This is a genomic window from Bradyrhizobium sp. AUGA SZCCT0431 (assembly GCF_018131065.1).
GTDB lineage: Bacteria > Pseudomonadota > Alphaproteobacteria > Rhizobiales > Xanthobacteraceae > Bradyrhizobium.
This window is the reverse complement of sequence record NZ_JAFCLR010000022.1, coordinates 57,672-114,868: the sequence shown is the minus strand read 5'-3', so window position 1 is coordinate 114,868 and position 57,197 is coordinate 57,672. Positions and strand designations below refer to the sequence as shown.

Annotated in this window: 52 protein-coding genes (1 of these 52 only partly in view); 15 read left to right on the top strand and 37 right to left on the bottom strand. The window is 63.4% G+C overall.

All coding sequences use genetic code 11. The features are described 5' to 3' along the window. Positions 1-66, bottom strand: the 5' portion of a protein-coding gene (locus JQ567_RS22135; protein ID WP_212440756.1) for a hypothetical protein. Its footprint begins 297 nt before the window's first position; only the first 66 of its 363 coding nucleotides appear in the window; the start codon lies at positions 64-66; its stop codon lies off the left edge, out of view. Between the two features lie 199 nt (positions 67-265). Here JQ567_RS22135 and JQ567_RS22130 point away from each other — a divergent pair, with 199 nt between their 5' ends. Further along, complete coding sequence (locus JQ567_RS22130; protein WP_212440755.1) at positions 266-1,417, top strand: aminotransferase class V-fold PLP-dependent enzyme; 1,152 nt, start codon at positions 266-268, stop codon at positions 1,415-1,417. Between the two features lie 224 nt (positions 1,418-1,641). Here JQ567_RS22130 and JQ567_RS22125 read toward each other — a convergent pair whose 3' ends face one another. Next, positions 1,642-3,300 carry an NAD(P)/FAD-dependent oxidoreductase gene (locus tag JQ567_RS22125; protein ID WP_212440754.1) on the bottom strand — a complete coding sequence of 553 codons (1,659 nt, stop codon included), beginning with the start codon at positions 3,298-3,300 and terminating at the stop codon, positions 1,642-1,644. 233 nt (positions 3,301-3,533) lie between these two features. Here JQ567_RS22125 and JQ567_RS22120 point away from each other — a divergent pair, with 233 nt between their 5' ends. Both JQ567_RS22120 and JQ567_RS22115 read left to right on the top strand, forming a co-directional pair. Continuing rightward, the gene (locus JQ567_RS22120) at positions 3,534-4,667 is read left to right on the top strand and encodes a nitronate monooxygenase (protein WP_212440753.1); all 1,134 of its coding nucleotides are present in this window, start codon (positions 3,534-3,536) and stop codon (positions 4,665-4,667) included. Positions 4,668-4,815: 148 nt separating this feature from the next. Then, positions 4,816-6,324, top strand: coding sequence for an acetyl-CoA acetyltransferase (locus JQ567_RS22115; protein ID WP_212440752.1), 1,509 nt, complete (start codon positions 4,816-4,818; stop codon positions 6,322-6,324). A gap of 255 nt (positions 6,325-6,579) precedes the next feature. Here the strand turns inward: JQ567_RS22115 and JQ567_RS22110 are convergent, their stop codons facing one another. From JQ567_RS22110 to ltnD, 5 genes are all read right to left on the bottom strand, one after another. Beyond that, positions 6,580-8,607 carry a methyl-accepting chemotaxis protein gene (locus JQ567_RS22110; RefSeq protein WP_212440769.1) on the bottom strand — a complete coding sequence of 676 codons (2,028 nt, stop codon included), beginning with the start codon at positions 8,605-8,607 and terminating at the stop codon, positions 6,580-6,582. 228 nt (positions 8,608-8,835) lie between these two features. Then, the gene (locus tag JQ567_RS22105) at positions 8,836-10,527 is read right to left on the bottom strand and encodes a methyl-accepting chemotaxis protein (RefSeq protein WP_212440751.1); all 1,692 of its coding nucleotides are present in this window, start codon (positions 10,525-10,527) and stop codon (positions 8,836-8,838) included. A 176-nt stretch (positions 10,528-10,703) separates the two neighbouring features. Continuing rightward, positions 10,704-11,981, bottom strand: a complete 1,278-nt coding sequence (gene otnK / locus JQ567_RS22100; protein WP_212440750.1) for a 3-oxo-tetronate kinase — start codon at positions 11,979-11,981, stop codon at positions 10,704-10,706. Beyond that, positions 11,978-12,760 carry a 2-oxo-tetronate isomerase gene (gene otnI, locus JQ567_RS22095; protein WP_212440749.1) on the bottom strand — a complete coding sequence of 261 codons (783 nt, stop codon included), beginning with the start codon at positions 12,758-12,760 and terminating at the stop codon, positions 11,978-11,980. The genes otnK and otnI overlap by 4 nt, the downstream gene beginning before the upstream one ends. Before the next feature lie 95 nt (positions 12,761-12,855). Further along, positions 12,856-13,848, bottom strand: coding sequence for an L-threonate dehydrogenase (gene ltnD / locus JQ567_RS22090; protein WP_249165606.1), 993 nt, complete (start codon positions 13,846-13,848; stop codon positions 12,856-12,858). Positions 13,849-13,884: 36 nt separating this feature from the next. Here ltnD and JQ567_RS22085 point away from each other — a divergent pair, with 36 nt between their 5' ends. Both JQ567_RS22085 and JQ567_RS22080 read left to right on the top strand, forming a co-directional pair. Continuing rightward, positions 13,885-14,541 carry an aldolase gene (locus JQ567_RS22085; RefSeq protein WP_212440748.1) on the top strand — a complete coding sequence of 219 codons (657 nt, stop codon included), beginning with the start codon at positions 13,885-13,887 and terminating at the stop codon, positions 14,539-14,541. 19 nt (positions 14,542-14,560) lie between these two features. After that, positions 14,561-14,827 carry a hypothetical protein gene (locus JQ567_RS22080; protein ID WP_212440747.1) on the top strand — a complete coding sequence of 89 codons (267 nt, stop codon included), beginning with the start codon at positions 14,561-14,563 and terminating at the stop codon, positions 14,825-14,827. A 93-nt stretch (positions 14,828-14,920) separates the two neighbouring features. Here JQ567_RS22080 and JQ567_RS22075 read toward each other — a convergent pair whose 3' ends face one another. The 6 genes from JQ567_RS22075 to JQ567_RS22050 form a co-directional block, all read right to left on the bottom strand. Next, positions 14,921-15,625, bottom strand: coding sequence for an ABC transporter ATP-binding protein (locus tag JQ567_RS22075; RefSeq protein WP_212440746.1), 705 nt, complete (start codon positions 15,623-15,625; stop codon positions 14,921-14,923). After that, positions 15,609-16,343: an ABC transporter ATP-binding protein gene (locus JQ567_RS22070; RefSeq protein WP_212440745.1), complete on the bottom strand. Its 735-nt coding sequence runs from the start codon at positions 16,341-16,343 to the stop codon at positions 15,609-15,611. The genes JQ567_RS22075 and JQ567_RS22070 overlap by 17 nt, the downstream gene beginning before the upstream one ends. Continuing rightward, positions 16,340-17,320 (bottom strand): branched-chain amino acid ABC transporter permease, encoded by a 981-nt coding sequence (locus tag JQ567_RS22065; protein ID WP_212440744.1) that lies wholly within the window; start codon positions 17,318-17,320, stop codon positions 16,340-16,342. The genes JQ567_RS22070 and JQ567_RS22065 overlap by 4 nt, the downstream gene beginning before the upstream one ends. Continuing rightward, entirely contained in the window at positions 17,320-18,198 is an 879-nt protein-coding gene (locus JQ567_RS22060) for a branched-chain amino acid ABC transporter permease (RefSeq protein WP_212440743.1), read from the bottom strand. The genes JQ567_RS22065 and JQ567_RS22060 overlap by 1 nt, the downstream gene beginning before the upstream one ends. Before the next feature lie 23 nt (positions 18,199-18,221). Next, positions 18,222-19,466, bottom strand: coding sequence for an ABC transporter substrate-binding protein (locus tag JQ567_RS22055; RefSeq protein ID WP_212440742.1), 1,245 nt, complete (start codon positions 19,464-19,466; stop codon positions 18,222-18,224). Positions 19,467-19,547: 81 nt separating this feature from the next. Continuing rightward, positions 19,548-20,369 (bottom strand): putative hydro-lyase, encoded by an 822-nt coding sequence (locus tag JQ567_RS22050; protein ID WP_212440741.1) that lies wholly within the window; start codon positions 20,367-20,369, stop codon positions 19,548-19,550. A 119-nt stretch (positions 20,370-20,488) separates the two neighbouring features. Here JQ567_RS22050 and JQ567_RS22045 point away from each other — a divergent pair, with 119 nt between their 5' ends. The 3 genes from JQ567_RS22045 to JQ567_RS22035 are packed head-to-tail and all read left to right on the top strand — an operon-like array spanning position 20,489 to position 23,637. Further along, entirely contained in the window at positions 20,489-21,406 is a 918-nt protein-coding gene (locus JQ567_RS22045; protein ID WP_212268383.1) for a LysR family transcriptional regulator, read from the top strand. Between the two features lie 40 nt (positions 21,407-21,446). Next, positions 21,447-22,697 carry a Zn-dependent hydrolase gene (locus JQ567_RS22040; RefSeq protein WP_212440740.1) on the top strand — a complete coding sequence of 417 codons (1,251 nt, stop codon included), beginning with the start codon at positions 21,447-21,449 and terminating at the stop codon, positions 22,695-22,697. A gap of 25 nt (positions 22,698-22,722) precedes the next feature. Further along, a complete protein-coding gene (locus JQ567_RS22035; protein WP_212440739.1) occupies positions 22,723-23,637 on the top strand; it encodes an NAD(P)-dependent oxidoreductase in 915 nt (304 codons plus the stop codon). Between the two features lie 152 nt (positions 23,638-23,789). Here the strand turns inward: JQ567_RS22035 and JQ567_RS22030 are convergent, their stop codons facing one another. Continuing rightward, positions 23,790-24,863 carry a tartrate dehydrogenase gene (locus JQ567_RS22030; RefSeq protein ID WP_212440738.1) on the bottom strand — a complete coding sequence of 358 codons (1,074 nt, stop codon included), beginning with the start codon at positions 24,861-24,863 and terminating at the stop codon, positions 23,790-23,792. A gap of 193 nt (positions 24,864-25,056) precedes the next feature. On the opposite strand from JQ567_RS22030, the gene JQ567_RS22025 reads away from it, so the two are divergent. The 5 genes from JQ567_RS22025 to JQ567_RS22005 all read left to right on the top strand — a co-directional run bounded on the left by JQ567_RS22025 (position 25,057) and on the right by JQ567_RS22005 (position 31,058). Further along, positions 25,057-25,833, top strand: coding sequence for an SDR family oxidoreductase (locus tag JQ567_RS22025; RefSeq protein ID WP_212440737.1), 777 nt, complete (start codon positions 25,057-25,059; stop codon positions 25,831-25,833). A 357-nt stretch (positions 25,834-26,190) separates the two neighbouring features. Further along, positions 26,191-27,657 (top strand): amidase, encoded by a 1,467-nt coding sequence (locus JQ567_RS22020; RefSeq protein WP_212440736.1) that lies wholly within the window; start codon positions 26,191-26,193, stop codon positions 27,655-27,657. A 149-nt stretch (positions 27,658-27,806) separates the two neighbouring features. After that, the gene (locus JQ567_RS22015; RefSeq protein WP_212440735.1) at positions 27,807-29,129 is read left to right on the top strand and encodes an MFS transporter; all 1,323 of its coding nucleotides are present in this window, start codon (positions 27,807-27,809) and stop codon (positions 29,127-29,129) included. 11 nt (positions 29,130-29,140) lie between these two features. Continuing rightward, positions 29,141-29,806, top strand: a complete 666-nt coding sequence (locus JQ567_RS22010) for a sulfite oxidase-like oxidoreductase (RefSeq protein ID WP_212440734.1) — start codon at positions 29,141-29,143, stop codon at positions 29,804-29,806. A 28-nt stretch (positions 29,807-29,834) separates the two neighbouring features. Further along, a complete protein-coding gene (locus JQ567_RS22005; RefSeq protein WP_212440733.1) occupies positions 29,835-31,058 on the top strand; it encodes a bifunctional alpha/beta hydrolase/OsmC family protein in 1,224 nt (407 codons plus the stop codon). A gap of 161 nt (positions 31,059-31,219) precedes the next feature. Here the strand turns inward: JQ567_RS22005 and JQ567_RS22000 are convergent, their stop codons facing one another. The 17 genes from JQ567_RS22000 to JQ567_RS21920 form a co-directional block, all read right to left on the bottom strand. Next, entirely contained in the window at positions 31,220-32,191 is a 972-nt protein-coding gene (locus JQ567_RS22000) for a YeeE/YedE family protein (RefSeq protein WP_409363627.1), read from the bottom strand. A 312-nt stretch (positions 32,192-32,503) separates the two neighbouring features. After that, positions 32,504-33,520 (bottom strand): zinc-binding alcohol dehydrogenase family protein, encoded by a 1,017-nt coding sequence (locus JQ567_RS21995; RefSeq protein ID WP_212440732.1) that lies wholly within the window; start codon positions 33,518-33,520, stop codon positions 32,504-32,506. A 127-nt stretch (positions 33,521-33,647) separates the two neighbouring features. After that, positions 33,648-35,081 carry an indoleacetamide hydrolase gene (gene iaaH / locus JQ567_RS21990; protein ID WP_212440731.1) on the bottom strand — a complete coding sequence of 478 codons (1,434 nt, stop codon included), beginning with the start codon at positions 35,079-35,081 and terminating at the stop codon, positions 33,648-33,650. Between the two features lie 111 nt (positions 35,082-35,192). Next, a complete protein-coding gene (gene paaK / locus JQ567_RS21985; RefSeq protein WP_212440730.1) occupies positions 35,193-36,524 on the bottom strand; it encodes a phenylacetate--CoA ligase PaaK in 1,332 nt (443 codons plus the stop codon). A 28-nt stretch (positions 36,525-36,552) separates the two neighbouring features. After that, entirely contained in the window at positions 36,553-37,005 is a 453-nt protein-coding gene (gene paaI / locus JQ567_RS21980; protein ID WP_212440729.1) for a hydroxyphenylacetyl-CoA thioesterase PaaI, read from the bottom strand. Between the two features lie 194 nt (positions 37,006-37,199). Continuing rightward, complete coding sequence (gene paaE, locus JQ567_RS21975) at positions 37,200-38,279, bottom strand: 1,2-phenylacetyl-CoA epoxidase subunit PaaE (RefSeq protein ID WP_212440728.1); 1,080 nt, start codon at positions 38,277-38,279, stop codon at positions 37,200-37,202. A 135-nt stretch (positions 38,280-38,414) separates the two neighbouring features. Further along, positions 38,415-38,918, bottom strand: a complete 504-nt coding sequence (gene paaD, locus JQ567_RS21970) for a 1,2-phenylacetyl-CoA epoxidase subunit PaaD (protein WP_212440727.1) — start codon at positions 38,916-38,918, stop codon at positions 38,415-38,417. Then, positions 38,912-39,688 (bottom strand): 1,2-phenylacetyl-CoA epoxidase subunit PaaC, encoded by a 777-nt coding sequence (paaC, locus tag JQ567_RS21965; RefSeq protein ID WP_212440726.1) that lies wholly within the window; start codon positions 39,686-39,688, stop codon positions 38,912-38,914. Before paaC ends, paaD begins: the two co-directional genes overlap by 7 nt. A 157-nt stretch (positions 39,689-39,845) precedes the next feature. Continuing rightward, entirely contained in the window at positions 39,846-40,133 is a 288-nt protein-coding gene (gene paaB / locus JQ567_RS21960; protein WP_192737264.1) for a 1,2-phenylacetyl-CoA epoxidase subunit PaaB, read from the bottom strand. A gap of 10 nt (positions 40,134-40,143) precedes the next feature. Then, entirely contained in the window at positions 40,144-41,136 is a 993-nt protein-coding gene (paaA, locus tag JQ567_RS21955) for a 1,2-phenylacetyl-CoA epoxidase subunit PaaA (RefSeq protein ID WP_212440725.1), read from the bottom strand. Positions 41,137-41,207: 71 nt separating this feature from the next. Continuing rightward, positions 41,208-42,077: a phenylacetic acid degradation operon negative regulatory protein PaaX gene (gene paaX / locus JQ567_RS21950; protein WP_212440724.1), complete on the bottom strand. Its 870-nt coding sequence runs from the start codon at positions 42,075-42,077 to the stop codon at positions 41,208-41,210. An 82-nt stretch (positions 42,078-42,159) separates the two neighbouring features. Continuing rightward, positions 42,160-42,930 (bottom strand): triacylglycerol lipase, encoded by a 771-nt coding sequence (locus JQ567_RS21945; RefSeq protein WP_212440723.1) that lies wholly within the window; start codon positions 42,928-42,930, stop codon positions 42,160-42,162. Positions 42,931-43,119: 189 nt separating this feature from the next. Then, a complete protein-coding gene (locus JQ567_RS21940) occupies positions 43,120-44,406 on the bottom strand; it encodes a DUF445 domain-containing protein (RefSeq protein WP_212440722.1) in 1,287 nt (428 codons plus the stop codon). Positions 44,407-44,621: 215 nt separating this feature from the next. After that, the gene (locus tag JQ567_RS21935; protein WP_212032347.1) at positions 44,622-45,098 is read right to left on the bottom strand and encodes a phasin; all 477 of its coding nucleotides are present in this window, start codon (positions 45,096-45,098) and stop codon (positions 44,622-44,624) included. 289 nt (positions 45,099-45,387) lie between these two features. Further along, complete coding sequence (locus tag JQ567_RS21930) at positions 45,388-45,981, bottom strand: GNAT family N-acetyltransferase (protein ID WP_212440721.1); 594 nt, start codon at positions 45,979-45,981, stop codon at positions 45,388-45,390. Beyond that, the gene (locus tag JQ567_RS21925; protein ID WP_212440720.1) at positions 45,978-47,063 is read right to left on the bottom strand and encodes an alpha/beta fold hydrolase; all 1,086 of its coding nucleotides are present in this window, start codon (positions 47,061-47,063) and stop codon (positions 45,978-45,980) included. Before JQ567_RS21925 ends, JQ567_RS21930 begins: the two co-directional genes overlap by 4 nt. Continuing rightward, positions 47,060-47,440 (bottom strand): poly(R)-hydroxyalkanoic acid synthase subunit PhaE, encoded by a 381-nt coding sequence (locus tag JQ567_RS21920; RefSeq protein WP_192737256.1) that lies wholly within the window; start codon positions 47,438-47,440, stop codon positions 47,060-47,062. The genes JQ567_RS21925 and JQ567_RS21920 overlap by 4 nt, the downstream gene beginning before the upstream one ends. A 250-nt stretch (positions 47,441-47,690) precedes the next feature. Here JQ567_RS21920 and JQ567_RS21915 point away from each other — a divergent pair, with 250 nt between their 5' ends. Both JQ567_RS21915 and JQ567_RS21910 read left to right on the top strand, forming a co-directional pair. Continuing rightward, positions 47,691-48,608, top strand: coding sequence for an alpha/beta fold hydrolase (locus JQ567_RS21915; protein ID WP_212440719.1), 918 nt, complete (start codon positions 47,691-47,693; stop codon positions 48,606-48,608). A 104-nt stretch (positions 48,609-48,712) separates the two neighbouring features. After that, complete coding sequence (locus tag JQ567_RS21910) at positions 48,713-49,177, top strand: nuclear transport factor 2 family protein (protein WP_212440718.1); 465 nt, start codon at positions 48,713-48,715, stop codon at positions 49,175-49,177. Between the two features lie 43 nt (positions 49,178-49,220). Here the strand turns inward: JQ567_RS21910 and JQ567_RS21905 are convergent, their stop codons facing one another. The 6 genes from JQ567_RS21905 to JQ567_RS21880 form a co-directional block, all read right to left on the bottom strand. Beyond that, positions 49,221-49,895, bottom strand: a complete 675-nt coding sequence (locus JQ567_RS21905) for a spermidine synthase (RefSeq protein ID WP_212440717.1) — start codon at positions 49,893-49,895, stop codon at positions 49,221-49,223. A gap of 158 nt (positions 49,896-50,053) precedes the next feature. Continuing rightward, entirely contained in the window at positions 50,054-53,290 is a 3,237-nt protein-coding gene (locus JQ567_RS21900; protein WP_212440716.1) for a bifunctional cytochrome P450/NADPH--P450 reductase, read from the bottom strand. 161 nt (positions 53,291-53,451) lie between these two features. Continuing rightward, entirely contained in the window at positions 53,452-54,447 is a 996-nt protein-coding gene (locus JQ567_RS21895; protein WP_212440715.1) for an alpha/beta fold hydrolase, read from the bottom strand. Positions 54,448-54,456: 9 nt separating this feature from the next. Then, positions 54,457-56,001, bottom strand: coding sequence for a wax ester/triacylglycerol synthase family O-acyltransferase (locus tag JQ567_RS21890; protein ID WP_212440714.1), 1,545 nt, complete (start codon positions 55,999-56,001; stop codon positions 54,457-54,459). A gap of 100 nt (positions 56,002-56,101) precedes the next feature. Continuing rightward, positions 56,102-56,836 (bottom strand): triacylglycerol lipase, encoded by a 735-nt coding sequence (locus JQ567_RS21885; RefSeq protein WP_249165612.1) that lies wholly within the window; start codon positions 56,834-56,836, stop codon positions 56,102-56,104. 62 nt (positions 56,837-56,898) lie between these two features. Then, positions 56,899-57,153, bottom strand: coding sequence for a DUF6489 family protein (locus tag JQ567_RS21880; protein ID WP_209843454.1), 255 nt, complete (start codon positions 57,151-57,153; stop codon positions 56,899-56,901). Positions 57,154-57,197 lie beyond the last annotated feature (44 nt).

The following is a 57,197-nucleotide window of genomic DNA, read 5'->3' as shown; positions in this document are numbered from 1 at the left end:
GTACACAGCGCCGGCGAGGATATTGTCCGAGGCGATGGGTCGTTGGGTTTCGTAAGAAAGTGACATGGCCGCCTCTGTTGCCACGGAGATCGTGGAGCTCTGCGAACGCCCTTTGGTCGCTCCTGACACAATCCAGGTTCAACAAATCGTAGCGCCAAAAGGGATCATGAGGCGCGGCTGAGTTGTACTCGGAGCAATGCCTTTATGGCTGGCCCGGCCGGGATCGGCCATAATGGACGGGTCACCACAAGAGAGATCATCCGAAATGCTTGCCTCGCAGCGCGCCCTGTTCGAGATACCTCGCCAGGTTTGCTACCTCAACGCCGCCTCCTACAGCCCCTTGCCGATCCGGACCCTGGAAGCCGGCCGCGCCGCGGTCGGGCGCAAGGGCACGCCATGGACGCTGCCGGCTTCCTTTGCCAGCCAGCAGAATGAGCGCGCGCGGATTGCCGCCGCCCGGCTGATCAACGCCGAGGCGGCCGACGTCGCGCTGACCCCCTCGATCAGCTACGGCGTCGCGACGGCGGCGAAGCTTTTGACGATTCCCCGCGGCACGCGCGTGATCGTGCTGGAAAGCGATCATTCCTCCCCGGTGCTCGAATGGCACGCGCGCGCCGAAGCACAGGGGTTCACGGTCGAGACCGTCCGACAACCCGAAGACGGCGACTGGACGTCGGCGGTGCTGGCTGCGATCGAACGATCGGGCGCGCCACAGGTCAGCCTCGCCTCGATCTCCTCGGTGCACTGGTCGGATGGCGGGCTGATCGATGTCGACAAAGTGAGCTCGGCGCTCAAGGCGCGCGGCGCGATGTTCCTGATCGACGCCACGCAGGGCGTCGGTGTGCTGGCGATGGACGTGAAGCGTCTCGATCCGGATTTCCTGCTGTTTCCGACCTACAAATGGGTGCTCGGGCCTTACGGCCGCGCCTTTCTCTATGTTGCAAAACGCCATCAGAACGGCATTCCGCTGGAGCAGACCTCAGCCGGCCGCCGCGACGTGCGCGCCGAGAACGCGGTCTATTTCACCGATCTCAGTTACGTGCCCGATGCGCGCCGCTTCGACATGGGCGAGCGCGATTATTTCATCTCGATGGAGATGGCGTCCATTGGCATGGAAATGCTGGCCGAATGGGGCGCAGCGGCCGTGGTGCAGCGGCTCGCGATGCTGACGGAACGGATTGCGGAAGGCGTGCGCGGCATCGGCGTCAGCGTGCCGGATGCGCGGCTGCGCGCGCCGCATATTCTGAGCCTGGCGTTCAAGGGCGGCATGCCGGCGGGACTCGTCGAGGGGCTGGCGAACGACGGCGTCTACGTCGCGCCGCGTTTGGGGCGGCTGCGGGTATCGCCGCATGTTTACAATGATGAGGCGGATGCGGATCGGTTCGTTGAGGTGTTGGGCAGGCGTTTGCGCTCGTAGGGTGGGCAAAGGCGCGCTTGCGCCGTGCCCACCATCTTTCGTGTCACGCAGCGAGGTGGTGGGCACGCTTCGCTTTGCCCACCCTACGAAGCATCGTCATTGCGAGCGAAGCGAAGCAATCCATGGTGCCGCAAGCGGAGAGATGGATTGCTTCGTCGCTACGCTCCCGTGCGCAAACGCTTCGCGTTTGTCGCAGGCAATGACGGCGATCGCAAATGACGGCGCTACGACGCCGCCATCTTCCTTGGCTGCTCCGCACCCGTCATCGCAAAACCCTCATAGCCCTTGGCCGCCACGTCGTCGCAGATCTGCCGGTACGGCCCGACGCCGCCGATATAGGGCATGAAGATCCGCGGCTTGCCGGGGACGTTGGCCCCCATGTACCAGGAATTGGCCTGCGGATAGAGCGTGGTGTAGGCGACCTCGTTGACGTGGGCGACCCAATTGTCCTCGGCGTCCTTTTTGGCTTCCATGGCCTCAAGGCCACGGTCGCGCATATAGGTCACGCAGTCGGTGATCCAGTCGACATGCTGCTCGATCGAGACGATCATGTTCGACAGCACCGACGGGCTGCCGGGACCGGTGATGACGAAAAGATTGGGGAAGCCGACGCTCATCAAGCCGAGATAGGTGCGTGGACCCTCCGCCCATTTCTGGTTCAACGTCTGGCCGTTGCGGCCGCGAATGTCGATCTTGGCGACCGACCCGGTCATCGCGTCGAAGCCGGTCGCCAGCACCAGCGCGTCGACTTCGTAGTCCTTGCCGCCGGTGCGCACGGCATTGGCCGTGATCTCCTCGATCGGGTTGGCCTTGATGTCGACCAGCGTCACGTTCGGGCGGTTGAAGGTCGAAAAATATTCGGTGTCGATGCAGATGCGTTTTGAGCCGATCGGATGGTTGTTCGGCTGCAGCAATCTTGCCTTCTCGGGATCCTTGACGATTTCGGCGATCTTTTCGCGGACGAAATCGGCGGCGGTATCGTTGGCGGCCTCGTCGAGCGCGAGGTTGTTGTAAACCGACATGAAGGTGAGCCCGCCGCGAGTCCAGCGCGCCTCGTACTTCGAACGGCGCTCGTTGTCGCCATCGTCAAGCGCGCCGCGATCGGGCATTTCGGTATAGATGCCGTTGCGCGATTCCGTGCGCGCGAATTGCCTGACTTCCGGATATTTGGCGCGGAATGCCTGCCGCTCTTCCTCGGTCAGCATGGCGTTGCGGGCGGGAATCGAAAAGTTCGCGGTGCGCTGAAACACCGTGAGGTGGCTGGCCTGCTCGGCGATCACAGGCACCGACTGGATGCCCGACGATCCCGTGCCGATCACGCCGACGCGCTGGCCGGTGAAATCGACCGTTTCATGCGGCCAGTGACCGGTGTGATAGACCTTGCCCTCAAAACTATCGAGACCCTTGATCTCCGGCATCCGTGCGTTCGACAGGCAGCCGGTGGCGAGCACGACGAATTTTGCGGTCACGGTCCTGCCGTCGGAGAGCGCGACCGACCACGAGTTGGTGCGCTCATCGAACTCCGCGCGTTCGACGACGGTGTTGAACTGGATGTCGGGACGAAGACCAAAACGGTCGGCGACGTGGTTGGCGTATTTCAAGATCTCCGGCTGCGGCGCGTAGCGCTCGCTCCAGTCCCATTCCTGCTGCAGCTCTTCAGAGAACGAATAGGAATATTGCATGCTCTCGACATCGCAGCGCGCGCCGGGATAGCGGTTCCAGTACCAGGTGCCGCCGACGCCATCGCCCTGCTCATAGACCCGCGCTGAAAAGCCCTGCCCGCGCAGTTTATGCAGCATGTACATACCGGCAAAGCCTGCGCCGACCACGACGACGTCGTAGCTCTCGGAAGCTTTTCCGGTAACGGATGGCGATGCGGACATGGAAACTCCCTTGAGAATTCTTGATTTGCCGGACAGCATTCTCTCGATAGCGCCAAAGCGCAAGACACAAATCGGCGGCCTTGCTTTGCATATTTTGTGACGTGGAATGTTCGTCCCTCATGATCGAAGAGCGCTTGGCATCCCAGCCTCCGATGGGCTAGCGTCGGGCAACACGGCAAACAAAAAACCAACAACGAGCGGCGCCAAAGCCGCCCCAGGGAACGGACACGACCATGAAATCCCCGATCTGCGACATGCTGGGAATCGAGTTTCCGCTGCTGGCCTTCAGCCATTGCCGCGACGTGGTGGCGGCGGTCAGCCGCGCCGGCGGCTTTGGCGTGCTGGGAGCGACCCGTTTCTTGCCGGAGACGCTGGAGCAGGAATTGAAATGGATCGACGACCACGTCGACGGCAAGCCTTACGGCATCGATGTGCTGATCCCGGAAAACATTTCGACCGCTGGTGAGAAGAACCTCACCTGGAAAAGCCTGGAGAAGCGGGTTTCGCAAGAGCACCGTGATTTCACCCGCAACCTTCTGAAGAAATACAACATCGAACTCACGACGGAGAGTGTCGCCGACAACCAGCCACAGCCGTTTGACGCCGAGATCGCGCTGGAGCTGCTCGACGTATCCTTCCGCCATCCGATCAGGCTGATCGCCAACGCGCTCGGGGTGCCGCCGAAGGCGATGATCGAGATGGGCCGCAAGCACGACGTGCCGGTCGCCGCCCTCATCGGCTCCAAGGAGCACGCGCTGCGCCAGGTCGCGGCCGGCGTCGATATTCTGGTGGCGCAGGGCACCGAAGCCGGCGGCCATTGCGGCGAGGTTTCCACCATGGTGCTGGTGCCCGAGGTGATCAAGGCGATCAAGCCGATCCGCAAAGTGCCGGTGCTGGCGGCGGGCGGCATCATGACCGGGCATCAGATGGCGGCCTGCATGGCGATGGGCGCGGCCGGTGTCTGGACCGGCTCGGTGTGGCTGGCCACCGTGGAATCCGAGACCACCGAAATTTTTCGCGAGAAGATGATCGCGGCGTCCTCCCGCGACGCCGTCCGCTCCAAAGGCCGTACCGGCAAGCCGGCGCGGCAGCTGCGCTCGGTATGGACTGATGCCTGGGACCGCGGACCTGACAGCCCCGGCGCGCTGCCGATGCCGCTGCAAAGCATCATCAGCCGCGACGCCTTCAACTCGATCGACCGCGCCGCGGCGGCCGGCAACGTGCAGGCGCGCGACCTCGTCAGTTACTTTGTCGGCCAGGGCGTCGGCCTGATCGACAGCGTCAAATCCGCCGGCGCCGTGGTGCAGGAATTCAAGGAAGATTTTGTCGACGCGGTCGAGCATATGAACGCGTTGATGGAGGAGTAGGCTTCTCCTCCGTCATTGCGAGCGAAGCGAAGCAATCCATCGCGCCGCGGAAAGAAAGAATGGATTGCTTCGTCGCAAGCGCTCCTCGCAATGACGGGGATAGAGTGAAAACGCCTAACGTGATACCCAGCAAGAGAAACAAGAAGAAATGACATCCCTTCCCGAAGACCGCATTCCCGTCATCGTCGGCGTCGGCGAAATCGTCGACCGGCCAAAGGACATCGCCGCCGGACTCGAACCGCTCGCCCTGCTGGAACAGGCGCTGAAGCGCGCGGAGGCGGACAGTGGCGCAAAACTGCTCGGCGAACTCGGCTCGCTCGACGTCGTGAATTTCCTGAGCTGGCGCTACCGCGATCCCGAAAAACGGCTGGCTGAACGGCTCGGCGTCCAGCCGGCGCATTGCTATTACGGCCCGGTCGGCGGCGAGAGCCCGATCCGCTATCTGCATGAAGCGGCAAAACGCATCGCGCGCGGCGAATGCAGCGTGGCGGCGGTGTGCGGCGCCGAGGCGCAATCGACCGCGACCAAGGCGCAGCGGTCCGGTATCGATCTGCCATGGACGCCGTTTGCCCACGACGTCGAGGAGCCGAAGCGTGGCGCAGCGTTCCAGAAGCCGATGGCGGTGACGCTCGGTGTGTTCCGTCCCATCACAGTCTATCCGCTGTATGAGTCCGCGACCTCAGCGCATTGGGGCCAGACCCCGCGCGAGGCGCTGGCCGAATCCGGCCAGCTTTGGTCGATCTATGCAAACGTGGCGTCGGAGAATCCCAATTCCTGGCTGAAGAAGCAGTTCACGCCGGACGAGATCACAACGCCGACGCCGGAAAACCGGCTGATCGCCTGGCCCTACACCAAGCTGATGGTGGCCAACCCGACCGTCAACATGGGCGGCGCGATCCTGATGACGTCGCTGGCAAAGGCCCGCGCCGCCGGCGTGCCCGAGGACCGGTTGATCTACCCTCTCGGCGGCGCATCTGCTGAAGAGCCGCGCGACTATCTGCTGCGCGATCAGTTTTTTGAGAGCCATCCGCAGAATGCCGTGCTCGGAGCCGTGATGGATCTCGTCGAGGGCGACGGCAGGAAGTTCGATGCGATCGAGTTGTACAGCTGCTTTCCCTGCGTGCCCAAGATGGCGCGGCGGACGCTCGGCCTCGGCCCCGACGTCAGGCCAACCGTCACCGGCGGCCTCACATTCTTCGGCGCGCCGCTCAACACCTATATGACGCACGCCGCCTGCGCGATGGTGAGGAAGCTGCGCGAGGGCGGCACGCTTGGCCTGCTCTATGGTCAGGGCGGTTTTGTCACCAAGCATCATGGGCTGGTGCTGTCGCGGCAAGCGCCGAAGCAAGCTCTGACGCAGGACACCAGCGTCCAGGCCGAAGCCGACCGCCGCAAGGGCGCCGTGCCCGAATTCGTCACGGAAGCCAGCGGCAAGGGCAAGGTCGAGAGCTTTACCGTGATCTATGGCGGCAAGGGCGACGTCGAGCACGGCGTGGTAATGATGCGCACGGCGGATGACGCGCGTGCTCTGGCGCGGGTGCCGGCGAACGACAGCGCGACGCTGGCGCACCTGCGCAACATGGACCGCACACCGGTGGGTTCGGTTGGGGAGATCGTCACGGCCGGCGATGGTGTGCTGGAGTGGCGGGTGGGGTAAGCGACCGTCGTCATCCCCGGGATGAACGCAATTGCGTTCACCCGTAGGTGCGCGCTCTTGCGCGCCTCGAAGGATGTGCCCAGCATTCATCCTTCGAGGCTCGCCAAGGGGCTCGCACCTCAGGATGACGGTGTCGGGTGTGGCCCTCCCCCTACCCCTTCGCATTCTGCTTTTCCGACGACGCGGAAGGCGACCAAATGCAAAAAGCCCGGCCCCTTCCGGAGGCCGGGCTTTCATATTGTCATCCCGTTATGGTCAGGCCGCGCGCACCGAGTCGAGGAACTTGCCGACCTCTTGCTTGAGGCGGTTGCTGTCGCCCGACAATGATTGCGCGGCGGAGAGAACCTGCGTGGAGGCGGAGCCGGTCTCGGAGGCGCCGCGCTGCACATCGGTGATGTTGGAGGACACCTGCTGGGTGCCGTGGGCGGCCTGCTGCACGTTGCGGGAGATTTCCTGCGTCGCAGCACCCTGCTCTTCCACGGCTGCGGCAATGGTCGAGGAGATCTCCGACAGCTTTTCGATGGTGCCGCTGATTTCCTTGATCGCGTTCACGGAGTCCTGGGTCGCCGCCTGGATGCCTGTGATCTGCTGGCCGATCTCGCCGGTGGCCTTGGAGGTCTGCTCGGCCAGCGCCTTCACTTCCGACGCCACGACCGCGAAGCCACGGCCGGCATCGCCGGCGCGCGCCGCTTCGATGGTGGCGTTGAGCGCCAAAAGATTGGTCTGCTCGGCAATGGTGTTGATCAGCTCGACGACGTCGCCGATCCGGCTCGCCGCCTTCGACAATTGGCTGACGCGGTCGTTGGTGGAGCGGGCCTGGTCGACGGCCGCAGCGGCCATCCGCGCCGATTCCTGCACCTGACGGCTGATCTCGTTGACCGAGGAGGACAACTCTTCGGTCGCCGACGCCACCGACTGCACGTTGGTGGAGGCTTCCTCGGAGGCCGCCGCCACCATCGTGGTCAACTCCTGGGCGCGCTCGGCGTTCGACGTCAGCGTCCCGGCGGAGGCTTCCAGTTCGGTAGAGGCCGACGACACTGTCTCGACGATCTCGCCGACCGCCGTCTCGAAAGTATCAGCAAGCTTGATCATGTCGTCCTTGCGCTGCCGGGCGGCGATCAGGTCCTGCTTGACCTTGGCCTCGGCTTCGTCGCGGGCCTTCTGCTCGGCATTCTCTCTGATGATCGTCACCGTCTTGGCGAGGTCGCCGATTTCGTCACCGCGCCTGGCGCCGGGGATCACGACGTCGAGGTTGCCGCCGGCCATCTCACCCAGCGCACCGTTCAGGCGCATCATCGGACGCGAGATCCCAAGGAAGGAGAACACCATCGATGCGAACAGCGCGATAATCACCACGATACCCATGGCGAGGCTGACCGTGCTGGCTCGCTCGGTCTCGGCGGCGGCTTCCTCCTTCGATGTGGCGTAGTTCTTTCGCGCGATGTCGACCAGGCTATCCATCTGCGTGCCCGCCTCCTGGGCAAACTTGACGGTGCGGTTGGCGACAATGTCCGCCTTCAATTCCTCGATCTTGACCGCTTCGTCATTGGCGGCCAGGAAACGTTTGACGATCGAATCCAGCGTGCTGACCACCACCAGCAAATCGCGGTCATCGGCCTCGCCCCGCAACAGGTTGAAATTGGCCTTGAGCGCGGCCTGGGTCTTCGCGATCTGGGCGATCAGACCGACATCGCCGGTGGCGCCCAGCCGCCACACCATGGCCCGCAGCGCGTTGACCTTGGCATCGGCCATATGCAGCAGCTTTTCGATTTCGAGCTTGTTGTCGAGCTTGGCCAGCGCGGGCGACGCCAATTGGGTCTCGATCGCCTTGGTCCATTCGGCCGAAATCGCCGAGCGCTTGTCGATCACCGCGAGGAGATTGAGCTGTGTCTTCGCAAGCTCATCGACGCCAGTCGTGTAGGAAGTCATCAGCGACTTGATTTTCTCCAGGCGCTGCTTGATATCCGGTATCGTCGCAATCGCCTGCGCATCATCCAACGCCTTGGTTTCGGCGGCCTTGAATCGATTGAGGTCCGCTGCGTTCCTTTCGACGTCGGCGGCCTTTGTCGCCAGCCTGACGTTGCGCGCGGCAAGCTCGATCTGCCGTCCGTTCAGGTTCGCTGAGATCGCGGCATCGATGACCCGCTGCGAGCGATCGGCGCGGCTGTTTGCCGCCTCAATCGCCCGTTCCGACATCATCTGGTTGGCTACCATGCCGCCCGCCAGCAATATGCCGACCGCGCCAGCCAGGCCCAGTTTATACCCGATGCGATTGAGCTTGATCATTGTCAGCGAACCCCAAATTTCCCCAAACCGCGCAGTCGGCGATGGCCAGCGGGAACCACCGAACAGCGCGCGCGCCGTAAAGATGGTGCTCTTGTAAACAAGACTGGTTAATTTTAGCTCAGTAGAGGCTACCGAGTAGCCCAATTGGATTTCGCTGCAGGGTTGCAAACGCAAAAGCCCGGCTCCTGTTGGGAGCCGGGCTCTTCGCCGGTGATCGGCCGGGTGTCAGGCTGCCCGGACCGAATCCAGGAACTTGCCGACTTCGAGCTTGAGGCGGTTGCTGTCGCCAGACAGCGACTGCGCCGCCGACAGCACCTGCGAGGAGGCCGAGCCGGTCTCGGTCGCGCCGCGCTGGACGTCGGTGATGTTGGCGGAGACCTGCTGGGTGCCTTGCGCCGCCTGCTGCACGTTGCGGGAGATTTCCTGTGTCGCGGCACCCTGCTCTTCCACCGCGGCGGCGATGGTCGAAGAGATTTCCGACAGCCGCTCGATGGTGCCGCTGATTTCCTGGATTGCGTTGACCGACTCCTGGGTCGCGGCCTGGATGCCTGATATCTGCTGGCCGATCTCGCCGGTGGCTTTCGCGGTCTGCTCGGCCAGCGCCTTCACTTCCGACGCCACGACGGCGAAGCCGCGGCCGGCTTCGCCGGCGCGCGCCGCCTCGATGGTGGCATTGAGCGCCAGCAAGTTGGTCTGGCCTGCGATGGTGTTGATCAATTCGACGACGTCGCCGATCCGGCTCGCCGCCTTCGACAATTCGCTGACCCGGTCGTTGGTGACGCGGGCCTGGCCGACGGCGTCGGTCGCCATGCGCGCCGATTCCTGCACCTGGCGGCTGATCTCGTTGACCGACGACGACAGTTCTTCGGTCGCTGACGCCACCGACTGCACGTTGGTGGAAGCTTCCTCGGAAGCCGCCGCCACCGCTGTCGTCAGCGACTGCGAACGCTCGGCGGTCGCCGACAGCGTGCCGGCCGAGGCTTCGAGCTGCGTCGAAGCGGATGACACGGTCTGGACGATCTCGCCGATCATCGATTCGAAATTGCGGGTGATGCCGTCGACCCGGCGGCCGCGCTCGATCTTGGCTTCGGCGTCGAGGGCCGCAGCCTCATCGGCGGCCTTCTTCGCGATCAGCGCCTGCTTGAACACCTGCAAGGTGTCTGCCATGGCGCCGATTTCGGTCTTCTCGCCCTGATGCGGAACTTCCGCGCTGAGGTCGCCTTTGCCCAGCGCCTGCATCGGGGTAACGATGGAAGCGATGCCGCTCGAGACGTCGCGAACCAGATAGATGCCGACGGCAATGCCGATGATGACGGAGGCGCCGAGAATCACGGCCAGCATCATGAAGGCGGACGCGTAGCTGTCAGCCGCACTCTGGGCAGCCTTGTCGGCTCCGGCATTGTTGAGGTCGATGCTCTTCTTCAGGACGGCGTCGGCCTCGAGCCCGATCTTGTTGACCGTCTTCGAGTTCATCTCATGCGCCTCGAGTGGAACCTTGCCGACGGAGTTGCGCGACAGCGCCATTACTTCCTCGGTGCCCTTCTTGTATCTGTCCCAGAGGTCGGACCATTCCTTGTAGAGCGCACGCTCCTCCGGGGAGGCGATCATCGGCTCGTAGAGCGCGCGGATCTTGTTGTTGTTCTCGACCACGCTCGCCAGGGTTTTTTCCTGGGCCTGCTTTCCTTCCAGCGTCCCGACCAGCATGTGCTCGCGGATCACGTTGCGGTAGGTGATGACGCCGGCGCGCAGGTCGCCGAGCACGCGAACGCTCGGCATCCAGTTGGTCGTGATGTCCACAGTGTCGGCGTTCATCGCCCGCATGTCGCGGACCGCCAGCAGGCCCATACCCGTCATCGCGGCCAGCAGGAAGGCAACGACAGTAATGATTTTGGCGCGGATCGAGTACTTGGCAAGCATGGGTTGGAATCTCTTGGTTTTGGGCGCGCGGAAGACGCGCCGGTTGCGACGGGCGGGCTAAGTCGATGCCCTTGCACGCACCAGAATCTTATTCGTTCTCAGGTTGTGTTAATTTGGCGCACCGTAAAAATACGGTACGCGACAGAAGTCTCTGAGAAATGAGTGGCGTAGGACGATCAGCGCATCAGCTTGAGCGCGTCGGAAAAGAATTCGGCGCCACCGAAATTGCCCGATTTCAGTGCAAGCAGCATCTCGCCATTTTTCGCGCCCACCGCGCGCAGAACCGGCACGCCTGCAGCGATTTCTGCGCCAACGAGGAAGCCGGGAATCCCCAGGCGATCGACCACGGCGCCTGAAGTTTCACCACCTGCGACGACCAACCGGCGCACGCCGGACTGCACCAATCCGTCCGCGATGTCCGCCATCGCCTGCTCGATGGCATGCCCGGCTGCATCGCGGCCATGCCGGGATTGCAGGGCTGCGACCTGATCCGGCGTCGAGCTGCTCGCGATCAGAAGCGGGCCGTCACCGATCCGCTCCTTCGCCCACACGAGCGCACGCCGCGCTTCATCCGGGCCGGCAACGATGCGGTCGGGATCGAGATGAAGCACCGGCATCGCCTTTTCGGCATTGGCAATTTGCTGCAGCGTTGCCTGCGAACAACTGCCGGCCAGGCACGCGGCCGGTCCGCCGACCGGCGCATCGGCGTTCGCCTTCGTCACGTTCGACTTAGCCTTGCCGGAAGCGACCAGTGCCCGCGCGAGGCCGAGCCCGATGCCGGAGGCGCCGACCGACAATCGATGATCGAGCGCGACGTTGCCGATGGTTTCCAGATCGCGGTCGAACACCGCGTCGATGATGGCCGCACCAATGCCCTTGCCGGCGAGATCGGCGAGGCGCGCGCGCACAGAAGCTTCACCGCGCGCGAGCGTTGCAAGATCGACCAGCCCGACCTTCGTCTTGCTCTGGCGCGCCAGCACCCGCACCAGATTGGAATCATGCATCGGGTTGAGCGGATGATCCTTCAGCGGGCTTTCGTTCAGCGGCACGGCGCCGACGAACAGATTGCCCTGATAGACGGTGCGGCCGGTTTCCGGAAAGGCCGGCGTCACCAGCACGATGGCATCGCCGGAATCGTCGCGCAGCGCATCCATCACCGGGCCGATATTGCCGGCGTCGGTGGAATCGAAGGTCGAGCAGACCTTGAACAGCACGTGATCAGCGCCGCGGCCGCGCAGCCATTTTTCCGCCGACCGCGAGCGCGTGACGGCCAGGCCCGCCTCGATCGAGCGGCTCTTCAGCGACACCACCACCGCGTCGACTTCCGGCAGCGCCAAATCGTCAGAAGGCACGCCGATGGTCTGCACCGTGCGCAGGCCGCAGCGCGTCAGCGTGTTGGCGAGATCAGAGGCGCCGGTGTAGTCGTCGGCAATGCAGCCCAAAGACAATTTCACGATTTTGCTCCGGCGTAGGGTTTGAACCAGCCGAGGCCGTCGGTGGTGTTGCCGCGCGGGTTATATTCGCAGCCGACAAAGCCGTCATAGCCGAGCCGGTCGAGCTCAGCGAACAGGAACGGATAGTTCAGCTCCTCGCCGTCGGGTTCGTTGCGCGAGGGGATGCTGGCGATCTGGATATGGCCTGTTATCGGCATCATCTCGCGCAGCCGCATGGTGACGTCGCCATGGATGATCTGGCAGTGGTAGATGTCGAACTGCAGCTTCAGGTTGGGAATCTTCAACTCAGTGATGAGATCGCGTGCGAACAGGAAGTCGTTGAGGAAATAGCCGGGCACGTTGCGCGCGTTGATCGGCTCGATCACCACGTCGATGCCGTGGGGTGCAAGAAACTCGGCGGTCCACACGACGGATTTGTGAAACCCGACCACCGCGTGGGGATCGCTGCGGTCGGCAATCCCAGCCATCAAATGCAGCCGCTTGACGCCAGTCGCCTTGGCATAGGGGAGCGCGGTGTGCAGGCTCTGCTGCAGATCGGCAAAGCGTTCCGGCAACGCAGCAAAACCCTTCTCGCCGGCGTTCCAGTCGCCCGGCGGCAGGTTGAACAGCGCCTGCGTCAACCCGGCGCCCTTGAGCCGCTTGCCGACTTCGTCGGCCGGATGCTCATAGGGAAACAGGAATTCCACGGCGGTGAATCCCGCCTTCGCGGCGGCGTCGAAGCGGTCGAGGAACGGGACCTCGTTGAACATCATCGAGAGATTGGCGGCAAAGCGGGGCATCGACTGACCTCTTTTGTTTGATGAACCTTTTGTCTTGACGCGTCTTTATGCGAACCGGGTTCCACTTCGCTCGAAAACGCCATGTTGGCTCGCGATTATTTCGGCTCGCCCGGCAAATGCGTGCCGGTGACGCGGGCATACATCCGCGCCACCGAGGCGTCGTCGTCGCGGCCCATGCCGGAGGCCGCCGTCATCAGGAACATCTGCAACGCGGCGGCGGCGACCGGCACCGGGAATTTCGCCGTGCGCGCCATGTCCTGGATGATGCCGAGGTCTTTCACGAAAATCTCCACCGCGCTGCGCGGCGCGTAATCGCCATCGAGCACGTGCGGCATGCGGTTCTCGAACATCCAGGAATTGCCGGCGGAGGCCGTGATCACTTCATAGACTTTTTTGATGTCGAGGCCCTGCTTGGCGGCAAACGTAATCGCTTCGGAAGCCGCGGCGATGTGCACGCCGGCCAATAGCTGGTTGATCATCTTGAACGCGGCGCCCTGCCCCGCAGCATCGCCGAGTTCATAAAGCTTCGCCGCCATCGCATCCAGTGCCGGACGCGCCTTGGCGAACGCGGCCGCACTGCCCGAGGCCAGAATGGTGAGTTCGCCCAGCGCCGCGCGCTGCGCACCGCCGGAGATCGGCGCGTCCAGATAAAGCCGCCCCGTGGCCTCCAGCTGTTTGGCCAGCCGCCGCGCCACATCGGGGTCCATGGTGGCGGAGGAGATGAACACTGCGCCCTGCCCCAAGGTTTCGGCAACTCCGTCAGCGCCAAACAGGATGGCTTCGGTTTGCGCGGCATTGACGACGACGCTGACGACGATATCGGCCGCCTTGGCGGCTTCCGCCGGGGTTTTGGCACCGGTGCCGCCGTCGGCCACGAAGCGCGCGACGGACTCGGCCGAGACATCGCACCCGGTCACCTCGAACCCGGCGCGGCGCAGCGAGGTGGCCATGCCGAAGCCCATCGAGCCCAGCCCGATGACGGCGGCGCGCAGTTTTGCGGATTCTGGCATTGTGGCGTTTCCTTGTGCTCTTGGAGTCTGACCCTTGCGGCTTTGCCTCTGGGTATCACGGCTTGGCCGCGCTGCCAAAGCGTGAGAAAAGGCTCGCGAAACGGGGTTTTGGCCATGAGCGAGACAAGGATTCGCGAGGAAATCTGCCGCCTCGGCCGCTCGCTGTTCGAGCGCGGGCTGACGCCGGGCTCCTCGGGCAATATCAGCGTCAGGCTCGACGATGGCGGCTGGCTGGTGACCCCGACCAACGCCTCGCTCGGCTCGCTGGATGCGGCCCGGCTGTCGCGGCTGGGAGCCGACGGCCAACTCGTCTCGGGCGACGCCCCGACCAAGGAAGTGCCGCTGCACACCGCCCTCTATCAGACCCGCAACGCGGCGCGCGCGGTCGTGCACCTGCATTCGACCCATTCGGTGGCGCTCTCGATGCTGCCGGAGATCGATCCCCGCGCCGCATTACCGCCGATGACGCCCTATTACCTGATGAAATGCGGCCAGACCGCGTTGGTGCCGTATTTCCGGCCCGGCGATCCCGCGGTGGCGGACGCCATCAAGGGACTGGCGGGCAAATATTCATCCGTGCTGCTCGCCAACCACGGCCCGGTGGTATCGGGCGACACGCTGGAAGCGGCGGTGTTCGCGATCGAGGAACTGGAAGAAACCGCGAAATTGTATCTGCTGCTGCGCGGGCTGAACCCGCGGTATCTGTCGCCGGAACAGGTCAAGGATTTGACTAAAACGTTTGGATTGACGCTACCGGACCACAGTCACTGATAATGCGCGGAGGATGCACATGTTCAAACTCATTGGTTTCGCTTTCGGACTTCTGTTCGTGATTGGCCTGTCGGATTCGACAGCGCTGGCGCAAGAGACGGCGCAGAGCATGCTGGCGGTACAGATCCGCTCGCAGGGCTATACCTGCGACAAGACGCTCGGCGCCGTACGGGACGCCAAGCGTTCGAAACCGGACTACGAGGTGTGGGTTCTCAGGTGTAGCAACGCGACCTACCGCGTAGGCCGGTGGCCGGACATGGCGGCGAAGGTCGAGGTCATCCGGTAGCTGCCGTAGGGTGGGTTAGGCGAAGCCGTAACCCACCACTTTTGTCGAGAGCGAGCGGTGGATTACGCCTTCGGCTAATCCACCCTACAAAGCCTACAATCCCAGATACGCCTTGCGCACGTCCGGATTGGTCCTGATGTCAGCCGCGCTGCCCTGCATCAACACCCGGCCGGTTTGCAGGATGTAGGCGCGGTCGGCGATCTCGAGGCACTCCGCCATTCGCTGCTCGACGATCAAGACGGTCATCCCGGTGTCGCGGATGCGTTTGACGGCCTGGAAGATTTCGTCGACCAGTTTCGGCATGATGCCCTGCGAGGGCTCGTCGAGCATCAACAGCCGCGGCCGCGTCATCAGCGCGCGGCCGATCGCCAGCATCTGCTGCTCGCCGCCGGACAGCGTTTCGGCGCGCTGATCCAGCCGCTCCGACAGCCGCGGGAACAGCTTGAACACCAGATCCATCGGCGCTTCGCGGTCGGCTTCGCCGCGATAGAGGTAGCTGCCGAGCCGCAGATTGTCGCGCACCGATAGCCGCGGAAACAGCCGGCGGTTTTCCGGCACATAGGCGATGCCGCGCGAAGTAATGACATGCTGCGCCAGGCCGTCGATCCGCTCGCCGTCGAAGGTGACGGTGCCGGAACGCGGACGCTCGGCGCCGGCGATCGATTTCAGCAGCGTCGACTTGCCGGCCCCGTTGGCGCCGGCGACGCAGACGACTTCGCCCTTGGCGACCTCGATCGTCACCGCCGAGATCGCGACCAGCCCCTGATAGGCGGTGGTGACTTCATGCACCGACAGCATGACGGTCTCCCAAATAGGCGGTGATGACTTTCGGATCGCGAACGACGTCGGCGGGCTTGCCCTCGACCAGCACCTTGCCGAGATCGAGCACGATGGCGCGGTCGACCAGCGGCATCACGATTTCCATGACGTGCTCGACCATCAGAATGGTAACGCCGGTGTCGCGCACCTTGCGCACCAGTTCGACGCCGGTCTGCGCCTCGAGCGGGGTCAGGCCAGTCAGGCATTCGTCGAGCAGCAACAGTTTCGGTTCGGTCGCCAGCGCACGCGCCACTTCGAGGCGGCGCTTTTCCGACGGGACCAGATCGCTGGCGAGCACATTGGCGCGTGCCGCAAGGCCGCAGAACTCCAGCACTTCATGGGCTTTCTGCCGCGCCACGCGCATCACGGTGTTTCGCATCAGCGCGCCGACGATGACGTTGTCGATCACGGTCATGGTCTCGAAACTCTTTACGACCTGAAAAGTCCGGGCGACGCCGCGGACGCAGCGCTCGGCAGCCGGGAGCGCGGTGACGTCTTCGCCGTCGAACCAGATCGTGCCTTGGGTCGGCGGCAGCACGCCCGCGATCAGATTGAACAGCGTCGATTTGCCGGCGCCGTTCGGCCCGATCAGGCCGACGATTTCGCCACGTCCGACCGAGATCGAGACGTCGCTGTTGGCGACGAGGCCGCCGAAGCGTTGCCAGACGCCGCGGGTTTCCAGCAGGGGCGTGCTCATCGCGTCGCCTCCTTGCGCTTCGGCGTAAACAGGGAGACCAGGCCTTGCGGCCGCGCCAGCGAGATCGCGATGATCAGGCCGCCATAGACGATCAGGTCGACGCCGCGGCCGGAACCGCCGGCGTAGGACCGCGTCAATTCCGTGATCGGAATCAGGATGACGGCGCCCAGCATCGGCCCCCACAGCGTGCCGATGCCTCCCAACACCGCGGGCAGCGCCATCAGCAGCGAGATGTGAAAGCCCATGATGCTCTCGGGATCGATATAGGAGACGAACTGCGCATAGAAGCTGCCGCCGACCGCGACCAGAAACGCCGAGACCGCGGCGGCGCCCATCTTGGAATTGAACACGACGACACCAAGGCTTTCAGCGGCCTCCGGATTGTCCTTCACCGCGCGCCACCAATAGCCCCATTTGGAATCCTCCAGCCACCAGGTGACGAACCAGGCGACGCAGGCCAGCGCCAGCGCAAAGTAGAAATACGGCAGCTTGCTGCGCGCGAACTGGAATTTGAGCCAGCTGTCGCCGCGCACGGGAATCTCGATGCCCAATGCCGCGCCCGCCCAATCCCAGTTGTGGAACAGCAAGAGCCCGATCTCGGCAATGACGATGGTGGCGATCGCGAAGTAATGCCCGCGCAGGCGGAAGCAGGGATAGCCCAGCCCCATCGCGATGACAGCCGATATCAGGCCGCCGCCGAGCATACCGAACCACGGCAAGATGCCGAACTTGGTGAACAGCAGCGTCGTGGTATAGGCGCCGAGCCCGAAATACAGCGCGTGACCGAGCGAGATCTGTCCGCAATAGCCGGAGAGGATATTCCAGCTCTGCGACAGCGCCGCCCACATCAGCGTCAGCACCATGATGTTCTGGACGTAGGAGTCCTTGACGAACAGCGGCACCACGGCAGCGATGGCGGCGAGGCAGAATGCGACGATCAGGTCGCGGCGACGGCGTTTTGCGAAATCCGTATCCATCACATCGACCCGAACAGACCGCGCGGCCGCACGAACACGACCAGGAGATAAACCGCGTAGATACCAACCGATTTCAGTGACGGCGGCAGGATCAACGCGGTGGTGGCTTCGACCAGGCCGACGATGATGCCGCCGGCAAAGGCGCCGAACACACTGCCGAAGCCACCGAGCGCCACCGTGACGTAGGCAATCAGCGCAAACGACGCACCGACATCGGGATAAATGTAAAAGAAGATCGACATGATGGCGCCGGCGAGACCCACCAGCGCCGCACCGAGCCCCCAGCCGAGCGCGAACACGCGGTTCTTGTCGATACCGACCAGCGCCACGGCGCCGGCATCCTCGCGGGTGGCTTCGAGCGCGCGGCCGAAATCGGTGCGGTTGATGAAGAAGTAGAGTCCGCCGAAAGCCGCCATCGCCACCGCCGCGCCGATCAGTTGCGGCTGGGGCAGGAAGATACCGCCGATCGAGATGGTTTTGCCGCCGAGCCATGAATGGGTGACGCTGCGGTAATCCGGCGTGAAGAAGAACTGCGCCGCGCCGCGCATCACGATCGCAAGCCCGAAGGTGGAGAAGATCTGCACCATGCCGGCATTGGCCTTTGCCCTGACCGCGAAGCGTACAATCAGGAGATAGACCACGGCGCCAAAGACGAACAACGCCGCCGCAACCAGCGGCGCCGCCAACAATGGATCGATCGCGAAGAACGCGAACAGGAAGAACGACGCGTACATCGCGATCATCAGGAATTCGCCATGGGCGAAATTCACGACGTCCATCAGGCCGAAGATCAGCGCGAGGCCGACCGCAATCAGCCCGTAGAGCAGCCCCATCAGGAGGCCGCTCGCCAGGCTCTGGATAATGGTCTCGGCTGTCATGCCCCCGCTCCCGTGCCCGGCCGTTACTTCATCGGCCAGACGGCCTCGGCAACCGCGCCTTGCGGCGGCGAGATGGTGACGAACTTGCCGCCGATATATTGCAGCAGCACCGGATCGGCGTCGTTGTTCTGGCCCAGTTCGTCGAACTTCACGCGCTTCCACGGCATGATGGTCTGCTCGCCCGGGATTTCGGTCGCGGCCAGCGCCGCGCGGATCTTTTCGCCGTCGGTCGACTTGGCGCGATTGATGGCGTCCGCCAGCACGATCAGGCCCATGAACTCGCGCGAGGTGTTGTCGTTCAGGTCCTTGCCCGACTTCGCCTTGAACAATTCGTTGATCTTGCCGACCATCGGCCGCTTGGCCGCGAGATCGAGCGAGAAGCTGCCGCGGGTGATGACGCCCTCGAGCTTGTCGCCGACCGCGTCGTACAGCGCCTTCTCGGAAAAGCCCGCGGCCTGCGCCACGATGGCTTTCGGCTTGTAGCCGAGCTCGGCCATGGTCTTGACCAGCATGATGCCGTCGGTGGTGTAGCTCGAGGGCATCAGCACGTCGGCATTCGCCGACTTGAGCTGCTGGACCTCCGCCGACAGCGACGGCGAATTGGAGCGGTACTTGATGTCGGCAACGATCTTGTAGCCGCGCTCATTCGCAAGCTTGATCTGCGCGTTCGCGGAGTCGGTTCCGAAGATGGTGTCCTCGTGGAACAGGGCCAGCGTCTCGATCTTGGTGCCCTTCTTCTTCAAGGCGTCGTAGAAGTCGAACATCGCTTTGGTGAACATTTCGTCGTGAGGCGCGGCGCGGAAGAAGAATTTCAGGCCACGGGTATGCAGGCTCGGCGACGAGTTGTCGGCCGAGACAAACGGGGTCTGATAGCGCTCGCAGATCTGGCTGATGGTGACCGCCACCGAGCTCTGGTAGCTGCCGATGATGGCGCAGACTTTCTCCTGCGTGATCAGGCGCTCGGCTTCGGCGCGGCCCTTCTGGGGATCGCCCTGATGGTCGGCGAACACGAGGCGAATCTTGGCACCGCCGAGGCCGGGCAATCCGGCATCCTTTGCCAGCGGCAGATCGAAATCATGCTTGTTGTTGATGATGTCGGTGGCGGTCACATAAGCGTGCTGCGCGTCGACGCCGATCTGGGCATTGGCGCCGGACATCGGATAGGTGACGCCGATCACCACTTCGGACGTTTGCGCGCGGGCCGCGATCGGCGCGAGAGCGGCGGCAGCGGTGGCTCCAAGCAATACATTGCGGCGCGTGATCGTCATTGCAAATCCCCTTTTGAACGGCGGTTATCGATGAAGCGGTTGGCGGTTACGGTAAAGCCTCAATGATCGGCACGAGTTGCATCAAAGCACGGCAAGCGCCTTGTTCTGCAAATCGGTCACCAGCATCAATCCGGGCGCGTGCGTGATCGCAAACGGCAGCCTGGCGGCCGCGATTACCGATTGCGGCGTCACACCGCAGGCCCAGAACACCGGAATCTCGTCGTCCCCGACCGGCACCGCGTCGCCGTAGTCGGGCTTGTTGATATCGGCGATCCCGATCGAATGCGGATGACCGAGATGAACCGGCGCACCGTGCACGGAAGGAAAGCGCGAGGTGATCTGCACCGCGCGGATCGCATCCGCCGGTTTGAACGGCCGCATCGACACCACCATTGGACCTGCGAACGGGCCCGCCGCGCCGCAGGCGATGTTGGTGCGGTACATCGGCACGCGCAGCTTGCGCTCGATGTGGCGGATCGGCAAGCCGTCCGCCAGCAACGCTTCCTCGAATGAATAGGAGCATCCGATCACGAACGCCACCAGGTCGTCGCGCCAATGCGCGGTAATGTCGGTCGGCTCGTCCACCACTTCGCCGTCGCGCCAGACGCGGTAGCGCGGCAGGTCGGTGCGGATGTCGAGGTCGAGGCCGAGCGAGGGAATTCTGAAATCACCGACATCGGACATGCCGATGATCGGGCACGGTTTGGGATTGAGCTGGCAGAACCGGTGAAACGACGCCGCGAGCTTTTCCGGCAGGATCACCAGATTGCCCTGCACGAAGCCGTTGGCGACGCCGGCCGTGGTGGTGGCCATACCGGTCCGGCAGGCATGCCGGGCGGCGACACCAGGCGATAAATTCGCCGTATCGAGACCGGGTCGTTCCGTCTTTGCCAAGCTGGTCATCGTTGCAACAGCTCCAATCAGGTCGACATCTACTCCCGCATATGGCTATTATAATGTCTAATCGTCATTTTTAATCAAGATCGATAAAATTAATTTATCGATATGCGGGCAGAGGGTGCATGGTTGATTTCAAGGCAATCGAGACCTTCATGTGGGTGGTGACGCTCGGCAGCTTTCGCGGTGCCGCGCAGAAGCTCAACACCACCCAGCCCGCGATCTCGCAGCGGATCGCCCAGCTCGAACGCGAGGTGGGCGTGAGATTGCTACAGCGCGAGCGCCGCATGGTGATGCCGACACCGAGCGGCCGGCAATTGCTGGTCTATGCCGAGAAACTGATCGGGCTGCGCTCCGAAATGCTCGCCGTGGTCGGCGACCACTCGGCGATGCGCGGCGTGCTGCGGCTCGGCGTCGCCGAGACCATCGTTCACACGTTCCTGACGCAGCTGATCAAGAGCGTCAATCACACCTATCCCAACCTCTCGCTCGAGATCGAAGTCGACATCACCTCGAATTTGCGCAACCGGCTGCTGGCGCAGGAGATCGAACTGGCGTTCCTGCTCGGACCGGTGACGGGGCCCACCATCAGCAACCGGGTGCTGTGCGACTATTCGGTTGGATTCCTTGCCAGTCCTTCGCTCGGGCTAGGCAAGGAACGGCTGTCGGTGCATGACCTCGCCAAATTTCCCATCATCACCTTTCCACGCAAGACGCCGCCTTACGAAATCGTGCGCTCGCTGTTCAACCGGCCCGACCTGCCACCGATGCGCCTGCACGCCAGCGCCTCGCTGGGTACGGTTAAACATATGGCGATCGAAGGCCTCGGCATTGCCGTTATTCCGACAGCGATTGTCGAAAGCGAAATCGCGGATGGCAGGCTGCAATTGCTGTCGACCAACCTGCAGATGCCACTGTTGACGTTTTCGGCGAGCTGGCTGGCTTCTCCGGACACCATCGCGGTCGAACGGGTGGCTGAACTGGCGGCCTCGCTCGCGCAGGGCGGCGTCGTTGTTGACGCGCCGCTGCAGGCGCGTCATTGAAGCGGATCGGGTGAGCATCAATCAAGACCGGAATGGCAGAATGACCAAGATCGCATCCAACCTGCAAATCGATTCCGCCCGGCTGTGGGACACCATTCACGAAACCGCCAAATTCGGCGCAACGCCGAAAGGCGGCGTGCGGCGGCTGACGCTCGGACCTGAGGACAAGCAGGTCCGCGACTGGTTCCGGAAAGCCTGCGAAGCCGCCGGCCTCGAGTGTCACGTCGACGCGCTCGGCTCGATGTTCGGCCTGCGCAAGGGGCGCGACATGTCGAAGGCGCCGATCGGGGTCGGTTCCCACCTCGACACCCAGCCAACCGGCGGCAAGTTCGACGGCATACTCGGCACGCTCGCCGCGCTTGAAGTGGTTCGCACCCTCAACGACGCCGGTATCGAGACCGAGACGCCGATCTGCATCTGCAACTGGACCAATGAGGAAGGCTCGCGTTTTGCGCCGGCGATGATGGCGTCGGCCGCCTATGTCGGTGATTTCACCACCGACGACATTCTGTCGCGGAAGGATGCCGAGGGCGTCACAGTGGCGGAGGCGCTCGACAGCATCGGCTATCGCGGCGAGAGCCCGGTCGGCCGGCAGAAATTCTCCAGCTTCGTCGAACTGCATATCGAGCAAGGCCCGATCCTCGAAGCCGAGAACAAGACCATCGGCGTGGTCGATTCCGGCCAGGGCGTGCTGTGGTACGACGGCAAGATCACCGGGTTCGAAAGCCATGCCGGCTCGACGCCGATGCCGCTGCGGCGCGACGCACTGGCGACGCTTTCGGAAATCGTGCTGGCGATGGAAGCAACCGCCAGGAAGCACGGCCCGAAGGCGGTCGGCACCATCGGCGAGGCCGTGATCGCCAATCCCTCGCGCAACGTCATTCCCGGCGAAATCGCCTTCACGATGGATTGCCGCAGCGCGGACGTCGCGATCATGGACGCGTTGGACAGGGATTTGCGCGCGGCGATCACCGAGATCGCGGCGCGGCGCAAGGTCGACGCCAAACTCGATCTGGTCTGGCGCAAGCCACCGACCCATTTCGATCCAAAACTCGTCGACGCCGTCGAGAACGCCGCCACCGCGCTGGGCTATTCGCATCGCCGCATCACCTCCGGCGCCGGCCACGATGCCTGCAACCTCAATACGGTAATGCCGGCGGCGATGGTGTTCGTGCCCTGCAAGGACGGTATCAGCCACAACGAACTGGAAGACGCCACGCAGGCCGATTGCACCGCGGGCGCCAACGTCCTGATGCATACCGTGCTGGCGCTTGCCGGCGTGGCGTCATAAAATAATCAAAAGCGGAGGGACTGCCGTGCGCGGTGTTTTTGTCGATGCCAATGAATCGCTGGCCGTGATCTTCGAGCGGCTGGAACAAACCGGTGACCCCGAGGTCCGTATCAACAGGAATCCCGACATCACCCCGGATCAGTATCCGGCCCTGCTCGACGGTGCTGAAATCGCTATCGTCGATCATACTGCGCTGCCGACCGAGATTGCGAAGAAGTGCACCGGGCTGAAGCACGTGGTGTTCCTCGGCACCGGCGCGCGCAGCTACATGAATCCGGAAGAGCTTGCCGAACTCGGCATCGAAGTGCACCTGATCAAGGGCTATGGCGATACGGCGGTGGCCGAATGTGCCATCGCGCTGATGTGGGAAGGCGCGCGCGGCCTCGCCAGCATGGATCGCGGGATCCGCGCCGGCAACTGGCTGCGCGATGACGCCATGCAACTGACCGGCAAGACGCTGGGGCTGATCGGCTACGGCGGCATCGCCGCCGAAGTCGCGCGGATCGCGCTCGGCAGCGGCATGCGCGTGATCGCCTGGAACCGGTCGCCCAAGAAGCATCCGAAGGTCGAGTTCGTCGAACTCGATGAGCTCTTGACCGAAAGCGACGTCATCTCGATCCACCTGCTGCTCAACGACGAGACGCGCGGGATGGTTTCGCGTGCCTGTATCGAGGCGATGAAGCTCGGCGTCATCCTCGTCAACACCGCGCGCGGCGCCATCGTCGACGAGGACGCGATGATCGAGGCCCTGAAATCAGGCCAGATCCGTCATGCCGGCCTCGACGTCTTCAACATCGAGCCGCTGCCGGCGGATCATCCCTTGACCAAGCTGCCCAACGTCACGCTGTCGGCGCATTCCGCATTCCGCACGCCGGAGGCAAGCGAGAACCTGATCGGCGCGGCGTTGGCCCATTGCCGGCGGATCGCGAAGGGGAAGTAGGATTTATCCCCGTCGTCCCGGCGAACGCCGGGACCCATACCGCGTTGTGCTATCGGCGAAAGCAAGGTGGCCGACACCTGCTACAATCACAACCGCCGCGGCGTATGGGTCCCGGCGTTCGCCGGGACGACGATCGAGTCTGTGATCGCTCCCTACTCCACCATATCCGCGACCGCCTTGCCACAGGCGGTCGTGTCGGCGTTGCCGCCGAGGTCGCGGGTGCGCAGCGTGCGTTCGCCGAGCGTGCGCTCGATGGCGCCGACGATCGATTGCGCCGCTTCCTTCTCGCCGAGATGCTCAAGCATCATCGCGCCCGACCAGATCATGCCGATCGGGTTGGCGATGCCCTGCCCGGCAATGTCAGGCGCCGAGCCGTGCACCGGCTCGAACACCGACGGGAAATTGCCTTCCGGGTTGATATTGCCTGACGGCGCGATGCCGATGGTGCCGGTGCAGGCCGGGCCGAGATCGGAAAGAATATCGCCGAACAAATTGGAGCCGACCACGACGTCGAACCAGTCCGGATGCAGCACGAAATTCGCGGTGAGAATATCGATGTGGTACTTGTCCCACTTGACCTTGGGATAGTTCTTCGCCATCGCCTCCACGCGCTCGTCCCAATAGGGCATCGTGATCGAGATGCCGTTGGATTTGGTCGCCGAGGTCAGATGCTGCTTCGGGCGTGACGCTGCGAGATCGAATGCGAATTTGAGAATGCGATCGACGCCGACGCGCGTCATCACGGTCTGCTGGGTGACGAATTCACGGTCGGTATCCGGGAACATGCGTCCGCCGACGGAAGAATATTCGCCCTCGGTATTTTCGCGCACCACCCAGAAATCGATATCGCCGGGCTTGCGGTTCGCGAGCGGCGACGGCACGCCGGGCATCAGGCGCACCGGGCGCAGATTGACGTACTGGTCGAACTCCCTGCGGAATTTGATCAGCGAGCCCCACAAGGAAATGTGATCGGGGATTTTTGCCGGCCAGCCCACCGCGCCGAAGTAGATCGCGTCGTGCTTGCCGATCTGGGCCTTCCAGTCCTCCGGCATCATCTCGCCGTGCTTTTCGTAATAGTCCCAGGAGGCAAAGTCGAAATGGTCGAAATGCACGGCCACGCCGTGCTTTTTCGCGGCTGCCTCAAGAACGCGCAGGCCCTCCGGCACCACTTCCTTGCCGATGCCGTCGCCGGGAATGACCGCGATCCGATAGGTTTTCTTGCTCATCCTTGAAATCCTTGGGTGGCTTGCTCTTTGGGTCGTGCGCCATGCCCCAGACACGGCCTGTTGATGGCTTTGCAATGGACCAAACCGCGCGCGGGTGCAACGCTGCAGTGCAATGTTGACCGCGGCGGGGCCGACCGCCTACCAATTTCGCCGGACACTGCCTCCGATATCCCCTCCTGAAGCGAGAATTCCAATGGATCTGCACTTGCGCGGTAAGCGCGTCCTGATCACCGGCGCCTCCAAGGGCATTGGCGCCGCGGCAGCCGAAGCATTCGCCGAGGAAGGCTGCGACATCAGGCTGGCCGCCCGCAACGGCGAGCAATTGAAGGCACTGGCCGATCGGCTGCGCTCGGCCCACCAGATCGACGCCTCGGTGCATGTCGTCGATCTGCGTAAGCCGGCGGACATCGAAAAGCTGGTGAAGGATACCGCCGACATCGACATCCTCGTCAACAATGCCGGCGATATTCCGGGCGGCTCGATCGACAAGATCGACGAGGCCACCTGGCGTCACGCCTGGGAACTGAAAGTGTTCGGCTACATCAACCTCACCCGCGCGGTCTATGCGCAGATGAAAGCGCGCGGCCATGGCGTCATCGTCAACGACATCGGTGCGGCCGGTGAAAAATTCGACGCGAATTATATCTGCGGCAGCGCCGGCAACGCCGCCTTGATGGCGTTCACGCGTGCATTAGGCGGCAAGAGCCTCGCCGACAATATCCGCGTGATCGGCATCAATCCCGGCCCCGTCGGCACCGACCGCCACGTCACGCTGCTGAAGACCCGCGCCAAAAACCAGTTCGGCGACGAGAACCGCTACAAGGAATTCCAGAAGGGCCTGCCGCTCGGCCGCCCCGCCCATGCGCGCGAAATCGGCGACCTGATGGCGTTCTTGGCGTCGGACCGTTCGGGGTATACGTCGGGCGTGATTTATACGGTCGATGGCGGGATCAGTGCGGGGTGGGGTTAGGCTGACCTGCCACCACCGTCATTGCGAGGAGCCAACGGGTCGCGCGAATGCGCGCCCGATGACAGGCTCCGCGACGTAGCAATCCATTCTTTCTTTGCGCGGCGCTATGGATTGCTTCGCTTCGCTTCGCTTCGCTCGCAATGACGATAGTTAGACCGTCCTTTCAAACAACTGCCTTATCAGCGTCGTGATCCTCCCGTCGGCGACATCATCTCGTGCATGATCGAAAAATGGTCGGCGCCGGGAATTTCCTCATAGGTCACCGGCATCGCGCGCCAGTCCAGCGCAGATCACAATGCCGGCATTCCAAATCTCCAGTGCAGCCACGACGTGGGCGCGTTTCCACTTTGCCAAAAAATGTTCTACAGCACCATTCACGACCAAGAAACCGCGGAGAACAAAGTGGCTGATCAGGAGCTGGTGCGAGAGACGGCGTGTGCCATCGTTGGCAAACTGAGAGCGGGTGAAGTCACGCCACTCGATCTGCTCGACGTGCTGGAAAAGCGGATCGCCGAAGTCGACGGCCCCGTCAACGCGCTGCCGACGCTGTGCTTCGACCGCGCCCGCGACCGTGCCAGGGCTCTGATGAAAAAGCCGGTCGGCGAGCGCGGCCTGCTCGCAGGCCTGCCGATCCCGATCAAGGACCTCACGGCGGTCGAGGGCGTGCTGACCACGCAGGGCTCGCCGATCTACCGGAACAACATCCCGGCGCGGTCGGACATTCTGGTCGAGCATCTCGAAAACAATGGCGGCGTGATCTACGCCAAGTCCAACACGCCGGAATTCGGCGCCGGCGCCAACACGTTCAACGAAGTGTTCGGCGCGACGCGCAATCCCTGGGACACCTCCCGCTCCGCCGCCGGCTCCTCGGGCGGTGCGGCGGTGGCGCTCGCCACCGGAACAGCCTGGCTCGCCCACGGCTCCGACATGGGCGGTAGCTTACGCAACCCCGCAAGCTTCTGCGGCATCGTCGGGCTGCGGCCGAGCATCGGTCGTGTCGCGCATACCATCGCGGCCGCGATCGACCGCAACCTCGGCGTCCAGGGCCCGATGGCGCGCAACGTCGAGGACGTCGCCTTGCTGCTCGATGCGATGAGCGGCGAACACCCCGGCGATCCCTTGTCGCTGCCGGTGCTGCCGAATTCGTTCCTGTCCGCCGTGCGCGCCGGCAGCAAGCCGAAGCGCATCGCCTATTCGCCCGATCTCGGCATCACGCCGGTCGATCCCGAGGTTGCGGCCGTCACCCGCAAGGCGGCGCAGCGTTTCGCCGAGCTCGGGGTCATCGTCGAGGAAGCCCATCCGGATCTGCGCGAAGCCCATGAATGCTTCCACGTGCTGCGCGCGTTCGACTTCGCGCTGAGCAAGGCGCAGCTGCTGCGCACCAAGCGCGACCAGCTCAAGCCCGAAGTGATCTGGAACATCGAGGAAGGCCTCAAGCTGACCGTCGAGCAGCTCGAGCGCGCCGAAGCGCAGCGCGTCGCGATGACCGCGCGTACGCTGGAATTCTTCGACAAGTACGATCTGCTGCTGGCGCCCGCCACCATCGTGGCGCCGTTTCCGGTCGAGAACCGTTACGTCGCCGAATGCGCCGGCAAAAAGTTCGACAATTACGTCGAGTGGCTCGGCATCGTCTACGCGATCACGCTGGTGTGTTGCCCCGCGTTGTCACTGCCGTGCGGTTTTACGGCCTCGGGCCTGCCGGTCGGACTGCAGATGGTGGCCCCGCCGCGCGGCGAGGCAAAACTTCTCGCCGGCGCCAAGCTGCTGGAAGACATTCTGGGCGTGCGCGGCACCACGCCGATCGAGCCGCGCTCGCCGAAGTAAAGGTCCACTTACCGTGGCATCGCCATGCAAGTGCTTTGCGCCGTATCGAATGAAACCGTGCGCGGCCACCGGCAGTTACCGGTGCTGTTCGGAAGGACACGCTGAACCGGGATAGCCGGGGTTTACAGCTACGTACTTGGAGACCAAGCATGACAGATCAAGTCATCAAAGCCACTGGCGACCATCTCGACATCGCCGACGTGGAGCGGCGGATCAAGGCGATCTTCATCGGCTCGATCGGCAATCTCGTCGAATGGTACGATTTCTACGCCTACACCGCCTTTGCGCTGTACTTCGCGCCGGCGTTTTTCCCCAACAGCGATCCCGTGGTGCAGCAGCTCAACGCCGCGGTGCTGTTCGCCGCGACCTTCCTGATGCGGCCGCTCGGCGGCTGGCTGTTCGGCTACATCGCCGACCGCTACGGACGACGGTTGTCGCTGACGCTGTCGGTGGTCTGCATGTGCTTCGGCTCGCTGATAATAGCTGTGACGCCGACCTACGCCTCGATCGGCATCCTGGCACCCTGCATCCTCGCATTGGCGCGCATCATCGAAGGCCTCAGCCTGGGTGGCGAATACGGCGCCAGCGCCACTTACCTCAGCGAGGTCGCCGACCCCAAGCATCGCGGATTCTATTCGAGCTTCCAATACGTCACGCTGATCGGCGGCCAGCTCACCGCGATCATCGTACTGTTGCTGCTGCAAAAGGTGTTCCTGACGCCGGAAGAACTAAGGAATTGGGGCTGGCGAATCCCCTTTGTGATCGGCGCCCTGCTCGCGATCTTCGCCGCTGTGATGCGGCGGGGCCTGCACGAGACCGAGGCGTTCGAGGAAGCCAAGAAGGTCAGCAAGCCTTCCGGCTCGATCACCGGCCTCTTGAAATACCCACGCGAGCTGTTGCTGGTGGTCGGCCTCACCGCCGGCGGCACCGCGGCGTTCTACACCTTCACGACTTACATGCAGACCTTCGTCAAGCTGTCGGTCGGGCTCACCGAGGACCAGACCACGTTCGTGATCTTCGGCTCGCTGATCTTCGCGACGCTGTTGCAGCCGATCTATGGCGCGTTGTCCGACCGCATCGGCCGCAAGCCGCTGCTGATCTTCTTCGGCGTCGTCGGCACGCTGGCGACGGTTCCGATCCTGACCACGCTGAAAGAGACCAAGTCGCCGTTCATGGCGTTCCTGCTGATCTGCGCCGCCTGGATCTTCGTCGCCGGCTACACCTCGATCAACGCGATCGTGAAGGCCGAGCTGTTCCCGACCAATGTCCGTGCGCTCGGCGTTGGGCTACCCTATGCGATCACGGTGTCCGTGTTCGGCGGCACGGCACCCGCGGTGGCACTCTACTTCAAGAGCCTCGGACATGAGGACTGGTTTTACTACTATCTCAGCGGCATGATCTTTCTCTCGCTGATCATCTATGCGACGATGCGCGACACCAAACATGAATCGGCGATGCATCGTCACGAATGACAGGTCCTGACATGACCGACGACCTCGAGCCGCCGCCGGAGAGCAAGCTGACGCGCAGCAAGGAACGCTGGGCGCGCGAGGGAAAGTTCCTCACCGGCAAAGTTACCCGTCCCGAGGACCAGCGCTTGCCGCCCGGCCAGCATCTGACGCGCGACTGGCCGGTGCTCGATCTCGGCCTGACGCCGAGCATTTCGCGCGAGCGCTGGCGGCTCGACGTCTACGGCGCGGTCGAAGACCCGATCTTCTGGAATTTTGCCGAGTTCACCGCGCAGCCGCAGACGCAATTCCTCTCCGATATTCATTGCGTCACGACCTGGTCGCGCTACGACAATCAATGGGAGGGTCTTTCGACCCGCGACCTCCTGATGGCGTGCCGGCCGCGCGACGAGGCGCGGTTCGTGGTGCTGCATTCGCATGACGGCTACACCACCAACCTTGCGCTGGAGGATTTCGCCGCGGAAGACGCCCTGCTCGCCCACAGGTGGTCCGGCCAGCCGCTGGAGCAGGACCATGGCGGCCCGGTGCGACTGGTGGTGCCGCATCTCTATTTCTGGAAGAGCGCCAAATGGCTGCAGAGCATCGAATTCCTCGATAAGGATGCGCCGGGCTATTGGGAAGTCCGCGGCTATCACAACCGCGGCGACCCGTGGGCGGAGCAGCGTTATTCCAGCGACTGACGCCTTAGTGAGCCAAGGGAGAACGCCCGTGCCGACCGAACGCTTTCAATTCACCGGTGAAGGCGGCCATCAGCTTGCCGCGGCGCTGGACAAGCCCGACGGCGCAATCCACGCCTATGCGTTGTTCGCCCATTGTTTCACCTGCGGCAAGGATGTGCTGGCGGCCAAACGCATCGCGACCGCGCTAACCGCTCGCGGCATCGCGGTGCTGCGGTTCGACTTCACGGGCCTAGGCTCCAGCGAAGGCGATTTCGCCAACTCGACCTTTACGTCGAATGTCGCCGACCTCGTCCACGCCGCCGATCACCTACGCGAAACCCGAACATCGCCGACGATCCTGATCGGCCACAGCCTCGGCGGTGCGGCGATCCTCGCCGCTGCCGGGCGAATCCCCGATGCCAAGGCGGTCGTCACCATCGCCGCGCCCTCCGACCCCGCCCATGTCACGCATTTGTTTGGGGATCGCATCGAGGACATTCGCACCCAAGGCAAGGTCGAGGTTCAGCTCGCCGGACGCCCCTTTCACATCAAACGTGAGTTCCTCGACGACATCGCCGAACATGGCCTGATGGTGCATGTCGCCAAATTGCACAAGGCGCTGTTGATCATGCATTCGCCGACCGACGACACCGTCGGGATCGACAATGCGACGAATATTTTCGTTGCTGCCAAGCATCCGAAGAGTTTCGTTTCGCTGTCCGGCGCCGATCATCTGCTCAGCAACAAGCGCGATTCCACTTATGTCGCCGACGTCATTGCCGCATGGGCCGAACGCTATGTCGAACCGCTTCCGGCCCAGACAGCCGCCGAACTCGGCGAGGTACCGCGCAATGTCGTGGTGCGCGAGACCCGCGCCAGCAAATTCCAGCAGACCGTCACGTCTGGGCCGCATCAGATGCTTGCCGATGAACCCGTTGCCGCCGGCGGCCAGGACTCTGGGCCCGGGCCGTATGACTTCGTGCTGGCGGGCCTTGGCGCCTGCACCTCAATGACGATGCGGATGTATGCCGACCGCAAAGCGCTGCCGCTCGATCGCGTCACGGTGACGCTGCAGCACAAGAAGATCCATGCGGAAGACTGCGCCGAATGCGAAACCCGCGTCGGCATGCTCGACCAGATCGAGCGCGTGATCTCGATCGAGGGCGCGCTCGACGCCGATCAACGCAAACGATTGATGGAGATTGCCGACAAGTGCCCGGTGCACCGGACGCTGACGTCGGAAATCCGGATCGTGACCAAAGCTGCGGAGTGAAGCAAACTCGTCGTCCCGGCCTTGAGCCGGGACCCATACTCCGCGGCTTTAGTTGATTAAGAAGGTATCTAACGCCGGTACTCTCACCGAGGGGACACGGCGTATGGGTCCCCCGATGCGCAATTGCGCATCTGAGCTCAAGGCCGGGGCGACGTCAAACTTCAAGCCGTTGCCAGCGGACGAACGCGCAGCGCGCCGCGCAGACCGATGGCCGTACCGGCCATGATGCCGGCAACCGCGATCAGCGAGGCGAGCGCCAGGGTCGAAAAACCGGACAGGCCCTGCCCGATCGAGCAGCCGAACGCCATCACGCCGCCGGCGCCCATCAGCGCCGCGCCGCCGGCCGAGCGCAGCATGTGGCGCGGCGACTGATAACCCTCGAGATGAAAACGCCCGGTCGCCAGCGCCGTGATCAGGCTGCCGGCGAGCACGCCGCCGACGGTGGCAATGCCGAAATTCAGCGTCGATCCCGTCGACAGCATGACATATTGCAAGGCATCCGCGATCGGCGCGATGAAGGTCAGCGACACCACCGGTGTCGGATTGAAGTCGTCGGCGCCGAGATAGCCGCTGGCAAACCAGCCCCCCGCCACCAGAAGGCCGATCACCAGACCGGCGGCGACCTGGCCCGGCGATTTCCGGAACGGCGCGTGCGCGAAGGCGAAGATGATCAGCGCGGCGCTGACGGCGGACGCCGCCAGCATGCGCGCCGTGATTTCGCTGAGGCCGAACGCCGACAGCAGCGCCGGGACGGAATTGACTGTCGTCGTGGTCTGCGAGGCCTGCACCATCGCGATGCGCGCCGGCGCGATCAGGCCCTTCAGCGTCATCATCGCAAAAATGCCGAGCACGATCACCACCACGAAGGAGCGAAGATTGCCGCGCCCGAGCAGCACCAGCGCGCGCGAGCCGCAGCCGTTCGACATCACCATGCCATAGCCGAACAGCAAGCCACCGAAGAACATCAGCGGCACCGAAAATGATGGTTGCAGGTAAATCGACTTGCCGAGATCGACGAGGCCGGCGGCCGCCAGCAATTGCGTCGATGCCACCGCGACGCCGATCGCGAGCGCGTAGGTGCGGACCAGACGGCCATCGCCTTCCGCCCACCAGCCGCGCAGGCTCGAGAGCATGCAAAAGCCGCTCAACAGGCCGACCGCGCCGTAAACGAGACCGATCAGCAGTCCGCTCAGCACAATGATGTTCGCAGGGCCCTGCACGGCATTTTCCTCAAGCGTTCGGCGATATCAGCCGCGACAGCATAAATATGCTACAGATTTCACCCTGCTATAGCGGCGCATGCACGGGGGCGTCCACGGCAGGGGAGAACAAAGAATGAAGCTTCCGCGCAGCGTGACAATGAGAGAATAAAACAATCGATCCCAACCGGAATGCGATTGGTTTCGTTCCCGCTGCAACGAGGAAAAAGTTCTGTCCGAGAGGATTTACACCGGCCGCAGGATCACGCGGTCACGCGACGAACCCGCCACCGCGATGAAAGCGGCCCTGGCCTGTTCCAGCGGATAGATCGCGGCCGGCTTGATCGGGAACGGCTTCAGGTGGCCGCTCGCAAAGCCCGGGCCCAATTCCGTGAGCACCGCGCCGGTTGCGACCGACGACAGGCCGAGCGTATCGATGCCGACATAGGTGTGCTGGCCGCGATAGAACTCCAGAATGTTGAACTGCACGATGCGGTCGACCGCGGCGATCAGGATCTGGCGCCCGCGCAACGCCAGCGATTTGTGCGCCGCCTGGAAATAGGGATCGCCGACGGTGTTGAAGACGATGTCGGCGCCCCTGCCGTCGGTGAGTTCGCGCACACGCGCCGCGACATCGGTCGCGGAGGCATTGACGACGTCGACCTTCGAATTGGCGTGGCCTTCATAAAGTTCGTCCTTGCGGACGACGCCGATCACGCGCGCGCCGTGCCAGCTCGCGATCTGCACCGCCGCCTGCCCGACCTTGCCGTTGACGCCCATGACCAGCACGGTCTCGCCGGCTTTTGGAATGCCGGCGCGGCGCAGGCCTTCCATCGCGGTCACAAAGGGAACGCCGATACCGGCGGCCTCCTCCCACGAAATGCTTTTGGGCTTCTCCACCACGGCATCGGCTTCGACCACGAGATGCGAGGCGTGGGTGCCGTCGCGGCGAATGCCGAGATCGCCGGACGAGCCGAACACTTCGCGTCCGATCGACCCCGCCGGGCCGTCGATCACGACGCCCGCATAGTCGCGGCCCGGCGTGCGCGGAAACACCGCATAGGACATCAGGCCGGTCGCGGCCTTCACATCCGATGGATTGACCGCCGCCGCCCTGACCTCGATCAACAGCTCGTTTTCGGCACGCGACAACGCCCGCGTCTCGACCACGGGCGCAAGCGAAGCCGGGTTCTCGGCCTTCGCCGCCAGCCGGACGCAGCGCGCTTCAACTGTCTGACCAGGTGGTGTGGAGACCGGCTTCATCGATATTCCCTGTGATGTGGGCTTCCAGCGCGATTTGACGCCCGCAGGGATCGTTACACCGTCGCGGCTTCGCCCCATGACTAGCGGACTGCCCGCTGAGTTCAAGGGGCTTGTTGAAGGAAGCCGGCTAGATCTTCGGCGGCGGCGCCGAACCCAGAATGGCTTCGATCGCAAGGCCGAGCCCAAGCAATTTTGTATCGCTGCCGACGGGACCATCGATCTCGAGTCCGACCGGCAGTCCCCCCGGCGTCATTCCGGCGTAGAGCGACAGGCCGGGAAGGCCGGCATTGCTGCCGGGATCGGTATTGCGGATCATGGTGTCGAATGTCGGCACCGGCGTGCCGCCGTTGATCGACATCTCGCCGGACCCCTTGGCGGCATCGATCAAGGGCGCCGGTGCGATGGTGGTCGGAAACAGAATGCAGTCCAGATTATTGTCGCGGAAGTACGCCTCGTACATTTTCTGCAGCGCGGGGCGATGCACCGTGATGGCATCCTGATAGGCCGCACCGAAGGCGTCGGCGGTGATGGCGCCAAACACGCCCTTGACATCGGGACTGGCGATCCCGGCCACGATGTCGGCCAGCGTGACGTCCGTGATGCCGCTCGCCTCGAGATAAGCGGGGATGTCGGCGATCGGTTCGTGCAGCGCCACCGGGAACGACACCTTTGCATCCAGCTCGAACAGGCCGGGCATATCGACATCAACCAGAACGACGCCGGCGTCGGCAAGTTTTGCACGCGCAGTCCTGGTCACGGTTTCGAGCTGACGGTCGAGCCCGCTCCAGAACGCCGCCGGGATGCCGAACCGCTTGCCGCGCAACGGCTCGATCTTTGCCATCGGCGTGGCGGTGATGACGGAATCGAGCAGCGCCACATCCGCGACCGTACGGCCCATCGGGCCCACGGTGTCGCGGGTGTGGCTGATCGGAACCACCAGATTGGCGTCGTCGTAGCGGCGCTGTGCGCCGCCATTGCCGACCGACGGTCGCAGTCCGACGATGCCGCAAAGCGCTGCCGGCACGCGCGTCGAACCACCGGTATCGGATCCCAATCCGCAGCTGACGATACCGGCGGCAATCGCCGCGGCTGTTCCACCTGAGGAGCCGCCCGGGATCCGCGTCGTGTCATAGGGATTCTTCACCGGCCCCGCAAAGGACGCAAGGTTGGTGCTGGTGATGCCGAACGCCAGCTCGTGCATGTTGGCCTTGCCGATCATGATGGCGCCGGCCTTCAAGAGCCGGTCCCACGACGGTGCGTTGCGGCTCGTCCGCGCGTTCTGCAGCGCCGGCGTGCCAGCCGATGTCGGTATGTCTGTCGTGTTGATGTTGTCCTTGACGACGATCGGAAGCCCTGCAAGCGGGAGTGCGCCGCGCGACCCCTCATCGATTTCCGCCGCCGCTGCGATGGCCGGATCCTTGTTCAGAACAATCAGCGCGTTCAGATCCCGGACCTGTTCGGCGCGCGCGATCGCGGCCTTGGTCACATCGACAGCCCTGATCTTCTTGTCCCTGATTGCGGCGACGATGTCGGCCGCGGTGGTCGGGTTGGAATCAGCCATGGCGGAACTCACATCTCCGAGAGAAGAAAGCGCCGGCCACAATGCCGGCCGACGAGTTCAGATATCACGGCGAGACGGATCGGGCATGAACACATTTTCAGCTATCTGATGCTATCCCTTCGGCCGCTTGTCGAACACGCGTTTGGCCTTTCCCAGCGATCGCTCCAGGGTCTCGGGGGCGACGGCTTTGATGCGGGCGGTGATGCCGATGGTGTTCTTGATGAAGGTTGCGACTTTTTCCGTGTGCGTGGGCAGACCGCTGCCGTCCCAATGTTCGGGGCGGGCCTCCGCCAGCACGGTCATTTCGTCCATGCGGCCTTCGCGGGTGAGTTCGATGATGAAATGTCCGCCGCACCAGTCGGTTGCGAGCAAAGCTTCCTCGATCTGGGTCGGGAACACATTGACCCCGCGCAGGATGATCATGTCGTCGGAACGACCCGTGACCTTTTCCATCCGCCGCATGCCCGGCCGCGCCGTGCCCGGCAGCAGCCGCGTCAGGTCGCGGGTGCGGTAGCGGATGATCGGAAAGGCTTCCTTGGTCAGCGAGGTGAACACCAGTTCGCCCTTTTCGCCATCGGGCAGCACCGCGCCGGTCTCGGGGTCGATCACTTCGGGGTAGAAATGATCCTCCCAGATATGCAGGCCGTCCTTGGTCTCCACGCATTCCTGCGCGACGCCAGGGCCGATCACTTCCGAGAGCCCGTAAATATCGGTCGCATCCATGTCGAAGGCCTGTTCGATCTCGACGCGCATCGCGTTGGTCCAGGGCTCGGCGCCGAAGATGCCGAACTTGAGCGAGGATGCGCGAGGGTCGAGCTTCTGCTTCTTGAACTCGTCCAGGATCGCCAGCATGTAGCTCGGCGTCACCGTGATGATGTCGGGCTTGAAATCGTTGATCAGTTGCACCTGCCGTTCGGTCATGCCGCCGGACACGGGCACCACGGTGCAGCCGAGTTTCTCGGCACCGTAATGCGCGCCTAACCCGCCGGTGAACAGGCCGTAGCCATAGGCGTTGTGCATGATCATGCCGGTGCGGCCGCCGGCGGCGCGGATCGAACGCGCCATCACATCCGCCCACAGGTCGATATCGGCCTGGGTATAGCCGACCACGATCGGCTTGCCGGTCGTGCCTGACGAAGCATGGACGCGGACCATCTTCTCGCGCGGCACCGCGAACATGTTGAACGGGTAATTGTCGCGCAGGTCGGTCTTGACCGTGAACGGAAATTTGGCGAGATCGGAAAGCTGCTTGAAATCGCCGGGGTGCACGCCGGCCTTGTCGAAGGCCTTCTTGTAGTGTGCGACGTTGTCGTAGGCATGCGCCAGCGACCAGGCGAGGCGTTTTGTTTGCAGCGCCATGATCTCGTCGCGGGAGGCGCGCTCCGCGGCGTCCAACTCGGCGCGGTAGCCGCCTGCACTGGATTGAAGCTTGGTCGAAGCCATCGGGCGTTTCCTCAAAGATCGTTTTGTTTTATTTTATCGCGGTACCGGGCAGCCACGCACCACCGATGGTGCGGGAATGACCGCGGAATTCCGCGATCACAACGTCACCAGCGGTGACCTGCACATCGTAGATGCCCGATCTGCCGCTGCGGGAGATCTCGCGCGCGCTCGCCACCAGCACATCGCCGAGCTTGCCGGGCCGGATGAAGGTGACATGGCACTGCGCCGCGACTGCGCGCTCGTTATGGGTGTTGCAGGCAAAAGCAAAAGTGGAATCCGCCAGCGTAAAGATGAAGCCGCCATGGGCGATGCGCTGGCCGTTGACCATCTCCGGCCTGACCGTCATCGAAAGCGTCGCCCGGCCCGGCCCGATCTCGACGATCTGCATGCCGAGGTCCTTGCTGGCGTCGTCCTCCTTCCACATCGCGTCCGCACAGGCGCGCGCGAGGTCGTCGGGCGAAAGCGTGGCATTGACGTTCACTGCGGTCTCCCTGTCGTCGGGCCTGTTGCAACCGGCCTCTTAATACGCGTTAGTGTTGGAGCGGAGCACCCGGGGTGTCAACGCTCCCTCCGTCATTCTCCGATGCGCAATTGCGCATCGTAGATGGTCCGCAGGACCAGACCCGGAATCTCGAGATTCCGGGTTCGATGCTTCGCATCGCCCCGGAATGACGCTCAAACGTGGTCGTAATCCACCACGACCCTGTCCGACACCGGCCGCGCCTGGCAGGTGAGGATGAACCCCGCCTTCAGTTCCCACGGCTCCAGCGAATAATTCACTTCCATCTGTGCGTCGCCCTCGACCAGCTTGGCGCGGCAAGTCGAGCACATGCCGCCCTTGCAGGCGAACGGCAGGTCCATTCCGGCGCGCAAAGCGGCATCGAGAATGGATTCATCCTCGGCCACCGGCACCTCGCGGCGCTTGCCGTCGATCACGAGCGCGGCCACCGCCTTCGGCGGCGCGGATGTCTCGACGATCTTTTTGGCGCGCGGCTTGCCGCCAAACTCGGAGACGAAGCGCTCGACGTGAATGCGATCCTCGGCAATGCCGATCTCGCGGCAGGTGTTTTCGATATCCTCGCTCATGCCCAGGGGGCCGCAAACGAAGACGTGATCAACACTCGACGCCGGCACCAGCGAACGCAGCAACACGCGAACCTTTTCGCCGTCGAGCCGGCCGTGCAGGATCGGGATGTCCTGCTCCTCGCCGGAGATCACGTGAAAGACGGAGAACCGCTGCATGAAGCGGTCTTTCAGTTCCTCCAGCGCCTCGCGGAACAGCATGCTCGATGTCGAGCGGTTGCCGTAGAACAGGAAGAAGCGGCTATTCGGTTCGCGCGCCAGCACGCCCTTGACGATCGACAGGATCGGCGTGATGCCGGAGCCCGCGGCAAAGCCGACATAGACCCGCGCCTGATCGGGCGCATGCGCGACGCCGAAGCGCCCCGTCGGCGTCATCACGTCGAGTTCGTCGCCGGCCTTCAGTTCGTCCGCAGCCCAATTCGAAAACGCGCCGCCATCGACCTTCTTCACCGCGATGCGCAATTCGCCGTCGTCGGGGCCGGAACAGATCGAATAGGAACGGCGCACTTCCTCGCCGTCCATGGTCGTGCGCAGGGTCAGATATTGACCTGGTGTAAAACTGTAGTCGCCTGATAGCTCCGCAGGTATCGCAAAGCTCAGCGATACCGCATCCGGCGCTTCGCGGCGCAGGTCGTTGACGGCGAGACGGTGGAAACGGGGAGCTAATGACATCGAAATTCTCGGTTTTTCACCGTCATTGCCTGCGACAAACGCGAAGCGTTTGCGCAAGGGAGCGAAGCGACGAAGCAATCCATTCTATCCTTTCGCGGCGGCATGGATTGCTTCGCTCCGCTCGCAATGACGGCCTCAGTGACACTTGAAATAGTCGAACGGCTCGCGGCAGCTCTTGCAGCGCCACAGCGCCTTGCAGGAGGTCGAACCGAACTCGGAAAGGACTTCGGTATTCCCGGAGCCGCATTGCGGACAGGCCACCTGCTGCTCACCGAACAGCGCGCGGCGCGAGCCTGACGCCTGCGGCGGCGCGATGCCGTATTCGCGGAGCTTGCGGCGGCCGTCTTCGCTCATCCAGTCGGTGGTCCAGGCCGGTGACAGCACCGTGCGGATTTTGGGCCGCGCGATGCCGGCGCGCTCCAGCGCCAGTTCGATCTCCAGCGCGATCATGTTCATCGCGGGGCAGCCGGAATAGGTCGGCGTGATCGCGACCTCGACATGGCCGTCGCTGACGGCAACGTCGCGCAGCACGCCGAGATCGGCGATGGTCAGCACCGGAATCTCGGGATCGACCACTTGGGCGGCCGCATCCCAGGCGCGCCGGCGCAGATCGGCATCGCTGAGCAAGGCGGTTACCATGTCGCCCCCGGAAAGGTTCGCGGCATCGACTGCAATTCGCTGAGGAGATGGCCGAGATGTTCGCTGTGCCGGCCGTCGCGGCCGCCCTGCTGCATCCAGTTGTTGTCAGGCAAGGCCAGTGTCGCCTCATTAACGACGCCGGACACCGTCTTGAGCCATGGCGCGTGCAATTTGGCCGGATCGACCGCGATGCCGGCGTCGATCAGGCCGCGCTCGCTGTCGTCGAGATGGAACATCTCGCCGGTATAGGCCCAGAGATCGTCGATCGCGCTCTGCGCGCGGCGGTGGCTCTCCTCGGTGCCGTCGCCGAGTCGCACCATCCATTCCGACGAATGCCTGACGTGATAGGCGCTTTCTTTTTCGGACTTCGCCGCGATCGCAGCCAGGGTCGGATCGCTCGATTGCATCATCGCGCGCCAATAGAGATCGGCAAAGGCCGCGTAGAAGAACTGTCGCACCATGGTGCGAGCGAAATCGCCGTTCGGCTGTTCCAGCAGCAGCAGATTGCGGTACTGCCGGACATCGCGCAGATAGGCGAACTTGTCCTCGTCGTTATCCCGGCCTTCGACCTTGGCGGCGTAAGCATAAAGCTCGCGCGCCTGCCCGAGCAGATCGAGGCCCATATTGGCGAGCGCCATGTCCTCTTCCATCATCGGCGCGTGGCCGCACCATTCCGACAGCCGATGGCCCAGAATCAGCGCATCGTCGGCGCGGCGCAGGGTGTAGAGCACCAGCGGGGTTTCGGAGACCTGGATCGAGGCGACAGCCATTTTGCCTATCCTGCTTGCGCCAAGTTCTCCTCGTCGTTGCGAGGAGCGAAGCGACGACTTGTCCGCCGTAGCTCGAAGAGCGAAGGCGGAAGCAATCCATTCTATCTTTATGCGGCGCGATGGATTGCTTCGCTGCGCTCGCAATGACGGATGAAAATCACATATGCCCGACTTCGTCAGGCACGTCGTAGAAGGTCGGATGCCGGTAGATCTTGGATTCCGCGGGCTCGAACATCATGCCCTTCTCGGAGGGATCGGATGCCGTGATCGCGTTTGACGGCACCACCCAGATCGAGAGGCCTTCGCCGCGGCGGGTGTAGATGTCGCGCGCGGCCTGCAGCGCCAGCGTGGTGTCGGCGGCGTGCAGCGAGCCGACATGCTTGTGCGCGAGCCCGTTGCGGCTGCGGATGAACACTTCCCAGAGCGGCATGTTCGGCGTGGCCATGGCGATCTCCCTATTCCGCCGCTTGCGCGTGCTGGCGCTGCTTGCGCTTCTCGGCGTAAGCCAGCGCCGCCTCGCGCACCCAGGCGCCGGCGTCATGCGCCTTGCGCCGCGCCGCCAGCCGGTCGCGGTTGCAGGGGCCGTTGCCGGCGAGCACCTGATTGAACTCTTCCCAGTCGATCGCGCTGTATTCCCAGTTGCCGTTGGCGTTCTGCTTCATGCCAGGATCGGGAATCGTCAGCCCGAGGAATTGCGCCTGCGGCACCGTGGCATCGACGAATTTCTGGCGCAGCTCGTCGTTCGAAAAGCGCTTGATCTTCCATTTGGTCGAGGTGTCCGAGTGCTGGCTTGCCTTGTCGGGCGGGCCGAACATCATCAGCACCGGCCACCACCAGCGATCGAGCGCGCTCTGCGCCATCGCCTTCTGCTCTTCGGTCCCCTTCGACAGCGTCACCATGATCTCAAAACCCTGGCGCTGGTGGAAGGATTCTTCCTTGCAGACGCGGATCATCGCGCGCGCATAGGGTCCGTAGGAACAGCGGCACAGCGGAATCTGGTTCATGATCGCAGCACCATCGACCAGCCAGCCGATTGCGCCGATGTCGGCCCAGGTCAGTGTCGGATAATTGAAGATCGAGGAATATTTTGCTTTCCCCGCCAGCATCAAATCGACCAACTCTTCGCGCGAGGTGCCGAGCGTCTCGGCCGCGGCATAGAGATAAAGCCCGTGGCCGCATTCGTCCTGCACCTTGGCGAGCAATGCGGCCTTGCGGCGCAGCGACGGCGCGCGGGTGATCCAGTTGCCTTCGGGCAGCATGCCGACGATTTCGGAATGGGCGTGCTGGGAAATCTGCCGCGTCAGCGTCTTGCGATAGGCCGCCGGCATCCAGTCGTTGGGCTCGATGCGCTCGTCGGCATCGATGCGCGCCTGGAACTGTGCGGAACGTGCGGCGTCCTCGATGTGGCTGTTATCGCCATCGGACGTATTGAGCGCCTGCGTGTACATAGCCGACCTCCCCGTTCTTTCCTCCAACATATAACATAAAAATACTAATGCAAGTTATTTTTGTAACATGTTTACGTCCCATCGAACCGGCGCGCCAGCGCCCCGCCCGGCTTCGGCAACGGCCCGTTTTCGTTGGTCGCATGGTCGTCAAGCCATTGTTCCGACGCAGGAAGCAGCCCGCGATAGATCTCGCCGCACAGCTGTCTTGCCGCCCTGCCCGGCCAGTCCCGGGGCAATAGCGGCGCCGGCAGCAACGGGTCGCGCAGCACGACGCGGCGGTAATGGTGGATCAGCAGGATCCGCGCGGTGAAGGCATCCGTGTCGGAGAGGATTTCGCCGCGGCCGAGCGAGGCGCGGAGCGGCTCGAACGTCTTCATGAATTTCAGATAGGCGTCGGCGGTGCGCTGCAGCGGCCAGCTTTCGCTGAGCAGACGCCGGCCGCTGTCGTCCTCGGCGGAGACTTCGAGACGGATCGCGCCTGCCGCCTCCTCCGGAACGGGCACGCCTGAGGGCGCGACCCAGACGCCCGGGAGCGGACTGCCGAAGCCGGCATTCTTCAGGGCATCGCGCGATGCATCGCGGTCCCCGCCATTGCCGATCAGCAGCAGCTCAAACCGCCCGGTCCAGTCGGACGGCGGCGGATCGTAGATGTGTTTGGTGGCGGTATCGAAGGTTTGCCGCCCCTTCTTGTCGAGCCGGTAAAAGCTGTTGCGGCCGACCTTATTGCGCTCGAGCCAGCCGTCGCTCGCGAGCCGCGACATCGCGGTGCGCACGACGCCGCTGTCGATGTCGATCGCGGCAAAGAATTCCAGCAGCGTACCGAGCCAGACCGAACCGCCGCGCGGCACGATGGCATCGCCGAACACGGTGATGACGATCGAGCCGGTGCGCGAGGGTTCGCGCTTGAGCTGTTCGACGATGCGGGCGAGCGGCTGCGGCATACGTCAACGCATACCGCGTTTTGCGGATTCACGAAAACGCCGGCGCGAGGCCGGCGTTCTGAATTAGCTATCGGTAACCCGATTACCGGTTCGGATTGGGATACACCATGCTGCGCCAGCCGCTGCGATCGAACGGGGCCCATTTGCCTTCCGGCTGGGCCAGACGGTCGGCGACCGCATAGACCGCAGCGGGGTGATGGCCCATGCCGCAATGGCTGCTTTCGACCTCGATGCTCTCCGACGTCGCGGTGGTCTGCTCCATGCAGCCCTGCCAGGCGCAGATGCCGTCGGTACGGCTGAAGATCGCGGTGGTTGGCACCGGCGGCGTGCCCGCCAGCGACCCGCCGAAGCGCCCGTCATCTTCGTCGGCGCGGCGGCCGCTCGCCATTTCATAGACGCGCCAGGCGTTGGTCGCCTTCGGTCCGGATGCGAACGGACTGCCAAGCGTGATCACCGAGCGCACGCGCTCCGGCATCATCTTGGCGAGCTGACGCGCATAAAGACCGCCAAGGCTCCAGCCGACGAGGCTGACCTTCCGGCCATGGGTGTCGTTCAATTCGTGGACGAGATCGACCATCGCGTGCTGCACGCCCTGGCGCAGACCGAGATTGCGGCCCTGGCGCCAGCCGCTGACGGCATAGCCGCGGCCCTTGAGGAAGCTGCGCAGCGGACGCGTCGAGGTGTCGGAAGCCACGAGACCGGGCAATACCAGCACCGGATGTCCGTCGCCTCTCGGCGCCAGACTCAGGAGCGGCAAGGCACCAAGAAAAGCGCCCAGTTCTGAAATCGCCCGCCCCTCCAGAAACATCAGGGTTCTGGACGGCGGGCGAAGCGTCTGCGTAGCAACGGACATCATATCTCCTCTCGGGCTCGGCCCCTTAAGTTGCGGCAGCCGGCCACTGGTTTCATTGGGAAGACGCAAGCCTGTTAGAATCGTTCCGCAACGCAACATTATTTCGTAAAAAGCTAAGGAACCGGAATTCTTCTTTCAACGGCCCACTTCACACTTGTGACAATTAAAAGCGCAGACGTGATGAAATAGTCACACGAGCCGCAGCAGATACTCGAGGGTGTAAAGCACCAATCCTGCAAGCCCGCCGATCAGCGAGCCGTTGAAACGGATGTATTGCAGGTCGCGGCCAATGTTGATTTCGATCAGCGCGATCAACTGCCCCATGTCCCAGGATTTGACCTGATCGGAGATGAAGGTCGAGACGCCGCTCTTCTGTTCGGCAACGACGCTGCGCAGCACGGCGACCAGACCCTGGTTGATTTCGGCGCGCATCTCGGCGTCGGCGGCCAGCGCCTCGGCTGCCGTTACGAACATGCGCACGAGATATTGCTCCAACACCTGCGTCTCGCCTGACGCGCTGCGCTCGAAGAAGGAGCGCGCATTCTCCCAGATATGGCGCGCGAGGCTGTTCAGTTCGGGGCGCGCCAAGAGATCGCGCTTCAGCCCTTGGATGCGCTCGGCATAGACCGGATCGCTGCCGAGCCGGTCGACGAAGGTCAGCACCATGCGGTCGAACTCGTCGCGGAACGGATGCTTGGGATCGTTGCGGACTTCCTCGAAGAACGCGCTGGCGGACGCCACGATCTTGTTCACCAGGAACCTGTCGGCGCGATAGAGTTTTAGCAGTGTCGGCAATTCGTCGCGGATCTTCTCGCGGATCATCGCCATGGTCTCGGCCTGTGTCAGCGATTGATGCACCGCGCGCATGATGTCGTCGAGCAGGCCCTGGTGCCGGCCTTCCTTCACGAAGGTGCGCAGCGTGCCAGCCGCGAGCGGCGCAAGATCAATCGACATCAATTGCGAGGTGATGCGGCGGCTGACAAAGGTCATCAGGCCGGAGTTCTCGGTCGCGGCGACAGCTTCCGGCAGCAGCCGCAGTGCGAAGCGCGCCAGATCCTCGCTGCGCTTGCGGTCGCGCAGCCAGTCGGCGATGAACGAGCCGAAATCGATCTGCCGCAATTTTGCTTCGACCGGGGCCGCTTCCAGAAAATGCTGCTCGATGAATTCGCCGAGCTTGTCGGCGATGCGGTGCTGGTTGCTCTGGATGATCGCGGTGTGCGGGATCGGCAGACCCAAAGGCCTGCGAAACAAGGCAACCACCGCATACCAGTCGGCCAGCCCGCCGATCGTGGCGGCTTCCGCAAAGGCTGCGACGAAGCCGAACGCCGGGTGGATCGGCAGCAGCGCCCTCGCCGCAATGAAGATCGCAAACGTCGCCGCCAGCACCAGCGTCGCCAACAGTTTGACGCGCCGCAGTTCGGCAGAGCGCTGCGCGTCGGCAGGCGTGTCTACGACGAATGTGCGGGGGACGGTCATGGCGGCTTTCGGAAGACTCCTCGGGATCGAGGATAGCAGCTTCCGTCATTGCGAGCGCAGCGAAGCAATCCACGCCTGCGCAAAACGAGGAATGGATTGCTTCGTCGCTTCGCTCCTCGCAATGACGGAGGAGAGACCATTGATTTATGGAGGCTTCAGACAAAAAGAAGGCCCGCCTAAGCGGGCCTTCCAAAAGGGCAGTTGGCAGATCGCGATCAGGCAGTCTTGCTGTAGACCTTGGAGAAATTGTCCTGAGCGGTCTTGGCGCTGTCGGCGACGAGCTTGCCGAGATATTCGGTGGTGGCCTTCGCCCGCGAGACGAACACTTCGCCACGCGCACGGACCATGTCCGACTGGATCTGGGCGGCTTCGCTAAGCGACTTGGCCGAAGCGAGCTTGTCGATGCCGGCGAAGAACGCTTCCGCGTCCTGATAAAACGCCTGCTGGATGTTGCGGCTGATCTTGGCAGCCTCGGAAACCGAACCGGCAACGGCGGTCTCGATGGCAGCGGTCACCTTCTCGGAACCGGCATGCATGTCGGCGGCGCGAACCTTCGCGGTCTCGGCCTGCTTCTTCACGAACTCACGGGCAGCTTCCGGAACTTCCAGGTTCTGGAGCTTGGTGAACGCCTCGGTGACGGGCGCGAAGGCTTCCTTGACGGTGTTCAGCACGGAATTGGTTTCGGTGGTCATGGGGGTCTCTCCATCCTCAGGTTTGAGCTATGGGCTCACCCCGTCCGGAGTGGCCCGGGGCGAGATCGTTGTGCCATAGTTAATGGTGCGACGCAACATCTATGTTGCATCGCGACATCACGAATGCGTGATCCGCCTCGATGATGGGCGACTTGCCTATGGAACCGGCAAAAGTTCCACTTTCGTCTAATGCCAGACGGGTAGCCGAGTGCCCACCCTTACTTTGCATGGGGTTGTTTTCGGGATTTTGAGTCCGGCTGGACGGCGGGCTTAGTGCCAGACGGCTGGCTCAGTGCTGGACGGCGCCTGGAAGCCCGTAGGCCTCCAGCTGGGCCCGCACCTGCGCCACATTGTGTCCGAGCACGACAATGTCGTGCTTCTTGCCGCCGACGTCCCGGACATGGTCGCGCAGCAGGGCCTCGGCCTTGAAACCGAGGCTCTCGAACAGCGCGATCGCCGCCTGCTGGTCGACCGTCATCTGCACCGAGAGCTTTTCCAGCCCGGCGCCCAGCGCCAGCGCGAAGGTCTCTTGCGACAACGCCCGGCCGACGCCCTGCCCGCGCACGTCCTGCGACACCACCATCCGGATCTCGCCGACATGCGGCGACCAGGAGTGCGGGTCGCGCACCAGCGTGCCGCAACCGACTACCGCGTCGCCCTTCAACGCCAGCAGGCTCGTGATCTGTCCGCGCTCGATCTCGTTGATCCAGGCCGACAGCACCTTGGGCTGGCTGATGTTGCGTGGCAGAAAAAGCAGATCATGGGTCGGCAGTTTTTGCGCGAAGGCAAGCACCGCGGCCTCGTCGGCGCGGGACATCAGGCGGAATTCGATCTCGCCGGCGTCGGTCTTGGCGTGGCGCGGATAGGAACGTGTTTCACTCATGTTGATCTCTTACCTAACCAGTTGTCCAGTTTCGGCCATAGCCGCTTGATCGCATTGGCGCCGGCGACGACGCTGACATGGCCGCCCTTCAGGACCACCTCTTCCTTGTCGGACGAGCCGACCTTGGCGATCAGGTGCTTGGCCGCGTCATAGGGCACGATGTGATCGTGTTCGGCGACCGCATGCAGGATCGGCACCTTGATGTTGGCAATATTCGCCGCCCGGCCGCCAACCGACATGGTGTCGTTATAGAGCTTGTTGTCCCACATCAGGTCCTTGGTAATGGTGCGAAAATACTCGCCCGCCAGCGGCAAGGTGTCGGTGCCCCAGCGATCCATCATCCGGTAGGCCTTGACGTATTCGTCGTTCCAGATGTTCTCCCACAAATTCACCTGGCTGGCCGCGCGCGACGCCGGCCGCAGCATTTCGAAAGAAGACAGGATCATTTCCGGCGGCACATTGCCGACGCTGTCGACGAGGCGGTCGACGTCGAAATAGCGCCGGTCCGAGAAATTCGAGAACAGCTTCATCTCGCGAAAATCGATCGGCGTCGTGAAGCAGATCAGATTCTTCATCGGTCCGTCGTTGAAGATCGAGCCGTACAGCAGCGACAGCACGCCGCCGAAGCAATAGCCGATCACGGTGACGTCTTTTTCGCCGGAATCCTGCTGCACGCGGCGGACGCAATCCGGGATGAAGTCGAGGACGTAATCCTCCATCCGCAGCGATTTTTCCTCCGGCTTCGGCGCGGTCCAGTCCATCATGTAGACGTCGTAGCCGCGCTTGAGCAGAAACTCGATAAAACTCTGGCCCGGCACCATGTCGAGGATGTAGCCGCGGTTGGTGGTCGCCATCACGATCAGGATCGGCACGCGGTAGATTTCGTCCGCGATCGGGCGGTAGTGATAGAGGTTCAGCGTGCCGCGGCTGAGCAACACGTCCTTCGGCGTCGAACCCAGCGCGGGGCCCGACGAGGAGATGTATTCGACGCCCTTGATGCTGCGCTGAATCGCGCGCTGCACCTCGGACTGGATCCGCTCGGGAATCGATGCCAGATCGAGGGCTGCTGCGGGCGCGTTCATTTTTGCTCTCCCTCCGACGGGGGACGCTTGGTGCGCGGCGGCCGCGCCGCGCCATAGCCGCCTTCAGGCGCCAGCGAATTGTGATGGATCTGGTGCAGCATCGCCTTGATCTCGTTGAGCTGGCCTTCGATTCCCTGGATGCGTTCGGCCATGCCGACCATTTGCGCCCGGCTCGGCAGGTTCATGCTGACAAGATATTTCTCCATCAGCTCGCCGAGCTGCTTCTGCGCGCCCGCCGTGGCGCCGCCGACCTGATTCATCACCTTGGAGAATTCGGGCGAAGCCATCGCCTGGTTGGCAAAGGAGTTGAACCCCTTCTCCATCTCACCGATCATCGTCTGCCAGATCACGGCAGGATCATTGCCCTTGTCGGCCATAGGCGCCCTCCCTTGGTTACGAGCGCTTTGCCACGCCTCGGATATTATTCCGCCATACCACACCGTTGCGGCGTGCCGGTCAACCGGGCGACATAGCGTTTTCAAGCGGGTAGCGGTTCGCGTCTGGAAAACGCGTCAAAACAAGGGACTGGTTAACAGTGAGCTGCAAAGCCTTCTGCGATGCGGTAAACCGTGCCATACAAGACCCCATCAAGGTACCATCGCAGGACTGATCCAAAGGACCGCCAACGTGACGCTTGCCCATCAGCCGCCGCAGATCGCCCACGCGAATGGCATCGACATTTGCTACGAAAGCTTCGGCGATCCCGGCGCGGAACCGTTGCTGCTGATCATGGGTCTCGGCGCCCAGATGATCCATTGGGACGATGATTTCTGCCGCCAGCTTGCCGCGCGCGGTTTTCGCGTCATTCGTTTCGACAACCGCGACATCGGCAAATCCTCCCGCATGACCGGCGGCAAGCGTCTGACCGCGCTCGAACTGCTCAAGCTGAAATTCCTGAAGATCCCGGTCGCTGCGCCCTACAAACTGATCGACATGGCCAAGGATACGGTCGGCCTGATGGACGTGCTCGGCATCAAGTCGGCGCATCTGGTCGGCGCATCGATGGGCGGCATGATCGCGCAGGAAGTCGCGATCTCGTTTCCGGCGCGGGTGCGCTCGCTCACCTCGATCATGTCGACGACGGGCAGTCCCAAGGTGCCGGGGCCGACACGGGAAGCGGCCGCCATGCTGATGGCGCCGCCGCCCGCGACCAAGGAAGAATATTTCGAGCGGTTTGCGAAAACCTGGAAAATCCTGCGCGTCGGCTCATTCCCGGAAGACGAAGCGCTCGACCGCTCGCGCGCCGAACGCACCTTTGAACGCGGCCTCAACCCGGCCGGCGTCGGCCGCCAGCTGCGCGCGGTGCTCGCCTCCGGCAGCCGCAAGGAACGGCTCAGTGCCGTGAAGGCGCCGACGCTGGTCATCCACGGCACCGTCGATCCGCTGGTGCGGATTGAAGGCGGCAAGGACACAGCGGCCTCCATTCCCGGCGCAAAGCTTGTGATGATCGACGGGATGGGCCACGCGCTGCCGATCCCGATGTGGCCGCAAATCATCGACGCCATCGACAAGCACGCCCATGGTGCGGCGGCGAAGGCGGCTTGATCAGGTTACCTCGAGGTGACTTCGTGAGCGTCAGGTGCCCTCTTCCGACCGGCGCGGTCGAGCACTATAGACGGCACACCGATATCGACGGATGGAGCCCGAACATGGATTTTGTATTCCGGCCACGCATCGCCCTGGCCGCGGTCGTCCTGTTAGCCCTCGCCTCTCCGAGCGCCTACGCCGCCTCCGCGGCGCAGCAGGAAGCCAACAGAAAAGCGGTGCTCGAGTTCTATGAGAAGGGGCTAAACCAAAAAGATGCCGACGGCGCGATCGCCTATATGGGCGACCGCTATGTCCAGCACAATCCGAATGCCGCGGATGGTCCCGAGGGCTTCCGCAAGTTCATTGGATTCCTGCGCGAAAAATTCCCGAACTCCCGCAGCGAGATCAAGCGTTCGTTCGTGGACGGCGATTACGTCATCCTGCATGTCCACGCCGTTCGCGAGCCCGGCACGAGGGGGAGCGCGATCATCGACGTCTTCAAGCTCGAGAACGGCAAGATCGTCGAGCATTGGGACGTCGTCCAGCCGATCCCCGAGAATCCGGCGAACAGCAACACGATGTTCTGAGGCATCGTCCGGGCTTCAAAGACACGCGGAGCAGCGTGACGCACTACGCGCGTGTTGCGATCCAGATGACATGGCGCGCGCCGCCGCCTCTGCCGGTGGCGCGCACGGCAACCTCGTTCACATCGAAACCGGCGGCGCGCAGCCGTTTTGAGAACGGTGCATTGGGACCTGACGACCAGACAGCCAGGACGCCGCCGGGACGAAGCGCGGTATGTGCCGCGCCCAATCCGGCTGAACTGTAGAGCCCATCATTGGCCTTCCGCGTCAGGCCTTCGGGGCCGTTGTCGACGTCGAGCAGAATGGCATCGAATTTCGATCGCGAAGACCGGATGATTTCGGTGACGTCCACTTCCTGAATACTGACGCGCGTATCGTTCAGGCTGCCGCCAACAATCTCGGCCATCGGGCCTCGCCCCCAGGCAACGACGGCCGGCACCAGTTCAGCCACCACGATCCGCGCACCCGCGCCAAGCACCGCAAGCGCAGCCCGCAGCGTAAAGCCCATGCCCAATCCGCCGATCAGCAGATGCGGCTTCTTATTCGCTTCCAGCTTCTTGACCGCGAGGGTGGCGAGCGCGGCTTCCGAGCCCGAGAGCCGGCTGTTCATCAGCTCATTGGTGCCGAGCATGATGGAGAACTCGGCGCCACGCCGCATCAAGCGCAGTTCCGCGTCGGTGCCGGGAACACGCGCGGTATCGATTTTTTCCCAGGGAATCATGTGGGGGTTCTAGCATGATCGGCTTTTCGTCGTCCCGGCGAAGGCCGGGACCCATAACCACAAGTGCTTGCGGTTACGAAGACTCGTCGAACAGCTTTTTCAAACCGATAGATCACGCGGTATGGGTCCCGGCGTTCGCCGGGACGACGGATGAAAAACTATCCCCCCGCCCACACATCCAGCACGTAGCGGTTCCTGGCGCCGAGATCGTCGATCCAGCGGAGGCCTGATGCTTCGTCCGCGCCGGTGCGTTCGCGATAGATCGACACCAGCGCTGCCTTGACGTCCGGCTCCATCTTGCCGCCGTCGCCGCAGACATAGACGATCGCGCCCTTCTCGATCAGGTTCCACACCTGATCCTTTTGCGCCGCGACCAGATGCTGCACATAAGTCTTTGGCCCGTCGGCGCGCGAGAACGCGGTGTGCAGTTCGGTGATGCCGTTGGCGGCGAACGCCTTCAGTTCTTCGGCGTAGAGAAAGTCCTGCTCGGGATGGCGGCAGCCGAAGAACAGAATCGCTTGCCCTAAGCTCGCGCCCTTGGCCTTGCGGTCGGCGCGCTCCTGCAGGAAGCCGCGGAACGGCGCCAGCCCCGTGCCGGGGCCGATCATGATGATCGGCACCGACGCATCGTCCGGCAGGCGGAAGCCGGCCTTGGTCTCGCGCACCGTGGCGTGGATGGTGTCGCCGGCGCGGCGGCCGGCAAGATAGTTCGAGCAGACGCCCTTGTAGACGCCGCGGCCGGAGCTTGCGGGCGCTTCGACCACGCCGACGGTGACGCTGCAGCGCGAGGCGTCGCCCGCCGGTGACGACGAGATCGAATAATAGCGCGGCGCCAGCAGCGACAGCATTTCGAGATAGGCGTGGAACGGCAGTTCACAGGCCGGATATTCCTCCAGCAGGTCGAACACCGATTTGCGCTTTCCGAGAACATCGCTCCGATAAAGCTCGGTCGACGCGGCGTCATCGCCGACATAGGCCAGCAGCTTCGGCTTGGTCATCGGACAGCGCGTCTGTTCCGACATGATCTGGATCTGCTTGCGGGTCGCGATCTGCTGCAACTCGACGAATTCGGTGAGCAGCCGCCCGACCGACACGGCGTCGCCGGTCGGCAGCTGCGCGCGGCGGCCTTCGGCGACCGCGAGCCTGATCTGGTCGGCGGGCAGGAAGCCGAACCGGCGCGCGACGGAATCGACCAGCGCCGGATCATTGCGCGGCACCACGCTGAGGTGATCGCCGACGCGATAGGAAACGCCCGGCGGCAGTTGCACTTCGATATGCCGCGTCGAGCGGTCGGACGGATTGGCGCCGGCCTTGTGCTGCAGCTCGGAGTTAAGCTGCACCTTCATCGGCGAAACGCCGCCCTGCGCCACGATCACGTTGACGGCGGTCGGCGCCACCGGCTCGATCGTGTAGAGCGGCGCATCGTCGGCGCTGCGGGTGAAGGTCGACGCGAGACCGAACTCCTTGGTTGCCGCGGCGGCGGCGGCGGCAAACCATTTTTCGAACTGGCCGTCGAGATCGCTGCGGGCATCGCCCTCGCCGCGCCCATGGACGCTGCGCGCGCCATGCGCGGCCATTTGTTCGTCGATCATGCGCGGCACCGACTGATAGGTCGCCGCCCAGTCGCTGTTGCCGCAGCCGAACACCGCGTAGCGGACTTTGGCCAGCGCATCCTTGGGCAAGCCGCTGTCCAGCCATTTGACGAATTGCGTGGCGTTGTCGGGGGCGGCGCCATTATAGGAGGCGCAGAAGATCAGGACGCCGCCCTGCTCCGGCAGCTTGCCGACGTAGTCATCGAGCGCGCCGAGTTTGGTCGCAAATCCGTTGACCTCGGCAAGGTCGGCAACGCGGGTGGCGAGTTCTTCGGCGGTGCCGAGGTTGGAGCCGTAGAGCACCAGCAGCGGCGTGTTGTGACCGGGACGGTTGCGGGCCGGTGCCGCGGCTGTGTTCGAGGCCGCCACCGCGGCAGCCGCGCGACCGGCGAACGCGCCGCGCTCCTTGTCGGCGCGCGGGCGCACCTTGATCTTGAAGCCGTCCGGCTTGATCGTCAGCGTCTCTTTCAAATGCATCTGGTAGCGATTGACGTCGATCAGCTTGAAGCGCTGCAGGATCATGCCAATCGCCAGCGCCGCCTCGTGCATCGCAAATCCACGCCCGATACAGGCGCGCTGGCCGTTGCCGAACGGTTTCCAGGCGTTGACCGGGCGCTTGGCCTCGGCCTCGCGGCTGAAATTCTCCGGGTCGAACGCGTCAGGATTCGGGCCCCACACGCTGGGATCGCGGTGCAGCGCCATCACCAGAACGGTGACGAAAGTGTTCTTCTTCAGCTTGTATTTGCCGCCGATGGTCTCGTCCTGGAGCGGGGCGATGCCATAGGCCGGCGCCGGCGGCCACAGCCGCAGCGCCTCCTTCAGAATCTGCGTGATGTAGGTCAGCTGCGTGACCTGCTGATAGGTCGGCCGCGCGTCGATATCGGGACCGAGCACGCGGTCGACTTCCTCATAGGCCTTCTTCAGCACATCGGGATGCTTGAGCAACGCATAGAGCGTGCAGGACAAGAGGCCGCTGGTGGTCTCATGGCCCGCGATCAGGAAGGTGTTGATCTGGTAGCGGATGTTGACGTCGTCGAGCTGCTCGCCGGTGGCACGGTCGACGCCGGTCATCATGGCGCCGAGCATGTCCTTCTTGCCCTCGGCGGCTTCCGCGTTGCCGCGGCGCTCGGCGATGATCTCGTCGACCATCTTGTTCATGAAGGCGACGTCCAGCGCCAAATCCTTGCGGCGCTTCTGCAGCCACAGGCCCTCGAGCGGGATGCCGCGGGTCATCATGATGGTCTCGAGCGAGCGCACCAGCGATTCCACGAACGGATGATAGTCGCGCCGATAGAACGAATTGAAACGGTAGTCGAAGCCGCAGAGGCCGATGGTGTCGAGCGTCAGCGCGGTCATGTCATGGACGACGTCGATTTCCTCGTCGCCGTTCAGCCGCTCCCATTTCTTGACCAGCTGTTCGGCGATATCGACCATGCTGGGGTGATAGGACGTCATCGCGCGGTTGCCGAACGGCTGCAGCAGGATGTTGTGCGCCTTGCTCCAGTTCGGCTCTGACGTATCGGCGGTGAAAAGACCGTCGCCGCCGACCGCGCGCACCCGGCGTAGCGAGCCGCGCACCGCCTTGTCGAAGCGCTTCTCATCGGACAGTTCGTCGATCAGATCGTGGCCCGACACGATCACCAGCGGCGCACCCATCATGTCGAGCCAGAAGATCGGCCCGAGCTCCTTGGTCAGCCGCACCAGATGCTGAACGGGCGCGTTCGGATCCAGCGACAGCATGTTGCCGACAACGGGCTTTTTCGGCGGATGCGGGATCGGACTGAGTTTGTTCGGTGACGCCATTGTCGAATTGTCTCCTGCCTTGGTCCGATTCTTTGTATCAGCCCGTCATTGTATCAACCCGTCATTGCGAGCGAAGCGAAGCAATCCATCTCGCCTTGAAAAGAAAGAATGGATTGCTTCGTCGCTTCGCTCCTCGCAATGACGATGAGGTGACTTCTGCTTTAGCCAAACCGCTTCCTGCGCCATTCGATCAGTTTGGCGCTGACCTCGTCCGGCTTTTCCTGTTGCGTCCAATGGCCGCTGTCGCGCACCAGATATTTTTCGAGATCGGGAACGAGCTTTTCCATGCCATCAGCCGACGACGGCGGCAGCACATGGTCGTTCTCGGCCATGATCATCAGCGCCGGTACGTTCACCGTGTGATCGATCCCGGCCGAACGCTGCCAGTTGCGCGACATGTTGCGGTACCAGTTGATGCCGCCGGTGAAACCTGACTTCGTGAATGTATCGACGAATACCTTCTTCTCTTCCGGCGACAGGATTGGTGTCCGCGGATCATGCTTGGCGTCGTAACCCGCAATCATCTGCGGAAACGCCAAATTGAGTCGCGGTGAAGCACCGACGCCGGCAACCACCTGCTCGGCGGGTGTGTCGGCGGGCCGCGGCACCGGCTTGCGCATGAAGGCGTCAAATGTCTGCTCGACCCGGCTGCCGAAGATCCTGTCGGGCTCGCGGGCCGGATCCTGGAACTGCACGATGTACATGCTGTCGCCGAACCTTTTGCGGAACAGCTCGATCGGATCGGCCGGCGGGCGATCGTGATGCGGCGTGTTGATGCCTACCACGCCGGCAACGCGGTCAATGTGGCGGAGCGGCATCTGCCAGATGATGAAGCCGCCCCAGTCGTGGCCGACGAAGATCGCCTTGTCGATCTTCAGATGGTCCATCAGGCCGACGAGATCGCCGGTCAGGTGCTCGATGTCGTAGGCCTCGACCGGCTCGGGCCGGTCAGTCGAACCATAGCCGCGCTGATCCGGCGCGATCACCCGGATCCCGGCCTCGCTCAGCGCCTTGATCTGGTGACGCCAGGAGAACGCGATCTCCGGCCAGCCGTGGCACAGGATGACTGGCGGCTTGTCGGTCTTCGGCCCGGCCTCGTAGTAACCCATGCGAATGCCGTTCGTCTCGGCGAACTGCAGCGGCGGCATTTCAATCATCGCAAAACCCTATTCAGCCGCGCTGGTCATGTTCGGCGGCGGCGCATAGGCCGCCTCCAGCGCTTCAAATTCCAGCGGAAGCATGTCGCACAGGACCTGGACATGCGGAATGATGTTGGCGCCGGCGATGAAGCCGAAATCGAGCTGGTCGCGATAGCTCTGCACGGTGATGTTGAGCGCGAGCCCGTGGGTCGAGATCGACACCGGGAAGATGTGCAGCAACTCCGCACCGGCCGCATAGAGCGTCTGCCGCGGCCCCGGCACGTTCGACACGGTGATGTTGGCCGCCGGCGGCAGCACGTTCGAGAGGTCGGAACGGCTGTAGAGCAGCGCCAGGATCTGCACCACGATCGGCGCGCCCAGCATCGAGATGTTGGACACCTGCGGCATCAAGGCCCGCAGCGGATGCGACATTTCCTTGGACTTGGTGGATTGCGCGATGATCGCCTCCAGCCGTCCCTTGGGATCCTCGAGGTTGGTGGCGATCGAGCAGATCATGCCGAACACCTGGTTGTTGGCCTCGGTGTTGCCTTCCTCGCGCAGCGAAATCGGCACCGCCGCGGTCAGCGACTTGGTCGGCAGCGCGCCCTGCTGCAGCAGATAGCGCCGCACCACGCCGGAAGAGAGCGCCAGCACGACGTCGTTGAGCTTGCCGCCGGAGGCTTTCGCCACCGCCTTGGCCCGCGACAGCGAGATCGAGGTGCCGGCAAAGCTGCGCTCCGACGAGATCGCCTTGTTCAGGATGGTCGGCGGCGAAACCATGCTGGCGATGCTGTCGCGCGACTTCGGATCGGAGATCTTGCCGACCACCTCGGAAACGCTCTTGAGCATCGTCGGCACGCTGGCGGCGAATTTCACCGCGCTCTCGATCTGGAACATGGCGTTGTCGAACAGGATCGATCCGAGATCGCTCTTGCCCGAGCGCGGCAATTCCAGGCTCTTCGGCGCCGACGACGAATCGAACGGCTGCCGCCAGAGCTGCTGATAGGAATCGATCAGATTGGCGGCGATGTCGCGCGGCTCCTGCGCGACCTTGCGCGCCGTCGGCGGCTCGACCTGGCGCGGCACCGGGGTCAGATCGTAGATCATGTTGGTCAGCGCCGCACCGGCGCCGCCGTCGATGCAGGCGTGGTGCATCTTGGAATAAAGCCCGATCTCGTTGTCCTTCATGCCCTCGAAGACATAGAACTCCCAGAGCGGACGGGCGCGGTTGAGCAGCTTGGCATGCATCCAGCCGACGATGCGCTCCAGCGTCGCGCGGTCATACGGAGCCGGCAGGCTGCCGCGGAAAATGTGGCGGTCGATGTCGAACTGGTCGTCCTCGACCCAGGACGGATGATCGATGTCGAGCGGCGCCTTTTCCAGGCGCGCTTTCAGGATCGGCGCAAGATGCAGCCGTGAGCCGATCATCGCCTTGAAATCTTCGAAGAAGTTGCCGTTGTAATTCTCGGGCAGGCGGAAGATCGCCATGCTTCCGACATGCATCGGCATCTCAGCCGTTTCCAGATACAGAAACGACGCGTCCATCGAGGACAGTTTCTTGGCGTCAGTCATGTTTTCCTCCCGCAGATCACGCGACGCCTTGTTGGCGCTTCTGGCGTTCAGGTGGTCCTGAAGACGGGGGTTGGGTGTCCCCGGTCTTCAACGACATTGGTCAGGATAGTGCATTTTCCGGGGCCCCATATGCAATGGCAAACGGCCCCGATCGGTCAAATTGCTTAAATTCGCCTTCCGGCTGCGCCAGGCGGTCGGCCACCGCCCACAAGGCGGCCGGGTTGACGCCAAGGCCGATATGGCTCGCGAGATGCACCTCGATATTTTCGGCCGTGCTGGAGGGGCGCAGCAGGCTGGTACGCCAGTTCACGATGCCATCGGTGCGGGAATAGATCGAGGTCGCGGGCACCGGCAGGTCGCCGGCGATCGCTTCCCTGATCTCCGGGTTGTCGTTGATGCCTTCCCCCGACAGCGCTTCGTACAGTCGCGTCGCATTGGTCGCGGTGATGTCGTTGGCGAACGGGCTGCCGAGCGTGATCACCGATCGCACCAGGTCCGGCAGTTGCAGCGCGAGATCGCGTGCGTAGATGCCGCCGAGACTCCAGCCAATGATGCTGACCTTTCGTCCCGTGGTCTCGTGGATTCGCTTGACGAGGTCGCGTAACGCACCGCGCTTGCTGGCGACGCCGCCGAAATTGCGGCCCATGTTCCAGGCATAGGTGTCGTAGCCGAGCTCTTTCAGGTAGCGCCGCATCGGCGCCATCGACAGGTCGCTGGCGAGAAATCCCGGCAGCGTCAGCACCGGATGACCGTCACCCTTCGGGGCGCGCATCAACAGCGGCGACAGCAGCAGACTCGAATTCAGTTCGAACACGCTTCTGGCTTCGGCAAGCATCAGGAACAGGCTCGGCGGACGAAGCTTGCGTTCTGCCGCCGGCGCGCCCTCCGCGACGGCCACTATTTCTTGTCCTTCTTGGCCATGCCGCCGAGGCCGGCCATGGTCACGAACATGTCCTGAAAGCGTTCAGCGATCTTGGGGTCGAAGGTGAACCAGGACTGCATCAGCGATTCCGGCGAGACCTTGTCGATGTTGGCCATCATCTGCTGCTGCAACTTGTCCATGACCGCGGTCTGCATCGGCTGAACGTCCGGAAGTCCGAAGAACTGCCGGGCCTCGAGCGGCGTGCAATCAATTTCGACGTTTACCTTCATGGCCGCTCCTTCATTAATGGCTTGCCGCAGTATCACCGTGACTG

Excerpts from the sequence above, each read along its gene's own strand:
- JQ567_RS22130 (WP_212440755.1), top strand. The coding sequence starts at position 266 with ATGCTTGCCTCGCAGCGCGCCCTGTTCGAGATACCTCGCCAGGTTTGC.
- JQ567_RS22125 (WP_212440754.1), bottom strand. The coding sequence starts at position 3,300 with ATGTCCGCATCGCCATCCGTTACCGGAAAAGCTTCCGAGAGCTACGAC.
- JQ567_RS22120 (WP_212440753.1), top strand. The coding sequence starts at position 3,534 with ATGAAATCCCCGATCTGCGACATGCTGGGAATCGAGTTTCCGCTGCTG.
- JQ567_RS22115 (WP_212440752.1), top strand. The coding sequence starts at position 4,816 with ATGACATCCCTTCCCGAAGACCGCATTCCCGTCATCGTCGGCGTCGGC.
- JQ567_RS22105 (WP_212440751.1), bottom strand. The coding sequence starts at position 10,527 with ATGCTTGCCAAGTACTCGATCCGCGCCAAAATCATTACTGTCGTTGCC.
- otnI (WP_212440749.1), bottom strand. The coding sequence starts at position 12,760 with ATGCCCCGCTTTGCCGCCAATCTCTCGATGATGTTCAACGAGGTCCCG.
- JQ567_RS22085 (WP_212440748.1), top strand. The coding sequence starts at position 13,885 with ATGAGCGAGACAAGGATTCGCGAGGAAATCTGCCGCCTCGGCCGCTCG.
- JQ567_RS22080 (WP_212440747.1), top strand. The coding sequence starts at position 14,561 with ATGTTCAAACTCATTGGTTTCGCTTTCGGACTTCTGTTCGTGATTGGC.
- JQ567_RS22075 (WP_212440746.1), bottom strand. The coding sequence starts at position 15,625 with ATGCTGTCGGTGCATGAAGTCACCACCGCCTATCAGGGGCTGGTCGCG.
- JQ567_RS22070 (WP_212440745.1), bottom strand. The coding sequence starts at position 16,343 with ATGAGCACGCCCCTGCTGGAAACCCGCGGCGTCTGGCAACGCTTCGGC.
- JQ567_RS22065 (WP_212440744.1), bottom strand. The coding sequence starts at position 17,320 with ATGGATACGGATTTCGCAAAACGCCGTCGCCGCGACCTGATCGTCGCA.
- JQ567_RS22060 (WP_212440743.1), bottom strand. The coding sequence starts at position 18,198 with ATGACAGCCGAGACCATTATCCAGAGCCTGGCGAGCGGCCTCCTGATG.
- JQ567_RS22055 (WP_212440742.1), bottom strand. The coding sequence starts at position 19,466 with ATGACGATCACGCGCCGCAATGTATTGCTTGGAGCCACCGCTGCCGCC.
- JQ567_RS22050 (WP_212440741.1), bottom strand. The coding sequence starts at position 20,369 with ATGACCAGCTTGGCAAAGACGGAACGACCCGGTCTCGATACGGCGAAT.
- JQ567_RS22045 (WP_212268383.1), top strand. The coding sequence starts at position 20,489 with ATGGTTGATTTCAAGGCAATCGAGACCTTCATGTGGGTGGTGACGCTC.
- JQ567_RS22040 (WP_212440740.1), top strand. The coding sequence starts at position 21,447 with ATGACCAAGATCGCATCCAACCTGCAAATCGATTCCGCCCGGCTGTGG.
- JQ567_RS22030 (WP_212440738.1), bottom strand. The coding sequence starts at position 24,863 with ATGAGCAAGAAAACCTATCGGATCGCGGTCATTCCCGGCGACGGCATC.
- JQ567_RS22025 (WP_212440737.1), top strand. The coding sequence starts at position 25,057 with ATGGATCTGCACTTGCGCGGTAAGCGCGTCCTGATCACCGGCGCCTCC.
- JQ567_RS22020 (WP_212440736.1), top strand. The coding sequence starts at position 26,191 with ATGTTCTACAGCACCATTCACGACCAAGAAACCGCGGAGAACAAAGTG.
- JQ567_RS22015 (WP_212440735.1), top strand. The coding sequence starts at position 27,807 with ATGACAGATCAAGTCATCAAAGCCACTGGCGACCATCTCGACATCGCC.
- JQ567_RS22010 (WP_212440734.1), top strand. The coding sequence starts at position 29,141 with ATGACCGACGACCTCGAGCCGCCGCCGGAGAGCAAGCTGACGCGCAGC.
- JQ567_RS22000 (WP_409363627.1), bottom strand. The coding sequence starts at position 32,191 with ATGCTCTCGAGCCTGCGCGGCTGGTGGGCGGAAGGCGATGGCCGTCTG.
- JQ567_RS21995 (WP_212440732.1), bottom strand. The coding sequence starts at position 33,520 with ATGAAGCCGGTCTCCACACCACCTGGTCAGACAGTTGAAGCGCGCTGC.
- iaaH (WP_212440731.1), bottom strand. The coding sequence starts at position 35,081 with ATGGCTGATTCCAACCCGACCACCGCGGCCGACATCGTCGCCGCAATC.
- paaK (WP_212440730.1), bottom strand. The coding sequence starts at position 36,524 with ATGGCTTCGACCAAGCTTCAATCCAGTGCAGGCGGCTACCGCGCCGAG.
- paaE (WP_212440728.1), bottom strand. The coding sequence starts at position 38,279 with ATGTCATTAGCTCCCCGTTTCCACCGTCTCGCCGTCAACGACCTGCGC.
- paaD (WP_212440727.1), bottom strand. The coding sequence starts at position 38,918 with ATGGTAACCGCCTTGCTCAGCGATGCCGATCTGCGCCGGCGCGCCTGG.
- paaC (WP_212440726.1), bottom strand. The coding sequence starts at position 39,688 with ATGGCTGTCGCCTCGATCCAGGTCTCCGAAACCCCGCTGGTGCTCTAC.
- paaB (WP_192737264.1), bottom strand. The coding sequence starts at position 40,133 with ATGGCCACGCCGAACATGCCGCTCTGGGAAGTGTTCATCCGCAGCCGC.
- paaA (WP_212440725.1), bottom strand. The coding sequence starts at position 41,136 with ATGTACACGCAGGCGCTCAATACGTCCGATGGCGATAACAGCCACATC.
- paaX (WP_212440724.1), bottom strand. The coding sequence starts at position 42,077 with ATGCCGCAGCCGCTCGCCCGCATCGTCGAACAGCTCAAGCGCGAACCC.
- JQ567_RS21945 (WP_212440723.1), bottom strand. The coding sequence starts at position 42,930 with ATGTCCGTTGCTACGCAGACGCTTCGCCCGCCGTCCAGAACCCTGATG.
- JQ567_RS21940 (WP_212440722.1), bottom strand. The coding sequence starts at position 44,406 with ATGACCGTCCCCCGCACATTCGTCGTAGACACGCCTGCCGACGCGCAG.
- JQ567_RS21935 (WP_212032347.1), bottom strand. The coding sequence starts at position 45,098 with ATGACCACCGAAACCAATTCCGTGCTGAACACCGTCAAGGAAGCCTTC.
- JQ567_RS21930 (WP_212440721.1), bottom strand. The coding sequence starts at position 45,981 with ATGAGTGAAACACGTTCCTATCCGCGCCACGCCAAGACCGACGCCGGC.
- JQ567_RS21925 (WP_212440720.1), bottom strand. The coding sequence starts at position 47,063 with ATGAACGCGCCCGCAGCAGCCCTCGATCTGGCATCGATTCCCGAGCGG.
- JQ567_RS21920 (WP_192737256.1), bottom strand. The coding sequence starts at position 47,440 with ATGGCCGACAAGGGCAATGATCCTGCCGTGATCTGGCAGACGATGATC.
- JQ567_RS21910 (WP_212440718.1), top strand. The coding sequence starts at position 48,713 with ATGGATTTTGTATTCCGGCCACGCATCGCCCTGGCCGCGGTCGTCCTG.
- JQ567_RS21905 (WP_212440717.1), bottom strand. The coding sequence starts at position 49,895 with ATGATTCCCTGGGAAAAAATCGATACCGCGCGTGTTCCCGGCACCGAC.
- JQ567_RS21900 (WP_212440716.1), bottom strand. The coding sequence starts at position 53,290 with ATGGCGTCACCGAACAAACTCAGTCCGATCCCGCATCCGCCGAAAAAG.
- JQ567_RS21895 (WP_212440715.1), bottom strand. The coding sequence starts at position 54,447 with ATGATTGAAATGCCGCCGCTGCAGTTCGCCGAGACGAACGGCATTCGC.
- JQ567_RS21890 (WP_212440714.1), bottom strand. The coding sequence starts at position 56,001 with ATGACTGACGCCAAGAAACTGTCCTCGATGGACGCGTCGTTTCTGTAT.
- JQ567_RS21885 (WP_249165612.1), bottom strand. The coding sequence starts at position 56,836 with ATGCTTGCCGAAGCCAGAAGCGTGTTCGAACTGAATTCGAGTCTGCTG.
- JQ567_RS21880 (WP_209843454.1), bottom strand. The coding sequence starts at position 57,153 with ATGAAGGTAAACGTCGAAATTGATTGCACGCCGCTCGAGGCCCGGCAG.